Here is a 54,786-nt window from a genome sequence, read left to right as displayed (position 1 = left end):
GAGATGATCGGACGTATTGTCATTGATTTGCGTGTGCCAAGAACGCTGCTGGCGGTGCTGGCGGGCGCGGTGCTGGCCATCGTGGGCGGTCTACTACAGACCACCACGCGCAACGATCTGGCCGATCCTTTTTTATTCGGGCTTTCCTCCGGCGCATCGGCGGGAGCGGTACTGGTGATCACCCGATTCGGTGAGCGGCTTGGCGCGCTGACGCTGCCGGTGTCGGCATTCGTTGGCGGCATCTGCTCGGCGGTGGCGGTGATGCTGCTGTTTCATTTTAAAAAGCAGCGTGGCGCAGAGCACCTGGTGATCTGCGGGTTGGCGATCTCCTTTTTATTCGGCGCGCTGACCAGCTATCTGATTTTCTCGGGCGACCAGCGGGCCGCCAGCTCGGTGCTGTTCTGGTCGCTGGGTGGGCTCGGTCTGGCGCGCTGGGATAATTTGCCCTACGCCCTGTTCAGTCTGCTGCTTCTCGGCGCATTCATACTCCTGCGCTGGCGCTCCCTGGATGGCTTACTGGCCGGTGAGCAGACCGCGCAGTCGCTGGGCATCAACGTTACCCGCCTGCGAATGGAGGTGTTTTTCTGCTGCGCGTTAGCAACGTCGCTGCTGGTGGCCCTGACCGGGGCGATTGGCTTTATCGGCCTGATGGTGCCGCATATGTGCCGCTATTTTTCTGGCGTAAAACATCTGCTGCTGCTTCCTTTATGCGGCCTGTGGGGCGCGGTGCTACTGTGCGGCGGCGATATCGTCAGCAGGACGCTGCTGGCTCCGCAGGAGCTGCCTATCGGGATCATTACGGCCGGCATCGGTGGTCTCTTCATTATTATTTTGCTGGCCAGAAACCGTTCATAAACTGAGTCGCGCCGGGTCGCTGCCTGGCGCAGACTTAAACGAAGGGCAAACAAATGCCCGGAAGTCAGCGCGCGCATGCGCTTCGGTTCATGCGCAATTCCCTCATTGGTAGTTTTATCTTTTGATAAATTAATTTTTTCAATGTTATTCGTTAATTATCATCTCTGTCGTAGAGTGATATGCTGCTAATCTCTCTTTAACCGATGCATCGTAAGAAAAATCCTAAAGTAAGCGTGGGGATGAGCGCTGTCTCCGGGCCAGTTAAAATCCCATGGTTTACATTTCGCAGGGATTTTTCTGAAATTCACTCGTCTGGACAATAAATATTAAACAAACTTATAATTCACCCACTTCACTCATGGGTATATCCCCATGGCGGCTATTATACGCATTTCTATAAAGGATGATTGCACTTTCATGAGGGAAAGGAATGTTAACTATTTTCAGCCATAATCATTTTTTTAAGAAAGCCATGCGTCTGAAAATAAACGACATAAAAGCGGTCAGAAAGGCGAATCTGGTCGATTTGTGCTTAACAAAGTACGCATCCAGCAGCTACGCGCAGTTCCATTTTTTGATAAACAGCTTTGAAATGAAAAAGAATTTTGTTTGTTTCCGGGTTGAAGGTAATATTATTTGTTTGATAAACAAAAGGCGCACCGCACATATCGCCAGTATTATCGCCAGAGTGACTGATGGCATCCCCGTGGGAGAGGACATCACGTTAACAGAGAGAGAATTTCAGTATATTTTTATTATGAAATTTACCGTACTGGCAAAAGATTACCCGGAGCTGCTCGGCATTTCGCCCAAGGCCTACAGCAGCTATAAAAGAAGATTAATTGAGAAGTTCGGCTTTAACTCATTTCATGCGCTACTGGCGCTGTCTAATTATTTACACGCTTTTTCGCTGCTCGATAAATTTACGCCGGATTAATTGCTGCACCTGCATGCGTGACTATACCTTTATCTTCGCACTCTCATCTTATTTTTCCGCCTGCCACGACTGTTAAGGAGCGCACTCACAAAGTGTCTCTTTTTCATGTCATCTATCCCATGTCTTGCCTCAAAGGGCGAGCGGGGGACAAAGGAACCCCACCACGATCTGTTCTCGTCATTTCTGGCGCTTTGGGACCGCGGCATCAGCGTCTATAATCCGCACAGCGATGTGTTCCGCGAGCGGCGAAGCTAATCGTCTGTTGAAAATAGCATTAAGCCTTACGACAACCTGATTGCCGTAAGCTGCCCAACTACAATAAAGGCTTATATGAAACAAATGACGTTGAGTGACCTTCGGCAACAAAGCGAACAGGCTGTAGCTTCGCCTCGCTTGCGTGCCCATCGTAATTTCCACCCTGACTTAAGCGATCCGGTGCAACGCCTGGCCGTCGCTATGGAGCCGGGTACCTATGTTCGGCCTCACCGCCACCCGCACACTTTTGAACTGCTGACATCCCTTAGCGGACGTTTTGTGGTGTTGACCTTTGATGATGCTGGCAACGTGACCGAGCGCGTGGTGTTAGGCGAAGAGTGTAAGGTGCTGGAGATGGCGGCGGGTACCTGGCATGCCGTGCAGTCGATGGATAAAGGCGGCGTAATTTTTGAGGTTAAATACGGTGGTTACCAGCCTGTTTCTGAGCAAGACGCGGCCCCGTGGGCGCCAGCTGAAAACGCGCCGGGAACCGCCGAGCTAATGAAGTGGTACGCCCGGGCGCAAGTGGGTGATGGCGGTTTTACCCTGTAATCCAGGCATTGCGCGGGGAGCAGCCCCGCGCCAGCTTCCTTTACCCCCGATACGGATAAGCCGTTCCCGGCGCGTCAGCGGCTTATCAAACTGGTGACAAGCTCCTGGCTCTATTTATTCATAGTATTTATTCATAGTTAAATTTATCCCCTGAAATAGGGCTGGCGATATCCCTTTCACGAAAGTGTTAAACACATCTTAAACCACTATGCTATAATTTTTACGGTCTTTGTAAAGAATCTTCAATAAAGAAATGTGGTCATTTCGGCACTATAATTTATCTGCGGGGAAGGATCGGAATATACTTGTTAATAGCCGATCAGGGGAATCAGTGGCTTTATGAATAAACATTAATGATTGCTTGTATAAATTATAAGCTATTGATTTTTATTGTTTTTAACAAATTGCAATCTTTAATTTATCTAATCATTAGAATTTCCTTATGATAATTTATCTATTTTAGTCAAACCTTCTGCATCTCTGGGTTGCGTAAGGCGTGATTCAGAATATTTGCCAACGCAATCAGTGAATGATTGATGTACATCAATTAACAACCGCTGTTGTCGTCACAGTTATGGTATTTGGTCTAAAAAACTGGAACTTTTAATTTCAAGTCTCTTTGCGAATTATCGCATAATAGCCTCACTCAGAAGGCATCTGAGATTTGATATTTTATTAATAGTTAGGGACGAAATAATATGAAATTAAAATTACTAACAGTGGCCGTCTCTACACTTCTTGCTGCAGGAACCGTGCAGGCAGCTGAAGTGTATAACAAGGACGGAAACAAACTCGACCTCTACGGGAAAGTGACCGGCCTGCATTATTTCTCCAGCGATAAGTCAGAAGATGGCGATCAGACCTATGCCCGTCTGGGCTTCAAGGGTGAAACCCAGATCAACGACCAGCTGATCGGCTACGGCCAGTGGGAATATAACTTCAGCGCCAATAACGTTGAAGGCGACAACTCCGGCGACAAAACGCGTCTCGCGTTTGCAGGCCTCAAGTTTGGCGAATTTGGCTCTCTGGACTACGGCCGTAACTACGGCGTCGCCTATGATATCGGCGCCTGGACCGATATGCTGCCGGAGTTCGGCGGCGATACCTGGACCCAGACCGATGTCTTCGCCACCGCGCGTACCACCGGCGTTGCCACCTACCGTAACAGCGGTTTCTTCGGCCTGGTTGACGGCCTGAACGTCGCCGTACAGTACCAGGGCAAAGAAGAGGGCAACGGTCGCGATCTGGCGAAACAGCATGGCGACGGCTGGGGTCTGGCCTCGACCTATGAGTACGAAGGATTTGGCGTAGGCGCGGCCTACGCGGCATCCGATCGTACCGATGCGCAGGTCAGGGAAGGGCGCGTGAATCCTGACTTCTACGCCCGTGGCGAAAAAGCGGAAGTGTGGGCGGCCGGTCTGAAGTACGATGCTAATAACATCTACCTGGCAACCACCTATGCGGAAACCCGCAACATGACGAAGTTTGGTAAAGGCTATATCGCCAATACCGCGCAGAACTTTGAAGTTGTGGCCCAGTATCAGTTCGATTTTGGCCTGCGTCCGTCCATCGCCTACCTGAAATCAAAAGGCAAAGATCTGGGCCGCTACGGCGACTAGGATCTGGTTGAATACGTAGATGTCGGCGCGACTTACTACTTCAATAAAAACATGTCTACCTATGTGGACTACAAAATCAACCTGCTGGATGACACCATGTTCACCAAAGATGCCAGCATCAGCACCGATAACATCGTTGCCGTGGGCATAACCTACCAGTTCTAAGACAACGCCTTTTATTGAACCATGCCTGCCAGCTTACCCTCCTGGCAGGCATTTTTGTGCTTGAACGCAGGGCGAGACGAAAAAGCCCGACGCCGTTTCCCGCGCCGGGCTGAGTGAGAAAAGGGGGAGTTTACGGCGCGGTACTGAAAAACTCGCCGAATTTCACCGCCAGCCAGCCCACCGGGGTGGTGGCTCCGCCCACGATATTAGTGATTTCCGCCATCCCTTCCGGCACCGGAATGTTAGAGTTGACCGCCGCCTGGGTGTATTCCCGCGAAATATCCGTCCCGACGTACAAAATACAGGTGACCACCAGCGTGCCGGTGATAAACATGCGGAACATATTGCGTTTGCAGAACGGCGTCACCATCGCCAGCAGGAACATCAGCGAGGCCAGATCGACAAACGGCAGCACGCGGTTGCCCGGCAGAATAATCGCCAGCACCACCGCCATAGGGATCAGCAGCAGCCCGGTCGCCAGCACCGAGGGTTCGCCAATAAGCAGCGCGGTATCCATGCCGATATAGAAGTCGCGGTTGGGAAATTTCGCTTTCAGCTTCGCTTCCGCGGCATCGCGCACGATAAGCAGACCCTGCACTAAAATTTCGATCATTTTCGGCAGCAGCAGCATGGCGGCGGAAACTTTAATCGCCAGCGACACCGCGGCTGCAACATCGTATCCGGCAAGGAAGGCCAGCAGCAGCCCCAGCACGAAGCCTAGGGTCAGCGGTTCACCGAAGACGCCGAATTTTTTATTAATACTTTCCGGGTCGAAATTAATTTTATTGATCAGCGGGATCTTATCAATAATATAGTTACAGGCAATACCAAACGGCACGTAGGTTATACAGGTAAGATGGGGGAATGATATCCCTTTAAGATTATAGTTTTTTTGCAAATACGGTGCGGTTAAATCCGCCGCCAGCAGGGTTAAGATAAATATGCCGAAGGTAATGCCAACGGAGAGCCAGTAGTTACCGGTGCCGGCATACACGACCGACCCCATAATCAGGAAAATCCAGTAGTTGAATATATCGATATTTACCGTTTTGGTTAATTTAAGCAGCAGCATGGCGATATTGATAACAATAAATCCCACGACCACCGGCAGCATCAGCGGCGAGCCCCAGCCGATAGTGGAGGCGGTCGGCCAGCCGGTATCGACCACCGTCAGGTGCAGACCGATGCGTTCAACCATAGCCTGCGACGCCGGGCCGAGGTTGGTCAACAGCAGGCCGATCACCAGACCCACCCCTTCAAAACCGATACCGACCAGCATCCCGGCTTTAAATGCGGTGCCAATTTTAACGCCGAAGCACAGGGCGATAATAAAGAATATTACTGGCATCATCACTGATGCCCCCAGACTAATAATGCTGTTGATAATATCCATAATATTTCCTTAAAAGGCGGCCGAATTGGGCGCGAGCGAACCCGTGCCCAATGGGCCGTAGCAAAAACCTTAAGCGGCTCTTTTAATATTTAACCGAGTTGCTTCAGCAAGATCTCAGAAAAAATCTTCGGCGAATTGCTGAAGGCATCAATAGTACTGCCGGCAATATGCGGCGTTATCGTGACGTTATTCAGCGAATAAAACGCGCTATCGTCCGGCAGCGGCTCATCATCAAAAGTGTCGAGGGCGGCGCCCATGATTTTACCGTCCTGCAGCGCGGCGATCAGATCGCCTTCATTAATTAAGCCGGAGCGTGCGGTATTGACGATAATGGCGCTCTCCTTCATTAATTCAAAATGATGTGCGTTAATCAGGTTTTCCGTTTCCGGGGTCATGCGGGCATGCAGCGAAATCACATCCGCACGGCGAACCAGCTCATCGAGAGAATCCACCTTTTCATAGCTGTCATGGCCGGGGACGTACTTATCGTAAAAGATAATCTCGCTGCCGAAACCGCGCAGGAAGCCGGCCACCAGCTGAGCGATATGCCCCAGCCCGACCAGACCCACCACTTTGCCGCCCAGTTCAGGAATGGCCCGGTGGTTAGGACTCTCTTTGCGCCAGAACTTATCGCGCAGCGCATCGTGCGAGCGGGCGATGTTGCGCATTTCCGCCAGAATCATGCCGACGGTAAACTCCGCCACGCTGCGGGCATTACGTCCTGGCGTGTTCATTACCTCAACTCCGCGCGCTTTGGCCTCCGCCTGATTAACGTTTTCAATGCCGCCGCGCAGCACGCCAACGTATTTAAGCTTTGGCAGCTTGTCGAATACCGCCGCGTTGACCGGGGCGAACTGGACGATCAGGATCTCAACCTCTTCAGCGCCCTGAAGCAGGGCGGCAGGCAGCGCCACCGCTTCGGAGCCTTGCTGTTCAACCAGTAAATTATCCTCCTGCAGTTTTTCAATCGACTCGTGCGACCATTCGCGTACTTCCACTGTAATACCTTTATCTTTCAGCGCTTTCAGACCCGCGTCCATCATCGCTGCATTGATAAACAGATCGGCAATTGCCAGACATTTCATAATGATTCTCCATAAATTAACGCATCAACATACCGCCGGTGACATCCAGAGTCGCTCCCGTCATATAGCTGGTTTTCGGAGAGACCATGAAGACGCCGATGTCGGCAATTTCGTGCGGCTGGGCTACCCGGCCCACCGGAATACGGCTGACGTAATAGTCAGGATTCTGCTCAATGTTTTTACGGATCATCGCGGTATCCATAATGCCGACGGCGATGTTGTTGACATTGATTTTCTGTTTCGCCACCTCGCGCGCCAGCGAGATAGAAAATGCCACCAGGCCCGCTTTACTGGCCGCGTAATGCGCATGACCGGTGGTCGAACCGTGGAAGGCCGCCTGAGAAGTGATATTCAGAATGCTGCCGGCCCGATCTTTCGCCAGGCAGTGGTTGACAAACAGCTGGCTCAGGTGGAAAACCGCCTTCAGGTTGACGTTCATCACGCTGTCCCACTCCTGCTGGGTGATTTCAGTGACGTAGCCGCTTAGCCAGATCCCGGCATTGTTGACCAGAATATCGGCGTTCCCCAGCCGCTCAATGCAGGTCGCGAACAGATTCTCCCGGCTTTGCTCATCGGAAAGATCGGTTTTCACCGCAATAATCTCGACGCTGGCGCTATTTTTTACCGTATCGATCAGCTGCTCCGGGCGCTCCTCATCACGCATATAGGTGAAGCAGATGTTGACCCCTTCTCTGGCGAGGGAAAGGACAAACTCTTTGCCCAGTCCCGTTGCGCCGCCGGTGACGATAGCCGTGCGGTGGTGTAAATTCAGATCCATACTTTCCTCGCTTAATGCGTAATGTAGTTACTACAGCTTTTCCACGGAGACTGCATTTCCGATAGCAGATTTTTGTAGAGCTGATACTTATCCTGATAGACCTTGTTATTGTCCGGGTTCGGCGTGACCGTTCGCGAAACGTGAACCATCTCATTTGAGGCGGCAAAGACATCATCAAACCAGCCAACCATGACCGCGGCGGTCATCGCGGTGCCCAGGGTGCCGTGCTCTTTCACGTCGACAATCTCCAGAGTGGACTGGAAAATATCGGCGAATATCTGCAGCCAGACCGCAGAGTTAGTGACGCCGCCCGCAATCCGAATGGTGCGGCTTAGATCAGGGTTGATGTTGCGCAGACGTTCGGTGTGATAAAGGTGGCTGAAGGCGACCCCCTCGTAGATAGCGCGCAGAAAATGCGCTTTTTTATGGAAGCTATTCAGGCCGATAAACCCCGCGGAGGCGTCCGGGATGGTGTTGGAGCCGAAGACAAACGGGAAGAACAGCAGGTGGCTCTCGGCGGGCGTTGTCGTGGAGACCAGATCATTGCACAGATCGTAGACTGACGATCCCTGCGCCGCCGCGGCGGTGCGATCGCCTTCCATAAAGTTATTGATAAACCACTCCAGATTACTGGCGGATGTGGGGCTGGCCTCGGTAATTAACCATTTGCCCTCAATCGGATAAATCGAGGTCATAAAGAGATCCCGGTCGATAACCGGATGGTCGGTCACGTATTCATTGATGCTCCAGGTGCCGGTAATAATCGCCAGCTTATCCAGCGTATTGATGCCGGAAGCGACGGATGACGCCGAGATATCAAACACGCCGCCCGAGACAGGCGTGCCGGCACACAAACCGGTCAGCTGCGCGACGTCGTCGGTAATGTAGCCGCAGCAATCGGTGGAGCGTTTAATGGGCGGAAGCTTGTCGCGCAGATCGCCGAGCCCCCACCAGGCCAGCAGCGAGGCATCATAGTCACGGTCGCGAACGTTGATCAGGTTAGTCCCTGAGATATCGGTAAGTTCGAGAAAGGCTTCGCCGGTCAGATAAAAACGAATCAGATCTTTGACCATGAATATGTAGCGCGCGTTGTTCAGCGCTTCAGGCTCGTTCTCTTTCAGCCAGGCGAGGAGGGCGACGGGCTGGCCTGCCCAGATGGACTGCATGGTTTTGGGCAAAATGTCGCTGACAAACGTCGGGTCGCGGTACCACTTTTCAACCCAGCCCTTAGCCCGGCTATCGGTGGAAATGATCCCGTTGCGCACCGGGGCGCCCGTTTCATCCACCATATACAGCCCGTTGCCGTGGCCGGTGACCGCCACGCCTTTGATCTGGCTGGCGTCGATCCCCGACTGCGCGAGGGCCGTTGTAATGACTTCAACGTTGGCCGCCCAGAGTTCGTTGATATCTCGCTCGGTGTGAAATTCCTTCGGGGTCAGCATTTGCGTAGACTTCGACGCGCTGGCCACCACGTTGCCGGCGCGATCGTAAATCGCCGCTTTTGTGACGGTGCCGCCGTTATCAATGCCCATGACGTAGTGTTGTTTCATTGGCGTGGACTCCTTATGCGTTACCATAAACCGGGTTCGCTGGTGGTAATGCCTTTAAATCCGGCATGGAAAATTTTATCTACAAGGTATTTCCGCTTTACAAAGCCTCCGGCGATGAATATCACGTCAAAGCCTTTTAAATTCCGGCTAATCAATTCCAGACACTGGCAGGCATATTCAGCAGGTAAGATTTCAATAGCATCTGGCGGGTTATGCTTAACAATATCGATGGAGTGATCCAGCGAACGCGAGTCGATGAGCAATACCCGGAAGATAGTTAACAATCCCTCTTTTTTGGCATAGCGTAGGGCCGAGAGATTCGACGAAATAACACCATCAACCTTGTAGTAATTTTTGAGCAGACTGATCCCCGCCTGGTCGGGTTTAAAACCGCCCAGTAGCTCCAGGTGAATAAGCACTTTTTTGCCGCGCTGATGGCATTTGCCAATCAGCGATTGCAGGTTGCCGATATTTGCTTCGGACAGCAGTACGTATTCTGATGCGCAGGCCAGCGCCTGTTCAAAATGTTTATATTTTCTGACGGAAGGAATGATGGTGTTATTTAAGAACATATTAATATCCGATGTTATTTAGCCATGTAGAGGCTGTAGGCATCTTCCGCTGTGGCATTTTCATGGATGATGGCGTTCAGACCTGCTACTACTTTTGCCGGCTGTGGGTCCTGAGTAATATTGCGGCCCACCGCCACGCCTTTTGCACCCACCTGCATACAGTGCTGCACAAATTTAAAATAACCGTCGATGCCGGTTTTCGGGCCGCCCAGCGCGAGTACCGGCACGCCGGCCGCTTCGACGATAAGCCGATCATCTTCGGTACCGGTAAAGCGGGTTTTGATCACGTCAGCCCCCAGCTCAACGGCGATGCGGGCCGAGGCGGCGATAACGGCCGGGTTGTTGGAGTCGTCGCTGGTCACGGGATAGCCGTACGGCAGGGATTCCACGATCAGCGGCACGTTCCAGCGATCGGCGGCCTGCGCCAGCTGCATCGCCATGATGTGCGTTTTCTCTTCATTGAACGCGCCGGGGAAGGTCATACACACTACGCCTTCCGCAGCCACTTTCAGCGCATCCTCAATGGAAAAGACGGGAGTCGTATCGGGAACGGTATTATCAAAAATATTCACTGTGCTATCGACGCGTAATACAACGGGAACGCAATTGAAAACTTCGCGGAAATTTTTCAACATGCCATAAGTGACCAGCGCGCAGTCCAGGCCGCTTTCAACAAGGGCCGGAAGCTGATTTATCGTATTATCAATACCATTTGTTTTGCTTGAAAAATAGTAGCCATCCAGCGCCAGCGTGACGGATTTACCATCTTTTGCGAAAATGCGAGAGAGACGACGTTCTTTAGACATTTTTTGACTCCTGAGATAGAAAAAAACAAAAAAGGCCCTCAGAGACTTTCGTCTCTGAGGGCCTTCGATTCACTTACCCTTTTGATAATCGTTCAGTAATCCAAACCATTATCAATTAATTTTTCAGCCTGACGGGTAGGGTTTAAATGGTGTTTAATTTAAATCCGTTCCCTTGCTTGAATTAATTACTAGCATGCCTGCGTTCTTTCTGTCTAGCCGTTGTTGATAAACTGAGATGCTTATCACGAATTAAACTTGAGTTTATTCTTATCGGCGCTTGCGAATTTGAACACCAACAGCCGATTTTATTGTGCTTATGCTAAGAGTAAAAACTCTATCGTCAACTGCGCCAGCAGCAGCAGCAGGGCAATCAGCGCCAGCCATTTCGCCGGACGCAGCTTATGCTGCGGAATAGAGGTATTACGCAAACGCACGAACCATGGATTGTTTTTCATTATTGACGTCCTGTCCCTGATGTCTGTTAACGCGATCGACAGAAACTGAATGACGATCTAATTATCTGATATTAATGGATTAGTCGACAATAACCCATGAATAAATGAAGCTGGTTTAGCTTTCATTCAATAATTGGGCCTCAAATCATATACAACATAAATCAGGATAAGGGTCCATCAATAAACGCTGTTTCAGACCCTCATCTGGCTGTCGGTTGCCGACAGGGCGTCCGCTGTCTTCAGAGTTCATGATCCCAGGGCGGGTTAGCGCCCGGCCTGGAAACCGTCACCGCGGCGGCGCGCATCCCCAGATCCACCGCCTGGCGAACCTGCTCGCGTGACAGTGTCACTAGTTTCTCCTTCTCCAGGAGCCCTGTCTGCGAGAGGCTGGCGAGAATACCGGCATTCACCGTATCGCCCGCGCCGACGGTATCGGCCACCGCTACGCGAATAGCGGGCACATGCAGATGAAAATCAGCGGTCCAGGCATCAGCGCCGTCAGCGCCGCGGGTGACCACGATAAGCTTCGGCCCCCTCGCCAGCCAGCGGCCTATCACCTCATACTCTTCGCCGGGTTCGGCAAACCAAGCGAGGTCCTCATCGGAAAGCTTGACGATATCCGCTAACGCAATCATGCGCCTCACGCGCGCCAGGTGTTTCTGCCGGTCCGGGATGAAAATTTCACGAATATTAGGGTCGAGGAACATCACCCGACGCGGCGCTTCCCTTACCATCAGCGCTTCATAAACGCTGCCGCACGGTTCGGCGATCAGGCTGATGCAGCCGAACAGAACGGCGGAGACGTCATCCCCGAGCGTCGGCAGGTCGTTTTCAGTCAGCATTCGACCGGCGCTATTCTCATCGTAAAAGGTATAGCGGGCCTGACCGCCTACCAGCCTGACGAAGGCGAGGGTGGTGGGCAGCGGCGCGCGGGTTGAGGGCGAATAATCCACGCCGGAGGCGTCAAGCGTGTGGCGCAGCATGTCACCCATAAAATCGTCCGATAAACCGGAAAACAGCGCGACCGCCATCCCCTGGCGACCCAGGGCGACGGCGGTATTGAACGCCGCCCCGCCAACGCAGGGAGTAAAGGCGGGGGCGTTCTCGCGGCTCCGACAGGGCAGCATGTCGATGAGGGCTTCTCCGCAGCAGAGGATCATGGCTTTTCTCCCTGGATCACCGCGACCACCGGCGGGGTTTCCAGCCGATCGGCTACCTGCATCCAGTTTTCGGCAAAACGTCCGCAGGCGGTCTTGATATCGACGCCGACGGGGAGCTCCGGACACTCGTTTTCGCCGTTGCTGCCCCAGTTAACCCATCCGGACTGGCGGCGCTGGACTATCTGAAACGCGCCGGAGGGGCGGGAGGTCCACCAGATCATCGCCCGGCCGCTCGCTGAATCATACTCGACGGTTTTACTGGCCGGCCCGGGAAAGATGGTTTCATCCGCGACGGCGGAAACGTCAACGGGCGAATCGGTCAGCAGCCATTCCCGCTCGGTGAGATCGGCTCTGCGATGCGCCCGGGCGCGAACCTGGCTCAGCCGTTCGCGAATCTCCGCCTCATCGAGCACGTTCTCCCAGCGGCAGAACATCCGCCAGTAGAGATCCCAGTGGGCGGAGGCCATATCGGCGAGCTGTTCGCGGAATTCGGTAAATTTCGGACTCTGGTTTTCCGAGGTGGTGACGGTATTGGCCACCATGGCGACCAGCTCTTCGGCATAGGGGTCGCCCGCGCGATAGCGGGTGCCGCCGTACGCCGCGAAGCGATCGAACAGCAGTTTTCCCGGGCCGCTCTCAAATTCGTCGCCGACGGTGATCTTGTTGGTCACCGAACGGCCGTTAATCACCGTTGAAAAATCATCTACGCAGTAGCGCCGCTGAAACCAGGGCGTGTTCCAGCTAAATTTCCAGTCGATGGAGAAACGTTTACCGCGCAGCTCCGGTAATAATCCGTCGGGGATCGCGCCGCGCATGCGGTAGTGATGATAGACCGGGCCTTCCTCGAGGATCTCAATATCAACGAGGGTATGCTCCGGCGGGTTTATCAGCCCATTTTCCGGGGTGAAAAACGGGCCGTAAAACCCGCCAATGGCGTTATTTCCGGAAGGAAGCAGCTCGACGTTGTCCTGCAGCGCGCGAAAATGGCGCAGCCCCCACTTGGATGCACCGACGCCCTGGGCGGTTCCCCGACACATTTCCAGATCGAAACAGCCGGTATTGAGACGGACAAAACAGTCCTTTTCCCGGCCAGGCAGCCGGTGGATACCGGCGATTTCACCGACTTCAGCCGCCGTGAGCGGGTGGTCAAGCCGCATCTTGAGGGTCCCGCTGAAGCTGACCGTCGCGATAAAGGCGGTACTGTTTTGCGTCGACTCATGGGTGAGGCGCTGGCAAAGGATCCGCTGGTCCTCGCTGGTGATTGCCCACCACAGGGGCTCCTGCAGTTTCTCCGGGAGAGTAAACGTAATCGGTTCGCGATCCCGGGTACCGTTCATCGGGTCCGTCAGCGTAATGTGATATGTCATGAGGGTATACTCCATTAAAATTTAAGCGTGCGAAGACCCGCCGCCAGCGCGGCGGATAAACAAAGCGTCAGGGAAAGCTAGCGGGTACGGGCGATCTCTTTTTTCCGCCAGAAGGTAAACAGCTCCGGATGCTGCTTCAGCCCGTCAATCGCCACGGCAAGAATGATGACGATGCCTTTAATCAATAGCTGGGTGAAAAAGGGCACGCTCAGCAGAATCAGGCCGGTGCTGAGTACGCCAAGAATAATCGACCCAATCAGGGTGCCGATAATCCGCCCGCGTCCACCGGCGAGGCTGGTGCCTCCCAGCACCACCGCCGCAATGGCGTCCAGCTCATATCCCGTACCCGCCGTGGGCTGGGCGGAAATCACCCTGGCGGCGAAGATAATGCCTGCCAGACCCGCGCAGACGCCGGCAATCATGTAGACCGCCGCCAGCACGCGTTTGACCCGTACGCCGGCCAGGCGCGCGGCCTGGGCGTTGCCGCCGACGGCATAGATATGACGGCCGAACCGCGTGCGCTCAAGAATGAACCACGCCAGCAGATAAACAATCAGCATAATAATGACCGGCACGGGGATACCGGCAAGATAGCCATTTCCCAGCTCGCGGAAGCTCAGGCTGCTCGACACAATAGGCTGCCCTTCGGTAATGGTGTAGGCCATACCGCGCAGGAAGGTCATGGTGCCGAGAGTGACGATAAAGGGCGCGAGAGCGAGATAGGCGGTGAGCACGCCGTTAAGCAGGCCGCACAGCGCGCCCACGCCAACGCCGGCCAGAATCGCCAGCGGCGCAGGGAGCCCGGCCATCGCCGCGACCACTGAGACTACGCCGGAAACGGCGACGATTGACCCGACGGATAAATCAATGCCGCTGGTTAAAATGACGAAGGTCATGCCCGCCGCCAGAATAGCGTTGACGGAAATCGAGCGGGCGATATTCAGCAGATTATCGACGCGGTTAAAGTTTGGCGCGAAGGTGGACATCAGGATCAGCAGCACCAGCAGAACGATTAAGATCCCCACCCGATCCCACCATTTCGCAAAATCAAACGGCGCTTTGACCGGCAGTTCCGTCACAGGTTTATTGTTGTCCATGGCATTCTCCGGATTGACTGGTAAAGGTTCCTGTTGCGTGCAGCATCACTTCTTCTTCCGTGGCTGAAAACGAGGGTAACTGATGAACGATTCGCCCGCCGCGCATGACCAGCACGCGGTCGCTAATGCCGATGGCCTCCGGTAAATCGGAGGAGATCACCAGAATGGCTTTCCCAGCGCGGGCGAGCTTGTCGATCAGTTCGTAGATTTCCCTTTTGGCGCCGATATCCACGCCGCGGGTCGGTTCATCGAGAATAAGCAGCCTCGAATCGCGCAGCAGCCAGCGCGCCAGCGCCGCTTTCTGCTGGTTTCCGCCGGACAGGGCGCTGACGGGCAGTTCAACCGCATTTTCCCGCAGCCGCAGCCTGCGCATCTGCTCAAGGACGGCGGCGCGAATCGACTTGCGTTTCACCACGCCGCCGGCGACAAAGTTATCCAGCGAGCTGATATCAATGTTGTGCTCAACCGAATGCCCGAGAAACAGTCCCTGAGTTTTGCGGTCTTCGGTCACCATCCCGATACCGTCGGCGATAGCGGCGGTGGGGTCTACCGGATTGCTCGTCCGGCCGTCAATGCGCACGCTTCCCTGGGTGCGCGGGTCGGCGCCGAAGAGCAGGCGAGCGACTTCGGTTCGCCCGGAGCCCACCAGACCGGACATGCTCACCACTTCGCCCGCGTTGACCTCAAAGGAGACCGGGCCGGTCGCACTGCCTGCCAGGTCCCTGACTTCCAGCAGTACCTTGCCGGGCGTACGCGGCTCGTGCTGATAAAGATCGACGATTTGCCGGCCGACCATCATGCGGACGATATCGGTGGTTGAGACGTTGCCGAGGATTTCCGTGCCGATCCACGTGCCGTCCCTGAAGACCGTGACCCGGTTTGCCAGCTGCCATACCTCTTCCATGCGGTGCGAGATATAGACCATCCCGACGCCATCCTGACGCATCTGCTCGATCAGCCGGTATAGCTGGAGAGTCTCCGCCCGCGACAGGGCGGCGGTCGGCTCATCAAGCACCAGCACTTTGGCGTTTTCACTGACGGCGCGGGCGATCTCGACCATTTGCTGACGCCCGATACTCAACGAGCCGAGCGGCGCCTGCGGGTCGATGTCCGCGTTAATCCGGTCCAGCTTCTCCCGGGCCTCCCGGTGCATCCGTTTGCGATCGAGAATACCGGCGAAAGCGGTCGGTTCCTGGCCGAGAAACAGGTTTTCCGCCACCGTCATATCGGGAACCGTATTCAGCTCCTGGTGGATAATGGCGATGCCATATTTGCGGGCATCCCTGGGCGTGCGAATATCAATCTCCTGCCCGTCGATAAAAATAACGCCGCTATCGCGCTGCTCGTTACCGGAGAGGATCTTCATCAGCGTGGATTTGCCCGCGCCGTTTTCCCCCATCAGGGCATGGACCTCTCCGGCGAATAAATCAAAGCGTACGTTGTTCAGCGCCAGGGTCGCGCCGTAGCGTTTTGAAATCCCTTCCAGCCTGAGCAAGGGAGGTGATGTTGTATCGGCCATTGTCTTTGCCCTCCGGGATGAACCTGAGCGTCATCCCGTTTTTGCCTCTTAAAGTGACGAAGTGATTACCAGCCCGGATAGCTGTCGACGTTATCGCGGGTGACCAGTACGCTGGGGATCAGGACGGTATGAGAGGCGATCGGTTTGCCGTCGACCATATCCTGAGCAAGCGTGATGGCCTGGCGCACCATTTCGCCCGGATTTTGCGTTGCGGTACCGATAAACGGCGAGCCGCTGCGCTTAAGTTCTTCAACCGCTTCCGGGCTACCGTCGACGCCGGTAACTTTGATCGCGCCCGCTTTGCCCGCCTGTTCAACGGCCAGTACCGCACCGAGCGCGGAAGGATCGTTCATGCCGAAAATACCGGCGACGTCCGGATTGGCTGTGAGCATGTCGGTGGTCACCATCAGGCCGGAAGCGCGGTCGTTGCGCGATGCCTGCTGGCCGACGATTTTGATATCCGGGTATTTTTGCGCGACGTTTTTACAGCCTTTGATGCGGTCGATAATGGTCTGAATCGGCGTGCCATCCACCAGCAGCACTTTGCCTTTGCCGCCCATCTGGCTGAACAGGTATTCGCAGGAGGTTTCCCCGGCCTGGATGGCGTTGGTCATGATCGCCGCGTCTGCGCCTTTCGCGGGCGTATCGACTGCGATAACGATAATTCCGGCGGCTTTTGCCCGCTGAATGGCCGGCTCGATCCCGGATTCATCGACGGCGGAAATAATGATGAGATCCACTTTCTGCTGAATAAACGCGTCAATCTGCGTGTTCTGGTTTGCCAGATCGACCTGTGCATCCTGTACGTTAAGGGTTGCGCCGATTTGCGCCGCGGCCTGCTTAGCGTTCCTTTCCATTGCCGAGAAGAAGGGGTTGGACATGTCCTGCACCATTAAGCCGATGCGGGAGATTTTTTTGCCATCCTGCGGCGCGGCGCTGGCTGCGGGAATAAACCCTGTCATGGTGGTGATTACCGCGCTAACCGCGACAGCCAGCCATGCTTTGCGAAGTTTGGTCATATTCTGCTCCTTTCATTATCGTGTGGTATAAGGTACGGCCAGGTGTGGGGAAGCCTCAGAAATAATCCCCTGATGTTGTTTTTCGGTAGCGACTGAAATTCAGCCGTTATTTACATCGCTAAAATGATGAGCGCGTATAGCACGCCGTAGCCCGCTTTTTTGTCGGGTGGCGCCTTACCCGGCCGACGAAAACCGCAAGCACCATTTCTGTCGGCCCGTGCAGGGGAAGCGCCGCCGGGCAATGCCGTCCGGGCGGTACGTTGTCAGCAATCTTTTTAATAGTTATTCATTTTCTACAGCCGCAGGACTGGCGAATAACCAGTTCGGCGGGAACTTTACGCTGGGTATTAATTTCTCCTTTTCCTTCCGGATTAATTAACTGGATAAGCATTTCAGCCGACTGCCTGCCAATCTCTTCGCTGTTTTCATTGAGCACCGTTAGCGGCGGATTTAATAGCGGCGCCCAGTCGAATTCATCGTAGGCGATAAGCGCCATATCGTTGGGGATGGCTATCTGGCGCTGCTGAAGCTGTTTAAGTGAACCCAGCAGAATAGGGTTGTTACCGGCAATAAGCGCGTCCGGCAGCGATGTCTGGCGGTCCAGGTATCGGCTCAGGGTGTCCGCAGCCGACTGCGCGTCGTTCTCCGTTTCGACAACTTCAAGCGTTGCGCCGCAGCGCTCTGCGGCCTCGCGAATACCGCGCTCGCGTTCAAAACGCGTGGTCCAGCGGTCCGGGTAGATGAGGAGCAGCCAGCTTTTATAGCCGTGCTGCGCCAGATGGGTCCCCACCAGCAGGCTGGCCTGATAATTGTCGGTCGTGACGCTGGGAAAGTTGTGCTCGCCGCGGGGAGGTGAGTCAACGAAGACGACCGGAATATCCCATTTCGCCAGCAGGCTCAGGCTTTCCGGCTGAAGCGTCACCGTCGAAATGATCCCGGCCATTCGCGACTCGATCAGGCGGTTAATCATGCGATCTTCCTGCGCGCGGTCGTAGGTACCGTTGACCGCGATATCGCCAAGCACTACGGTCCACTGCGACGGCTGCAGCATCTGCTGAATACCGGACATCAGGTTGAGGTAGTAAGAGTTCGAGGCATGGGCGGTAATCACCGCCACCGAGTCTCTGCTTGAGCGGCGTAGCGCCTGGGCCGCGCGGTTAGGTACGTAGCCGAGTTCTCGCGCCACTTTTAAAATCAGCTCCCGGCTGTCGTCAGCAACGCCATCGCCACCGTTTAGCGCGCGTGAAACGGTAAACATAGAAAATCCCGTCGCTTCACTCACATCCCGCATCGTTGCTTTACGCATATTTCGCTCTCTGTATTTATGAAATTACCCGCGATACAGACGGCTATTTCCTTGACCTAAACGTTTATGAGGCTAAACATAAACGTTTAGGTTTGTTTGATCAGTGAGCCGCTTCTCGTTTTGTGAACAGAAGGTAAACAACGTCGTTTGTGAATGATTTCTATGTATTTATTGATTTAATGCATATTTAGCCCGCTTGCCGCTTTGCTACTCTTGAACGCATTCATTCACGGTCAGACAGGGTCGTCGCGTTGGAAATCTTTTTTTAACCCACTGAAAAGTATTCTCTAAATATTTTTCACATCGCAAAAATCACGGTCCGTTTTCGACGGATCCGCTTTTGTATGGGTTAAAAAAAGGTTCACCATGAAAATTACATGGAACGTCAGGCCAGTCGGCTATCAGCTGATTAGCAAGCGCTGCCCCGCCTGTCATGGGCAGCAGGATTTCATCCCATCCGGCGCCTTCCGGGTCAACTCGCAAAAAAAAGTGCTCGATGTCTGGAGTATCTATAAGTGCGTGCGCTGCGCGTATACCTGGAACATCAGCCTGTTCTCGCGTTTGCCCGTCAGCAAAATCAATCCGCAGCTCTACGCGCGACTTATCGCTAACGATAAATCTGCCGTCGAAGCTTACTCTCACGATCCGGTCGTTCTGCGGCGTAATCGCGCGGCGCTATCGGGTACGCCTGACTTTGTGGTTCAGGAACGCTGGCGCATCAACCTTGTTCGCGCTTCTCAGGTGAGGGTGGATGTCAGGGTCACGCGCGCCTTTCAGACCAGCCTGCTGTCGGTCCTGAGACGAGCGCTGCGGCTTAGCGGTAGCGCGATCCGTCAACGTCTTCAATCGGGAGATATCGTCGGTATTACGCTGAAAGAACTGCGGGCACCCAGGCTGCGGCCGGAGGGATATACGCTGTACATCACGAGGGAGGTTCTCCTGGCGCGCAGGCCTATTTCATTAAACGCGGGCTCAGCGCGCGGGAGACGATAGCCATTGCCCCGGATAGTTTTCTATCCGGGGAGCTGACTCGCAAAAATCGATTCGGGTTGCCGCAAGGGGCAAAATAGCCTTGCCTTTTATACTGTGAATTTATACAGTTTTTGGCGGCAGTACGGCGATAGTGTCCATCGGTACCCGGATGCTGCGACGGCAAATTCTGTTAATAAAAGGAGAGTGCGATGTCTATGGATACGCGTAAAGAAGTGCTGTTTGTCCTCATCCAGGAGTACGCCGACTGGGAGTTCGCGCTGCTGGCACCGGGGCTACGCCGCGGTTTTGGCGTATGGGAACCGCGATACGAAGTCAGGACCGTGGCTGCCGATGAGGGGCCGGTGAGGTCAATTGGCGGGGTGCGCTGCCTGCCGGATTATACCTTCGAGACGATACCCGATGATTACGCCGCGCTGGTGCTGGTGGGCGGAATGAACTGGTGGGGAGAGGAGGCCCGGCGGGTTGTGCCTCTGGTAGAACAAGCGCAGGCCCGGCAGATCGTGGTAGGCGCGATATGCGACGCTTCGGCCTTTCTTGGCGCGCATGGCTTTCTCAATGATGTCGACCACACCTCGAACGGGCTGGCCTACCTGCAGAGCCGGGCGGGGTCAGCCTACAGCGGCGCCGCGCGGTACAGAAACGTGCCTTCGGTTCGCGACGGCAACCTGGTGACCGCCAACGGCGTTGGCTTTGTGGATTTTACCTGCAATATGCTGTCTGCCTTACAGGCGGCCCGTCAGGAAGAGATCGAAGCCATGAGGGAGACGTTCAGGTCGGGAATGTTTACGGAAGGCTGATGCAGACAAGGCCGCGATTTGCATGGCCATTTGCCGAAATCGAATCATCTGGCTGAGAGCATCCGTCGCGATATTGAGAGATGCGCAGGGTTTCGCCATGCGCTAACCCTGCCTTAACTTTCCGGCGTGGGGCTTAGTCTGCGTTTGCGTAATAAACAAACGCCAGCTTGTTGCCGTCCGGATCTCTGACGTAGGCGCTGTGGAAACCTTCACCGTACTGCGGGCGGTGTCCTGGGGCGCCTTCATCACTTCCTCCCAGGCGTAGCGCCAGCTGATGCAGTTGCTGAATATGCTCAACCGAACGTGCGTTCAGGGCCACCATAGCGCCGTTGCCCGCTGTTGCCTGTTGCTGGTTGAACGGTTTGCCAACGCACAGCCCGATGGTGCGGTTTCCGCTGAATGTCCCCCACGATGCGCCTTGCTCGCTGCGGCCGCTCCGGGGCTGCCCCAGCATCTCCATCAACGGGTCGTAAAAACGAATCGCGCGCGGCAGATCGTTAGTGCCGAGCATGATATAGGAAAACATGACTCCTCCTCATTTTTCGCCTGAAGGTTGCTGCTGCCAATCTAGCAGCAAGGCGCGAGCACGGGCAGCCCGAGGAGCCAGAAATCATACCTTCGTCGCGATTCTTCAGCGATTTTGCCCGCGCGCGAGCCGACTGCTCAGCTCAGATCGTGCAAATCTTTATCATTCGGCGGCAGCAGTGATATCTGGTCGAAAGTAACCCGCAGGCCGCTGCGCTGCGGCGTGCAGCACATGATGCCGACCTTCGCCGCGCCGCCCGGAAAAGGGCACAGCCGCAGCAGCGGCCACAGTTGGCCATCCGTTGAATACTGCAGGCGCAGCGCTTCTCCGCGGCGGGTCAGACGCAGCCAGAACTCACCGGGGTCGCCCGGGAAAATACCGGTTGCCCAGTCTGATGTTCCCTGCGTCAGTACGCTACCGATAGCGGGCGCGCCGTCGTTGTACTCGATACCGGCCTTAATCCAGCGCCTGGCGTCCTGCATTAACATGATCCCTGCCTGGTCATACAGCGTACTGAAATCTGCTCGCACCCTTACCTGAAAGGTGAAGTCCCCCGCGGCTTCCGTGGCGTAGATATGCCCGGAAAAACGCTCAAACCCGTACCAGGTTTCGCGCCAGAAGTCGGTTTGCGCATCGGTGACGACGCGCAGTTCGCCGTCCTCTTCTGACCATGTCGCGGGTTCGTTAATCCATTGAAATATCTGATGCATCAGGCCTCCTGTCTTTGCTGAATAAGCGTTAAAAACCGCAGCGTGTCTTCGTCCGCCTGCTGCGCAAGGCGCGCATCCCACGCCGGACTGTCGGCATCGCAAAAGCCGTGCTGCGCATTGAACATCCGGCAGGCCACGGAGGGATATTTCTCCAGCTCGTTTTGCAGGGCGCGGGGATCGAACGCCGGCTCATGGCGGGCGAGAATCACCTGCGTTGGGCACGGAGGCGCCGCATCGCAGTACTGGCGGATCCGTGAACCGTAGTGGCAAACCGCACCGTCGCAGAGTCCGCTTCTGGCGGCCAGCCAGGCTAAGGTGGCGCCCACGCTGTAGCCGATAAGGATTAGCGTGCCGTATTTCGCTCTTAGCTCGGCCAGCAGCGACACGATGGCGGCGGTATCAAATCCGACGTTATCGGAAAAGTGGCGCCAGGCCTGCTCCTGCTGCTCATAGGCGAACGGCGCAGAGTGAGGGAAAAGCGCTGGCGTGTACGCATCGAAGCCGCGGCTGCGCCAGGTCGCGGCGGATCGCTGAATATGCGCGTTGATGCCGTAGATTTCATGCAGCAGGACGATGGCTTTATCGCAATCAGGTAACATAAATGCGCCTCTGGCGGATAAAATGGGTTTATCTCCGGTCGGAAGGTCAGTTTATCAAGGCTGACGCCTGTAGTATAAACATACCGCCCGGAAGATTGCTCGTGCATCCAGGTCTTTGATTTTCCTGGTCGGATCAACGTCACGATACGCCATCACATCAAAGTAACGTTGTTTTTTCAGCTTAAAGTCTATCCAGTTAGCGAGACCGTATGAATATAACCCGTGCCGACATGGCCGATCTTGTCTATTTTTTCGCCATAGCCCGCCATCAGAGTTTTAGTAAAGCTGCCGTTGAACTTGGGGTGAGCGCATCGACGCTGAGCCACGCGATCAAGGGATTTGAGGCGCGGCTGGGCGTGCGTCTGCTGAACCGTACGACCAAAAGCGTAACCCTGACGGCGGCAGGTGAGAGTCTGGCCAGCGCGGTGAGCGAGCCGGTGGCCGCCATAGATGGCGCGATTGAACAGCTCAACCAGTTTCGCGACTCGCCTGCGGGACATATTCGGCTCAACGTCGCCGTCGAGGCGGCCACGCTGCTGCTGGCTCCGGTCCTGCCTGTTTTTGCTGAACGTTACCCCGATATTGAGCTGGATATCGTGGCCAGCAACCGCATTGTTGATGTAACGGAAGCGCGGTTTGACGCAGGGATCCGCTATGGCGGAACCGTGCCTGAAGATATGGTGGCGCAGCGGCTGTCCGCCGATGTGCGCTGGGTGGTCGCCGCATCCCCGGAATATCTTGCCCGCTTTGGCGAGCCCCGGCATCCTCACGATCTTCAACAGCACCGCTGCGTCAGCAATCGTCTGGGAAACAACCGCATTTATAAATGGGAGTTTGAACGTGGCGAAGAGCAGCTCACCGTCAAAGTACCGCCGCTGTTAACGGTCGATCTGGCGGAGACGGGCGTGGTGGCCATTCTGCAGGGGTTTGGCCTGATGTACCTGCCGGAACCGCTGATAGCAGAGCACGTCAGCGCAGGGCGCCTGCGTCTGGTGCTGACCGACTGGGCCTCATACGGACCGGGATTCTATATCTATTACTCCAGCCGTCATCAGGTTCCCACCGGGCTGCGCCTGTTAATCTCCCTTGTGCGGGAAATGAAGCCGCTCGGTCTGTAGTCCGATTGATGAAAATAACTCACAGCCCCATTCGATAGCGAGGGCTGGCTCCTTCTTATTCCGCGCCTTACCCTGTGGCAAAAGAGAAGGAGAGCTTGATGAACTATTCGCACCGCTGTATTCCCGGTCTGTTCTGGCTTTTGGCCGTCATCGCGTTTCTGTTTAGCTTTACCTCTACCAGCCGCGCGGCAGAGGCTAACACGCTGGTTATCGTCTCTCATCCGTATCCCGAGCAATCGGTCATGACCAAAGGTCTTGAGGCCGCAGCGCAAAGCGTACCCGGCGTGACCGTACGCAATCTCGAGGCGCTTTACGGTTTTGACACCCGAAATATCAATGCCGATGAAGAGCGACGGCTCATGCGGGAACGCTCGCGCATCGTTTTTATCTTCCCGACCCACTGGTTCAACATCACCCCGATGATGAAGGCCTGGTTGAACGATACCTGGGGCAGCGTAGGGCCGGGAGTATGGCAGGGCAAAGAGATGCTGATTGTCACGACGGCCGCAGGCGGTGACGCGACATACGGCGAGACCGGGCGAACGGGCGTCAGCCTGGCCGACGTCTTTACGCCAATGAAGGCCAGCGCGCTGCATGCGGGAATGACCTGGCTGCCTCCGCTGGTTTTTCAGCGCGCCAGCCGCGATCAACTGCCTGAATACCAGCGTCAACTGGTGGAAAGGCTGAAGAATTAACGTGTCGGAAAGGTGTTCAGGATGAAAGCTTTTATTGCCGTAGCTGCAATGTCGTTAATGCTGGGCGCGCCAGCCCTGGCAGAAGAAAAAAGAGGTGAAAAAATGGCTCCACGTAGTCCATCCGTATTGTCCGCTGAGGATATTCAAACCGTCGCGCCGGCGCTTGCCCGTTTCGGCAGCGAGGTGCTGATAGGGGATCTCTGGCAGAGAACAGAACTCTCGCGTCGCGACCGCAGCATCGTGACCGTGGCGATTCTTATCGCCCGTAATCAGCCGGCGGAGCTAAAACATAACGTTGAAGTTGCTCTGGATAACGACGTCACGGCGGCTGAAATCTCAGAGATCGTCACGCATCTGGCTTTTTATTCCGGCTGGCCCAACGCGATGGCCGCCGTTGCGGTGACGAAAGATATTTTTGTCGCGCGCGGCATTGGCCGCGAGCAGCTGGCTGCTGCCTCCCCGGAGCTGCTCCCTCTTAATCAGGCGGTGGAGAACCAGCGTTCAACAACCGTAGAACAGAACTTCGGCGCGATTTCCCCTGGACTGGTGAAGTTTACGACTCAACCGCTGTTTCTTGACCTGTGGCAGCGACCGGGGCTGAAGCCGCGCGACCGCAGCCTGGTCACGGTCAGCGCGTTGATTGCCGCCGGGCAAAGCGCGCAAATTGGCTACCACCTTAACCGGGCGATGGATAACGGCCTCACCGCACAAGAGGCGGGGGAGATCGTTGCGCATGCTGCTTTCTATGCCGGCTGGCCAAATGCCTTTTCGGCGGTAGCGGTGGTGAGTGAAGTCCTGCGCGCTCGTGGCCTGGCAGGGTGAGCGGATGTTCAACTCTCTTAGCGCCACGCTATTGATTTTTATTGCTACGACGGGGGCGGCATTTGCCGCCGGGCGGGAGAACGCGGTGAAGATTCAGTTTGAGTTCAATGGCGCCACTGTTGTCGGCTCGCTGGATGAGAGCGCAGCGGCTAATGAGTTCCTGGCGCAGCTGCCGATGACGGTGAAGCTCGAGGATTATGGTTCCACGGAAAAAATCGCCTGGCTGCCGACGAAACTGCGCCGCGCGGATTCTGGCGCCTCAATGACCCCACGGCGCGGCGACATCGCCTATTACGCGCCGTGGGGCAATCTGGCCATTTTTCGCGAGGATTTTCGCCACTCCCCCGGGCTGATAAGCCTCGGGCGGATAGAGGAGGGCCTCGCCGCGCTCGACCAGGCGGGAGCCGAAACGGTAACCATCCGGCGTTATTAAGTTCGTCCTGCGTTAAATTTTCCTTCCTGCATGCTTAACCGGGCTGTTTACAGCCCATTTATCGGATACAAAGCGAACGCTCAGTATCGGCAAAAATCATCTACACTTTTCCAGCCAGGTCATTTTCACACCTAACGAGACGCTATCGTCCAGACATAGCATCCCGCCTTAAGACCCGACCCACTGCAGGCGTCAGGCCCGCAGCCTTGTTTTCTCACGAGAGGAGTTTGTAACATGGCATTTGTGACAACCAAAGACGGCGTCAATATCTTCTTTAAAGACTGGGGCCCGAAGGAGGCGCAGCCGATCGTATTCCATCATGGCTGGCCTTTAAGTGCCGATGATTGGGATAACCAGATGCTGTTTTTCCTGGCAGAAGGGTTCCGGGTTATTGCGATTGACCGACGCGGTCATGGTCGTTCAGATCAGGTGAGTGACGGTCACGATATGGATCATTATGCCGCCGATGCCTCAGCGGTGGCGGAGCATCTGGATCTGCATAATGCCGTGCATATCGGGCATTCTACCGGCGGTGGGCAGGTTGCGCGCTACGTTGCGCAGTATGGTCAGCCGCAGGGGCGCGTGGCCAAAGCGGTGCTGATCAGCGCGGTTCCGCCATTGATGGTAAAAACGGAGAGTAATCCGGGCGGTACGCCAATCGAGGTGTTTGATGGTTTTCGCAAAGCGCTGGCCGCCAACCGCTCGCAGTTTTATCTCGACGTGGCGTCCGGGCCGTTCTACGGCTTTAACCGTGAAGGCGCGGAGGTGTCCCAGGGCACGATTCAGAACTGGTGGCGGCAGGGCATGACCGGTAGCGCAAAAGCGCACTATGAGGGGATTAAGGCGTTTTCGGAAACCGACCAGACCGAAGATTTAAAAGCCATTACGCTGCCGGTGCTGGTGATGCAGGGCGATGATGATCAGGTTGTGCCTTATCAAAACGCCGCGATACTGCAGGATAAGCTGCTGCCGAACAGCCAGCTAAAAATTTATCCCGGCTTTCCGCACGGTATGCATACCTCGCACGCCGATGTGATTAACGCCGATCTGCTGGCGTTTATTCGCTCGTAGCCTGGTGCTATAAGAAGGCCGCCATCCGGCGGCCTTCTTGTTTACATCAAGCTTTCATGCTGGAGGATTTTGAGCATCTCGTCCTTCAACATAAGTTTTTCTTTCTTCATCTGTACAAGCTCGAGACTGTATCCTTTGCCATCGACTCCTTCTATGCGGGAAATGTCGTGATCGAGTGCATTATGTTTTTCGAATAGCGACTGAAAGCGCGGATGCGTGGTTTTTAATCGAGAAATCAGCTCTCTGTATTCTGGAAACATGTACCTTCCTTGTTGATGGTGAAAAGTGTGTACGCTGACACACACATTCAGATTACCCATATGAATAAAATGGTAATGCGAACGAAGTCGCGTTTATGTTACGTACTAATGAAATCTCAGGGGCCGGAAGCGGCCTGGAGGCATAGATGACAGTTGAAGAACCCACCGTTGCGCTGATCGGTCCGGGCGCAATTGGTACCACCATCGCCGCGGCGCTGCACGAGGTTGGCCGTACGCCTCTGGTATGCGGCCGCCGTGCGCACCCGCAGCTTTCGCTGCGTTTTGATGGTGGAAATATTGTGGTGCCGGGGCCGGTCTTGACGGAACCGGCATCGGTCGCCGCGCCGTACGACCTGGTATTTGTGGCGGTAAAAGCGACACAAATTGCGGCTATTGCACCGTGGCTGCAAGCGCTGTGTCACGATCGAACGGTAGTCTGCGTGCTCCAAAACGGCGTTGAACAAAAAACGCTGTTCGCGCCATACGTGGCGGAAGCGGCCGTGCTGCCATCGGTCGTCTGGTTCCCCGCCCAGCGTGAACCTGAAGCGTCGGTCTGGCTGCGGGCGAAACCGCGCCTGACGCTGCCGGATGTTGAGGGGGCCGAGCGGGTGCGGCACGCGCTACGGGACACGCGCTGTGAAGTGGATATCAGCGCGGATTTTCTTTCCGTTGCGTGGCGCAAACTGCTGCAGAATGCGGTCGCCGGTCTGATGGTGCTGGCGGGGAGGCGGGCAGGGATGTTTGCCCGCGACGATATCACGGCGCTTGCTTTAGCCTATTTGCAAGAGGGGCTGACGGTGGCGCGCGCCGCAGGCGCCAGCTTGGACGACGGCGTGCCGCAGGAAATTCTCGCCGGTTTCCATCGAGCGCCTCCGGATTTAAGCACTTCAATACTGACGGATCGCGAGGCCGGGCTGCCGCTGGAGTGGGATATTCGCAACGGGGTCGTTCAGCGATATGGCCGTATTCACCATATCCCCACGCCGTTAAGCGATGTGATTGTGCCGCTGCTGGCCGCCGCCAGCGACGGGCCGGGCTAAAGGCGCGGGACGCCGGCGTGATAACGTTCCCCGGGATCAGATTGATTCCGCCAGCCGGTCGACAACCACTTTGCCGCTATTATCAAACTGGGTGATGCGGTAATTCACGCAATAGGAACGGCGGGTGGTAAATTGATTGAATAACGCCACCCGGCCTTTTTTATCACCATTTTTATTCACAATAATCCATTCGGTGACGTCCGTTGAATTCGCTTTACCGCTGCTGGCGTCCTGTTGTTCGACCAGACGATCCTCTTTTTCTACCTTCAAAAAATCACGTAACATTTATTTATCTCCGCTCATCATTGTTTTTAACAATACTCTCTTTATCGATTCATTCAATTAAACATTTTAATCAATGATGTTGATTATTAGTCTGAGATTAAACGTACTGAAAGATTCCATAACGTGTTGTTTATAAATAATAAAATCATTCACCTCCTTGGTGATGAAAGCGATTTTTCCATGAGCAGCGGTATTCTCTTTGAAAAATTCCCATGTGACAACGTCACTTTTATGTTGAACATTCTCCCCCGGTTGGAGCGCTAAGGTGGAACATTGCCACGGTGTTGGTGCTAAATTATCCACCAGATTTCCCGCCAGCGGTTGATGTCCTCGTGAGGCTCACAGGAAGCCTTGACCTCCTGTGAAACCCTTTGTCATCACGCACAGCAACGATCGTTCCAGCTATCACGATAGATAATATTTCCTTCCGTATACTTCCAAGTGATCGCCTCATAACGCAATTCAAGCGTTTCAAGATGAGTACTACTCATACCGTTAGGAGAGAGGTACGGTGCAACCGTTGTAAACTTGACGTTTTCCAGAATGATATTGAAATATTCGGCTTCAATACCTGATTCGAGAATACGATACATTTTGATTGTCGCCGTCTTCATGGTTCGGCCTTCGCAGACTGCGCGATACAGAAGCGGTGTTGTCTGATCAAATTCTTTTACTATCGTGATAGGGCGGTGAATGCGGGTACCCGTCAGTTTTCCCCAGCTGGGATCTACCGGGATAGTGATACCGTGGGAGAAGGATTTTAACTCGATAGATCCCATTCGTAGCGGCATTAAACAGCTACCCATAATTGGAGAACCATTTTCATCCTCAAGCCATAAATGTGCGGGTGTAGACATACTATTTCCTTATATATTCAGGAGGGTAATAATTTTCAGGGATTACCATGTTACGTATCGTTAAAAAATAAAAATTACAAATAAGAAAAAAACGGGGATAAGCCAGGCAGGACTCCCCGGAAACCATAGACCTTGAATTAAAGCAAATACTATTGTTAGCGCGGCGGGGCCATAATACGACACCAGGGACCTAAATATTCGCCTGAGCAATCTTTTAATCAAATTCATCATAATTATTGGATCATCCTCCTGATGATATCTGCAATTTCATCATCCGATACCCATTGTGCTTTAAACGCCTCGGCGCGTTCAAACAAGGGTTCTATCAGAAAATACATCATTTCCAGCTCTTTCGCGTATAGCGCTGAGTAGTAAGCAGGATAAGTCATGTGAAGACGATGTGCACTATTAACCGCTTTCTGGACAACGCCGTATATGGCAATAGCGCCTACAATCCCACCTGCTTTTTGCCCTGCCAGTGCGCTGAACTCAAGACTGAGTCTTGTGCCTACTGCGACAAATGATGCTGTTGCTAAAGCAAATCCCGCGCTTGTCAGTGAACTGGCGGCAATATGGATATTAACCGCCATAAGCTTTTTTTTAATGTATTCCAATTGATCGTTGGTTTTAAATTTGAATATTTGTTCAAAATATATTTTTAGCAAGTCGTACACGAGATTACCATGTCGCAACAAATAAATAACACCTTGTTTAAATCGAAGGTCTTCGTTTTTTTGTTGCTGGCATACATCCTGATACTCATCAGTAAAGCAGGAGGTATAATACAGCATACGCATCGCGCCTGCGCCTATGCTTTCAATCTGATTTGATACCGCTTTTCCGACGCCCGTTAAGGCACGGTCGAGTTTTAACGCAAGGATTTTATTCGTCTGTAAATAACTGATCACTTCATTCCTGTAGAACATCACTGCTCCTTGCTCGTTTTCATTAAATCCCGTTTTTGAATTTTATCCAGCGAAAGCATCCGATGGTTAAAGGGAAAATAATACAGTCCCATCCTGTTTGTCCGTGAAGTTACTGGCATAACCTGTAGGTTCTGCTTTATTACGGGAACGTTCGGGGGCATGAAAGGTATTTTTACCATTCCCTTTATAGCAGCCAGTGTCAGCCGTAATTTTCACTGAAGTATGAAAATCTTTATACCGTCCCCGGCACGATCCTCTTACAGATATAATTTCTGTTTCCGGGAAGTCAGCCGCGTAGTGCGCCGTTATCGCGTTTTAAATATCTACCGGGCTCACAGATAGAAATTTTATATGACCGATGCGAACTTGATCACTTGACTGGTCAAGTGGGTCGCGCCTATGTTGAAAGCACCTTCTTATCCGTTCCGGGGAGCAAGAAACATGGGCATCATTCGAACGTTAAACGGGGATATTTCCGCTAATCAGCTGGGCGTCACCTACAGCCATGACCATATCTACTGTATTCCGCCCTATTGGGCCGAGCGTCAGGATGACGATCTGTTACTCGACGATCCGCAGGCTTCAGAGCGTGAATTAAGCGACTTCCGCCGGGCGGGTGGTAACGCCATATACGACGCCACCGCGCCGGATTATGGCCGTCAGGCCGCAGCCGTCGCCGCCATGGCGCAGCGCCAGCAGCTGCACATTATCGCCACTGCGGGTTTTAACAAAGGCTTTCTGTGGAGCAGCAAGCGGCCGGGCTCCGCGCAGACTTTCGCCGAATGGATTGCACATTCAGACGTTGATGAACTGGTTGAACATGTCTGTCGCGAGGTCACTGAGGGGATAGAGGGCACCGAACATCGGGCTGGCGTGGTGAAGTGCGGTACCGGCTATAACGCCATTTCCCCTCTGGAACAAAAAACCATGGAGGTTATCGTTCGCGCCCAGCAGCGCACCGGGGCGCCGATGCACAGCCATACGGAAATGGGGACGATGGGACTCGAGCAGGCGCAGCTCTTTAAAAAATGGGGGCTGGATCTCTCCCGCTTATGTTTTGCTCATATGGATCGTAACCCCGATCCCTGGCTGCACCGTCAGATCGCCAACACCGGGGCGTTTCTCTCTTTCGACGGTATCAGCCGCATCAAATATCATCCCGAGCACATCCGTACCCAGGCCATCCTGGCGCTCTGCCAGCGCGGTTATCAAAAGCAGATCTTAATCGGCGGCGATTTTGCCCGTAAATCCATGAGCGCGCATTACGGCAAAGGGGGGCTGGGGCTGAAATTTATCCTTAGCGACTGGCGGCCAAGATTCATTGACGAGGCCCGGGAAGCCGGGTTTGACGGCGAAGCGCTGCTGCATGATTTCTTCGTCGACAACCCGGCGCGTTACCTCGCTTTTGCCTGAGGAGATGTTATGAAGCTGCATCGTTTAAACGAAAGCGAGGCCCGGCGGGCGTTACAAAAGGCGCGGATCGCCTTATTGCCGCTCGGCGCCGTCGAGCCGCACGGCGACCACCTGCCGCTGGATACCGATAACCTGCTGGCCGAGCGGTTTTGCGCGCTGCTTGACGAGCAGCTGGGCGAGTGCGCCCTGAGCCTGCCGGTCTTTTCCTACAGCCAGGTCTGGTCCCTGCGCGGCCACGCGGGCGCGATTGATATCGGTCATGAACGGCTGACGTCGCTGCTGGTGTCGCTGGCGGAAAACATGGCCAGCTACGGTATCACCACCACGGCGGTGATTAACGCGCATTACGGCAATTTTGATGCGATGAAAGCGGCCTCCCGGCAGCTAAAAGAGCAGGGTATTACCTTGCTTAGCTATAGCTGGGCGGGGATGGATGAAGAGGTAAAAAAACGGCAAACCACCGCGGTGGCTTACCCCGGCTATATGCATGCTGATGAGGTCGAAACCTCGCTGATGCTGGCGCTGGCGCCAGAGTTCGTCACCATGACCAACGCCCGCGCGCACTATCCGGCTTTCCCGAACAATTTTCGCTATCAGCCGATACCCTGGACCGAGTTTTCTGACTATGCGGTGCTGGGCGATCCCACTGCCGCCAGCGAAGAGAAAGGGCGCGCGTTCGTCCAGCGGGCGCTGGCGACCACGCTTGCCTCTATCCGTCATCACTTAACTCAAGGAGCCTCCGATGATTGAGCGTCAGGCGATACGCGTTGACTACCCGGCCGCTACCCCTGAGGAGGCCATCCGCGAGGCGGGGAACGCGCTGTGCCGCGCGGGAGCCTGTAGCCCGCAATACGTCCAGGCAATGGTCGATAGCTACCGCGAGCTGGGCCCCTATTTTGTCATTGCCCCCGGGCTGGCGCTGCCGCATGCCCGCCCGGAGCAGGGGGCGATGAAAGCGCAGATCAGCGCGGTCAGGCTGCGTGAACCGCTGGCGTTTGGTCATGCGGAAAACGACCCGGTTCAGGTGGTGCTGGGGCTTTCGGCAACCAGCAGCGATGCCCATATCCACCTTATCCAGCATATCGTGACCGTACTCAGCGATGAAAATAACCTGCATACCCTGATGCATTCGAACGATCCAGAACAACTTTATCGGCTGTTAGCCAGCGGCTCGCAGCGTTTGTAGCGTGATGAACACGGAGTGAATAGCGATGAAAATTCTGACAGTCTGTGGTTTAGGTATGGGCTCCAGCCTGATTTTAAAAATGAACGTTGAGGCGGTGTTAAAACAGCACGGGATTCAGGCATCCGTGGAACATATGGATGTCTCTTCCGCCGCTTCGGCCAACGCCGATGTGGTGATAACCAACGCGGAGCTGGTGGACAACCTTAAGCATCTGTCCTGTCCGGTGGTGGTGGTGAACAACTATATCGATAACGCCGAAATCACCGCGGCGCTGACCCAGGCGAAAATTCTGCCCGCAGGAGAGCCGTCATGAGCGAGTTTCTTGGCGTGCTGCGCTGGATCACCATCAATATATTTGGTGAAGCGTCGATCTTAATTGGCCTGATTGTGCTGCTGGGGCTAGTGCTGCAAAAGAAATCGCTGGCGGACATTGTGTCCGGTACCCTGAAAGGCATTCTGGGCTTTCTGATCATCGGCGCGGGGGCCGGGATTATCGTCTCCGCGCTGCTGATATTTCAGCCGATCTGGACCGAAGTTTTCGGTCTCAGCTCCATGAACCTGACCAATATTATCGGCCAGGCGCGCTTCAGCGAACGCTACGGAAGCAGCGTGACCATCGCCATTGCCGGCGGATTCGCTATCAATTTGCTGCTGGCCCGGCTGACGCGCTTTAAATACATCTACCTGACAGGACATATGATGTTCTGGACGACGATGATCTTTGCCGGGGTGATGGTGAACACCGAGCCCGCTATTTCAGCGGTGCAGCTGACGCTGATGCTAACGGTGATTATGGGGCTCTACTGGACCCTACAGCCCGCGCTGGTTCAGCCCTGGGTGCGAAAAATCACCGGCAACGACAACGTGGCGCTGGGGCATACTTCCGCCTCCGTCGCGCTGCTGGGGGCGATTTTTGGCCAGATTTTCGCCCGCAACAAAATCAGCTCCGAAGATATCAAAGTCCCTAAAAAGTTGGGTTTCCTGCGCGACTCCAACGTGGTGACGGCGTTGACCATGGCGCTGCTGTTCTTTATTGGCACCTTTATTCTGCAGATTAAAGGTACGCCGAAAGCGGCGGAGATTCTGGCGCAATCCGGCGACCTGAGCTTCTACATCTATGCCCTCAAACAATCGCTGATGTTTACCGGCGGCATTGCCGTCGTGCTGCTCGGCGTACGGATGTTTATTGGCGAAATGGTGCCGGCGTTTAACGGCATCGGATCGCGGCTGGTGCCCGGCGCAAAACCGGCGCTGGACTGCCCGATACTGTTTAACTTTGCGCCAAACGCGGTGGTGCTGGGGTTTGTCGGCGCTTTTGTCGGCTCGCTGCTGTGGCTGACCCTGATCGGCCGCTATACCGGCTACGTTTTTATTCCCAGTATGATTGTGATTTTCTTTCACGCCGGTACGGCGGGGGTCTTCGGCAATATTACCGGAGGCTATAAAGGCGCTCTGCTGGCGGGGTTTATCACCTCGACCGTGGTCGCCTGGGGGCAGTATTTCTGCGTCACCGGCTTTATCGACAATACGATCCCGGATACCGCGCTATGGGCAGGCGACAGCGATATGTTTGTCCTCGCGCCAGTCATTCATCTTTTGACCCGCCTGCTGGCGTTCTGATATCGGGAGGAAGTCTATGAGTCAGGCCCTGAAACAGTACTACAGTCAGATCCGCCAGAAGCTGGCTTTTCTTGAGCAGCGCCCCGATGAACTCACCCGGGCGGCGGAAATCATGTCCCACAGCATTATGGGGCAGCGCAACATCTTCGTCTTTGGCGCCAGCCACGCCGGGATTCTGGCGGAGGAGATGAGCTATCGCGCGGGCGGCCTGGCCATCATCAATCCGCTTTTTACGCCTGCGCTGATGCTTAACGTCAGGCCGTTAACCCTCACCAGCGCGGTGGAAAATGTGGAGCACCTCGGTCGGGTACTGGTGGAGCAGTCGCCGCTAAGGGCTGAAGATACGCTGCTGATCCATTCGGTGTCGGGACGCAACGCGATTACCATTGATGTCGCGCTGGCGGCGAAAGCGTGCGGCGCAAAGGTTATCGCGATTACCAGCCTGGCGACGGCGGCGCGCGTGACGTCGCGCCACTCCAGCGGCAAGCTGCTGGTGGATGTGGCCGATATCACCATTGATAACCACTGCGAGTATGGCGATGCGGCGGTGAGCCTGCCGGGGATGGCGCAGAAAGCCGCGCCGCTCTCCACCATCATGGGCGCGACCATCGCTAACAGCCTGGTATTACGTATTTGCGAAATCATGCTGGAAAATGCGCGCACGCCGCCCATTCTCGCCAGCGCAAACATAGACGGTAATCAGGAGATAAATCAGGATATACTTAGCGCTTACAGGAGCCAGATACACTACCTCTGAGTTGGAGCACAAGTATGTTTGAGTCGGATGGACTCCCTCTCTATTTAAGGATAAAAGACGTTATCCTGCAGCGGATCCTCTCTTTTACCTATGACGATAAACTCCCGGGCGAACTGCTGCTCGCCGGGGAGTTTAAGGTCGCGCGCGGTACCATTAAACAGGCGATAGATTCGCTGGCCAGTATTGGCATGGTGTACCGCGAACAGGGTAAAGGGACGTTTATTAACCGCGATGCGCTGCAGAAATACTACACCGACCTCCCGGACGTACTGACCACCTTTGCTCCGCCGGGGGAGATAGCCGTGGAAGTGCTGTCGCTGATTTCGACCATGGCCGACCGCCAGGTGGCGGAGCAAATGGGGCTGGATTTAGGCTGCCAGCTGATGCGTCTGGAGCGGCTGTTAGTGCAGGGCGACCGGCCGGTTGGCCATGTGCTGACCTGGCTTAATGGCCGTATCTATAACGATCTGAGCCACGTGGACGGCAGCCGATCGCTGTATAAGCAGCTGCGGGAAACGTTCGGCTACTCGCCGGCCAACGCCACGGAACGCTATACGCCGGTGTGCTGCGATAGCCGCACGGCGGGATTGCTCAATATTGAACCCGGCCAGGCTCTGTTTCGCATTGAGCGCGTCGCCCGCGATCTGGATGATGTGGTGCTTGAATACAGCGTCACGCATACCCTTGACGCCAGCCTGTCGCTGCAAATCGCCACCAGCCAGAGCAGCATGAGCCAGCAGTGGGCCTGCACGATCGAGAAAGGGCGTTAATCCGCCTCCCAGGCGAGAATATCGCCTGGCTGGCACTCCAGCGCCTGGCAGATTTTTGCCAGCGTATCGAAGCGGATACCTTTCACCTTTCCTGATTTGAGCAAAGACAGGTTTTGCTCGGTAATCCCTACATAGGCCGCCAGCGCTCTGGACGTCATTTTTCTCTCTACCAGCAATTTGTCCAGATTAACCACTACCGCCATAGTCAGATAAACTCCTTATTCTCATTTTCCGCTCTGATCCCTTCGAGCATGGAGTGAAACGTCACAAATAACAAGCCGCCGGTCAGCAGCAGGACAAAATCGCTAAGTAAAAGAACGATCTGGGTATAAGGATGCGGCCAGTAAAAAACCAGCGGCACCAGGAAGCGAAACAGCGGCAGCAGGAGCCCCATCCCCAGCATCGCCAGCGCGATTTTTCTTACCCTCAGCGCCAGGTCGAGGCTCAGAATGGTGCGTTTTCTGACGTATTGAGTGACGCGGATCCCCTGCCAGATCGCCCAGGCGAAAAGCCCGGCGGGTAAATAGAGTATCGCCAGCAGCGCCAGCAGTTTAAAAGTCGGTGCCGTCAGACCGCTTTCATTACCGAGCGGAACCTCGGCAAACTCAAGCATATTTGCGAGGAAAAACGACTCGCCAGTAAAATAGATCCACACTGGCGTAATGACCGCCAGAATAAAAAACAGCGGTAATATTCCAGCCAGTAAGAACAGACTGAGTTTGTTTCGTGCGTTTTTCACCTTTAACCTTCCTGAATAATGGTGCGATTACAGAACCAGCACGCCTAAGCATGACATAAGGAGCAGAGATAAGACAACGTGTAGTCCGGCCGCCCGTCGCGACGGGCCGCGGAACCACGGGCGCTGCCAGACGCTAAACAGACCGATGGCAATAAACGCCGCCTGTATTGTCCAGGTCAACATTCGCATCAGGTAGCCTGTTTTACTCAGGTTATCGATGGTTTGTAATGACTCGGCAATATAAATAACAATGAAGGTGAAGAGAACATAATTAATAAGGCGTACTTTGTACCGTGCAAACCCGTTTCCGGAAATAAAGACCGCCACTGACAGCAGGGTCAATATCGCCCACAGCATATTAATCCAGTTCATCGTTCTTCCTTAACGTCGGATAGCGTGGAAAGCAGCAATTTGATTGCCGGCACAATTACCGGCCATGCGGTATCTGAGAGGATCACGACGGCGGTTTTACGCTCGGGGTCAAAGGCCATCACGGCGGCATAGCCCGCGGACTGACCATCGTGCCAGATAATATCCCGTCCCTTGATAGCGGTGGTGAACCATGAATAGCCTACCCGTGAATCGGGATCGTCGGTCGCGAACCGCGGCGCCATGCCCTGGCTTCCGGCCAGTTTTCCTGCCATAAGCGCCTGGGCATATTTCGTCATATCGACAATAGTGGAACGTACGCCGGCCGCAGGCGAGAAGGCGTTTAAGATCCACGGCGCTTCGCGTAAACCTGACGCTGACCAGCCCGGCATAAATGCCGCGTCAGGCGGCGTCGTCTCTTGCGCCACAAGCGAACGGGTCATCCCGGCCGGTGCAAAAACGCGCTGTTCCAGCAACGCCGCGAATGTACGGTGAGAGGCGCGTTCCAGCGCTAGCCCCAGCAGGGCAAACCCGGAATTGGAGTAATCAAATATTTTGACCTTCGGTATCCGCGCCCGGTTAATCATTTCCGCCAGCTCCTGGCGATCGTAGCTCCACGGGTTTTCTCGTCTCACAATGGCGGTAAGCATGGCGATTTTCTGCGTGAGCGATGAGGCGAACGGAGGCAGGCCCGAACGATGCGAGACGAGCTCCTCAAGGCTAATATTCCGCGCCGGACCGACGAGCTCTGGCACCAGATCGCCGACCTGCGTCGTGGCTGTGACTTCGCCGCGCCGGATGGCATCAATCAGCAGGCTGGCGGTCAGGGTTTTGCTGAGGCTGCCAATCTCAAACTGCCTGGCATAATCATTGCCCCAGATACCATAGCGCACGCCGCCTGGCGTGATGAGCGCTGCGGCGACGTGACCGTGCGCGCCTTTGAGCAGCGGCGTTAAAAAGGCAACCAGCGCTTTGTCCCCGGATACCTGGGTGGTCAAGGGTCTGAAGCCGGGTTGCAAATAAATGCCTGCCGCCATCACCGCGACAAAAGCCAGGCCTGAGCACAGGATTTGCCAGTCACTGCAGTATCTGCGGTATCGATACCCGATCATGCTTTCTCCTTAAAATGAGTACAACCGCAATGAATACAAGGTGTACTGGACCCTGAATAGCGTGGAGCAACTGACGCGCCCGTCCCGGCAAATCCTGACATCTCGGCTGACATCGCCGGCGCGCGCCGCAGCGCCCCGGAGAGTAACCCCCCGCGCAGCATACTTCTGTTCATGACTTGCCTCTCCTGGCAATCTGGTCGGTGAAAGAGCGCGCAGATTATCCTGGTGTTTATCGTTTTACAATAAACTTTTATCGTTTTATATTTAATTAAAAAGCGGGGAGAGCCAGAGCGCGAAGCGCGAGTCGCGCGCGAAAAACAGAAGCGTGGGTTGATCGCGCGGCGTTAATGGCTCTTTGAGAGTGGCAGAATATCTGTCTGGCGGAGGCGTTATCAGGGGATAATGCGCGCGGCTCTCAGCTGAGCGAACAGGCGGAAAAACATATCGTCGGTGGCCTGCATTTCAGTGAAGCCCGCCCGGCGCAGTTTGCTGCCATCGCCAAACATGTCGTAGTTCCAGCCAAAGACGAAATCAGCAAATTTACCGTCGCTGAGCCTTAAGATGTCCGCTTCCACCAGACTCTGCCCGGCCAGTTCGCGCCAGTGCGAGCGGTAATCCACAAACAGCTGGTTAAATGACAGTCTGACCGGCGGGGCGGATGCCAGTTCAAACCAGCTCGCGATGCGCGGCCACAGCTCGCACCAGCGCCAGATGTCGCCGTTATTGACGTTGAACGCCTGGTTTTGCGCCGTTGGCGAGGTCGCGGCCCAGAGCGTGGCATCAGCCAGCAACCCGGCGTCCGTGTGATCGACAATGCTGTGCCAGGTTTTTTCCGAACCGGGGAAACGCAGCGGTAGATCCTGCGCTTTACATAGCGAAGCATAGATCGCGATGCTGAGTGCGAGATTCATGGCGTTGCCGGGCACCGTACTGCCGACCACGCCCGGCCTGATCGCGTTCCAGCGCCACGTTTTTCCGCGCTGGAAATGGCTGAGCCAGGTGAGCTGAGCGGCGTTAAATTCGGCCCCGGGTACGCCGGGATCGCTTTCACGCGCCGGGGTTTTGAACGGACCAAGATGCGCGCCGTACACTTTGTATCCCTGCATCAGGCTTACCGTCCGTAGCGGTGCGGTTTGCTCGATGTTGCTGACCAGGTTGCGCAGCATGGTGACGTTCGGTTCAACCATTTCCGCCCAGTTCCCGGCGTTGGCCCATGCGCTGTAAAAAATGTGGGTGACGCCGTTGAGCGAATGCAGTTTTTGCGCGCTGTGCTGCGCATCCAGTAAATCGACGTGAATGAAGGGAATGTTTTCCGGGTGGGACGATGCATGGCGGCTGAGGCCGATAACCTCCCAGCGATTGCGTAACAGCGTTTTCACCAGTTCTCTGCCAATAATGCCGCTGGCGCCGGCGACCAGGGCGATTTTGGGTTGCGGTATCTTATTCACGTTGCTTCTCCAGGGTGGGTGACAGAGGCAGTGTGGTATATTATTTTTTTCACGCATATCCCGTAAAACTGATGGCACTTATAAGCAGAATCATTAAATGAATAATAAGCTCAACGCCATTGCCACCTTCCTGCGCGTGGTAGAAGCGGGATCCTTTTCAGCGGCAGCCCGCCAGTGCGGAATGAAACAATCCGCCGTCAGTCAGCAGATCGCGGCGCTTGAGGAGGAGCTTGGGGTGGTGTTGCTGCACCGAACCACGCGTGCGATGGCGCTGACCGAGCAGGGAGAAATTTACCGGCGCGATATGCAGCTTTTGCTGGAAGCGATGCATGAAGCGGAAAGGCGCTTACAGCCAACCGATCGCCAGTGGCAAGGCCGGGTGCACGTGCAGCTGCCGAGCGGCCTGGGGCAGCTCTTTTTGCCGCATCTGCTGGCGCTGCAGAAAATGCACCCCGAGCTGCGTCTGACGCTTTCTCTTGATGACCGCATTGCCGATCTGGTTGCTGAAGGAGTGGATGTCGCGCTGCGGTTGAGCAGTGAACCGCCGCCGGGGAGTGCGGCGCGCGTGCTGGCGCGTATTGAAACTGCGCTCTTTGCCGCCCCCGGTTTTAAAACGGTGCATGCCGTCAGCGAGCTGGCCGCCCACCCGCACGTGCGGTTCAGCGGCATCGCGCAGGACGCGCCGCTGCGGCTGGTCTCGGGTGATAAAACGGTTGATATGAAAGTCAATACCGTGTTTCGGGCTAACACCAGCGAAGCGCTGCTGCAGGCGTTAGAGTCCGGCATCGGTATCGGCGGCATGCAGTTACCCCTTGCGGCCCACGCTTTGCAGTCCGGCAGGCTGGTACCGGTATTACCCGCCTGGCGATTACCCGATCGCGTTCTCTATGCGGTCTATCCTGACGCCCGCTTTATCCCACCGCGGGTAAGAAGTATTATCGACGTGATTGAACAATTGCTGCCTGAGATGACGGAGCGTGTCTGACGGTTGGTTTTTCTCCTGCCTCTACCGCGCGTAAAGTGACGAGCGTTGCTGCTGACAAAGGCGTCTTAATTATGAACCGCTATGAAAAAGAGTATCGGCAGTTGCTGGCAAATGGCGCTATCGCCTGGGCTGGCGAAGGTTATTCCCGGGCCAAAGAACAGCAGGAGCGCGTTTTTAGCTGGCTTCACTTACAGCACTATTTCCCCCAACCCGGCACGCCTGTCCTTGAGCTGGGGTGCGGGAATGGCGCGATGGCCGCGCAGTATTTTGCGGAACGAGGCTATTCGGTGTGGGGGATAGATTGGTCCGAAACCGCGATCCGATGGGCACAAAATCGTTTTCAGCAAGCGGGTCTCCCGGCAAATTTTTTTGTCGGAGATGTCTGCCATATTCATCAGTGTCAGGATGCGACGTTTGAGCTCATTGTTGATGGCAGCTGTGTGCATTGCCTGATTGACGATGCCCGCCACCTCTGCTTTGCCGAAGTCAGAAGATTACTGAAACCCGGAGGACGGCTGGTGATCGGCTCCATGTGCGGAACCCCGCGTCATCCCGAGGATATTCTCGCGTACGATCCTATCCGCCATCATTTACTTAAAGAGAGCAAACCCTGGCGTACGTTGCGACCGCTCCAGGCCCTGCTGGACGAGATTCGTGCGGAGCAATTTACGGTTCTTGAGGTGAATATTAATGAGAACGCATGGTGGGATCATGCCACCGTGGTATGTAGAGTCGATTAACCTTCACGCCTCCCGTCCGCTATGGCCTGGAGCGGACGGGGAGCTTATGGGTAAACGTGAACGTTCTGCCGCCGGCGACGGTGCCAGGCCCCTGATTCAGGCGCTCAGCACCGACGGGATCCAAACCGGCGTTAATGCAGTGCCTTCGCTATCGCGCTAAACATCAGCGAGGATTCCAGCGGTTGGGCGCTGAAGGCGGGCTCAGCCTGCGGCCAGGTCGACCACTGGACGATGACCAGATTTTCCGCCTGATTAACCATTATCATCTGACCAAAAATGCCCAGCGCCCACAGCGAATGTTGAAGGGATGCCTGCGGCGCAGGTTCAACGTTGGTCGCATTGGCCGGCACTTCATTGTTCCACCACTGGTAGCCGTAAATACCGTGTGGATGCGCCGCGGACACCGAGCCTGCCGCCCGGGTCCAGCGTGATGACTCGGCAACCCAGTTTTCCGGCAAGATCTGCTCGCCGTTCGGCAGCAGGCCGTTATGCAGAATGAACTCACCGAAGCGCCCCCAATCCTCTAACGTGGCGTTAAAGCCGTGCGCGCCCACATCGTGCTCACCTTTTGTGTAGGCATGCCACACGCCGTCGCTCGCCATACCGTAGGGTTGCCAGATACTTTTTTCCAGATATGCCGCCAGCGTCATGCCGGTGGCGCGTTCCAGCACATCCCCCAGCAGCCATGCGCCGCCGGAGGAGTAAGACCAGTTCTCGCCGGCAGGATGCGCGCGGCGCAGGCCGGACACCAACTGACGTACGCAGTCATAGGCGCCGGGTCTGGCTTCACACTCGGTAAGCCGGGCGAAGTCCGATTGCGGATTAGTGTAGTCCTCATTCCACGCCACCCCGGAGGTGTGGCTAATCAGCTGCTTCAGGGTCACACCGTCCCAGGCGGTGCCTTTCAGGTCGGGTTCATACTGGGTGATGAGATCGTCGAGCGAGTGAATTTTGCCCTGTTTAATCGCCACGCCCACCAGGGTGGCAACCACGGATTTGCCCACCGAGCGCGATGTCCAGAGAGTGGTGTCGGTATTGCCTTCTGCCAGATATTTCCAGGCCACTTTGCCATTTTTCAGCACCAGCATGCCGCTGACGTTCTGGCGCCGCAGGTAATCCTGCAGATTCCAGGTTTGACCGTTCACCCGATAGCTTGCGTCGGTTAAGCGTTTCGCCGCGGCCTGCAACGGCACGGCATTACCGTGATGAAACACATCGCCAGCGTAATTGCGGTAGTCGTTACGAAAGCCGATTACCCGGTCGGTCTGGCTCCAGGTGAGCATGTTGTGGGGATCCGGAAGCGGCGCATCAAAGGGGGCGGGACAGACGCTGAGTTCGGTGCCGGTACAGGCGGCCTGCGCGGCGGGCGCCAGCAGGACGCTGCAGAGACTGATAACAACGCCAGACAGCAGGCCAGGGTTAAACACTTTGCTTTTCATATTTTTACTCGTTCAGCTCAGGAAGGTGTTCAGCTTAAAAAAACGCGGCCTATAATAAAAAACGCATCATGGGGGAAAATCCCCCACAACAACTGAATGGAGGGCCGTATGCCGAGCCTGATATATTCTTTTGCCCAGCTGGAGGCCTTCACCGCCGTGGTTGAGTGCAAAAGCCTGGCGAAAGCGGCGCGCCAGCTGGGCAAGGACCGGACGACGCTGCGCGATTTAATTGAGTTCCTCGAAGATGGCCTGGGGTATGCGCTGTTCCTGCGCGAAGGGCGAAGCCTGCGCCTGACGCCGGAAGGTGAGCAGCTGCAGCGGCAGGCGCACCTGCTGATGCGCCAGGTGAAAGCGTTTGAAGCGTTTGCCAGGGCGGTGCCGAACAGCGCCACGCAGGACATGACCCTGGTCTACGATCCCTTTACCCCCAGAACGCTGCTGCAGGGGCTGATTAGCGCTATGGCCCAGCGCAACGTTCGTCTGAGTCTGATAAACGCGTCGCGCGACGAGGCGGAAAAGCTGCTGGCGAGCGGGCAGGCCGACCTGGGGATCTGCCAGGCGCGCCATCGTAGCGTGGGAGACGCTATGGAGTGGCGCGCCTTAGGGGCAATCGAGATGGATTTTTACGCCGCCGAAGCGCTTTTTCCCGGCGCTAAACAACCGCTATCCCTGCTGGAACTTTCGCTGGCGCCGCAGGTGATTATGCACCCGGATACTGACGAGCCCGTGGCCCGCCGTCTGCAAATTTCAGGACATACCATCTTCACCAACGACCTGGAGATGCTGCGTGGCCTGCTTGAACAGGGCTGCGGCTGGGGATTCTTGCCGACGCACATGAATGCGGCGCGCTGGAAAAACGTCACAACCTTGCGCACCGAAGTCGGCAATCAGGGGATCGGCCAAACGATGGTCACTATCTGGAAGCCGGGCAACGACAGGCGGGCGCTGGTAGCTGACACGCTGGACTTGTTGCCGGCATTGTGGTGAAAGCAGGGCCTCGCTGCTGGCATTTCGGCGACAGGGCGAGGCGTAAATCGATAAATACGCTACCTTGCAGAGTTATTGAGCAGACGAAAATTTTGCCGCGATCGCTTCAGCCGTGGGCTGTATGCCGCCCAGACTCCACTGTTCCGGCTCATGCTCATCAATGCGAACCCAGACTGAACGGCGGAACTCAGGATCGCCTTTCCCTTCAATTTCGACAATCAGATCGGTCATGCGGCGTAAAAGCTCTTTTTTTTGCTCCGGGTTCATTATTCCTTTAATGGTTTGTACATTGACGAAGGGCATTGTATTCTCCTTGGTAAGCTAGGTCTAAAATTCATACTCAGATTAAAGAGCGAAAGCGGACATGTCAAAAAATAATTCAGTTGCCTACCTATTACCGGAGCTTTGCGGGCTTTCTGCGGCAGCGGAAATCCTGGGAGATAGGTGGGTTTTGTTGATTTTAAGAGAGGCTTTCTACGGCGTGACGCGCTTTGAAACGATTCGCTCGCATACAAAAATGCCTAAGCAGACGCTGGCAAACCGGTTAAAGAAAATGACGGAACTGGGTTTACTGAGCAAAACGCCTTATCAGGAAGAAGGCGTGCGCGAACGTTATGAGTATATCCTTACGCCAAAAAGCCGCAGCCTGGCGCCGATCCTGTTTTCCCTGATGGCGTGGGGGCATAAAAATATCCTGCATGATGAACCGCATATTGCGCTGGTGGATAAAGAGAGCGGGGACGTCGTCCACAATGCATTTGTGACGACGAAAGGCACCGTTGTTGAACCTCGGAACATCCAGATAGTGGCTCTGAACCTTAACCAGCCGTAGCGCGGGCGACAAAAACCGCAACCCCGTTTTCTGCTTTCTGACGGCAAACGTTGTCTGCTTGAGCGGGGAGGCGTAATATACGAAACATATATAAATTGTTACGGTACGTATAAATGGGCATTGTAAAAATTTCCGACCTGCTGCACGACGATATTCGTGACGCCAGCAAGGCGATGTCGCGTTCGGTCAACGCGCAGGCGGAGTACTGGATCCGTCTGGGTATGATGAGCGAGCTCTATCCCGAACTTAACCATCAGCAAATTAAGCTGATGATGCTCAAGTCCGGCTCTGACCGCTTGCTGGAGGTGATCAATGCTATCAATTCCCATTAAGACCGCGGACGAGCTGGCCAGACAGCGCCGCGCAGGTGAGCTGCTGGCCTCGGTTTTCGACATGCTGGATACCTTTATTCAGCCCGGTATCTCCACCATGGCCATCAACAACCGGGTAGAGGATTTTATCGTCAACGATCTGCATTCGCGCCCGGCCAGCAAAGGGCAGTATGATTTCCCCTACGTGCTGAATACGTCGATCAACGAAGTGGTTTGTCACGGTATGCCAAAGGAGAGCGAGCATCTGAAATCCGGCATGATCGTGAATGTGGATATTACGCTGGAAAAAGAGGGGCTGATTGCCGATTCCAGCAAAATGTATCTGATTGGCGAGGTTTCACCGCTGGCCCGTCGGCTGGTGCAGAAAACCTACGAAGCGATGTGGAAAGGGATCAAGGTCGTCAGGCCGGGCGCGACGCTGGGCGATATCGGCCATGCGATCCAGACTTATGTCGAAGGTAACGGCTACAGCGTGGTCAGGGAGTACTGCGGCCACGGCGTCGGCAGAGAGATGCACGAAGATCCCCAGGTGCTGCATTACGGCATACCCGGAACCGGCGCCGTGCTCAAGGAGGGGATGGTGTTTACCATTGAACCTATGGTGAATCAGGGCGATAGCCGGATAAAAACCAAAAAAGATGGCTGGACGGTGGTCACCCGCGATAAAAAACTGTCCGCGCAGTGGGAGCACACCATCGCCGTCACCGCGGATGGATTCGAGGTCCTGACCCTGCGTAAAGAGGAAGCGATCCCGGAGTAGCCCAAACAACAGGTTTCACGCCCGGGCAGTGAAACCTGTCAGACAGCGACTACGCGGGCATCTCTTTGCGCCCCACATAACGCTCTTTCCATAATGCGCCCGCCACCCCGATATCGAGGAATGGCGAAGGCGGCATAACGTTCGCCTGGCCGAGCGACTGCATCGCGGCGATCAGCGGGTTGTCCTGGCCCATCGCCAGATCGGCAAGCAGCGTCCCGGCGATAGTCTGTTTAGATACGCCGGCGCCGTTACAGCCCCCGGCGGTCCAGATCTGTGGCGCAAGACGCCCCCAGACCGGCGCGCCGTTGCGGGTGACGCTGATGGTCCCGGACCAGGTTCGCTCCAGCGGCACATCCTGCAGCTGCGGATAGGCCGCGTGGAACAGCGCCAGATGCTGGCGCGCGGCGCTGGCGGTCTGTCCGGCGGTAATCACTCCCCGCAATGCCGGATCGACATGCTGGCGGACCAGAAAACGATGATCGTGGGTATAGCGTAGCGTGGCGCCGGCGATCGCGTTGACCGGCGTTAATCCCCAGCTTTCCATTGCCGGCAGACGCTGGCGCTGTTCAGGGGTGAGCGGGGCGGTAATGCTGGCGTAGGTCGCCATTGACGCCTGGCGGCTCACGGTGGGCGAGAGTTCGCGCGAGAGCGCGTTGGTCGCCAGCATCGCCTGGTCGGCGCGGATCGTGCCCTGCAGCGTCGTCACCCTGACGCCGCCGTTTTCCTGACGCATAGCCAGCGCCGGGGTTTGATGGTAAACCGTGACGTTTTCCGGCAGATGACGCGCGAGGCCCGCAATCAGTTTCGCCGGGTTCACCAGAATACAGCCGGGGGTGTAAATACCTTTGCTGTAGAGGCGGGTTCCCAGCTTCTGGTACAGCGCTTCGCCGTCCAGCAGGCTGTAAGGCTCCTGCATCAGCTGCAGGTTATCCACATACTCCTGCATAATGGCTTCGCTGGACGGATCTATCTGGCAGTGGTATTTCCCGACGTTTTCCCATTCGCAGGCAATCTGGTGCTCGGTCACCGTTTCATCGAGCAGGCGGATCCCCTCCTGGAGCAGGGCGCGGTAATCCTGCGCTTTTTTCAGCTCGGCGGTAGAGCTGCCGATATTGTGCGGCAGGCCGATGATAAAGCCGGAATTTCGCGCCGAGGAGCTGGTCGCGGCGCATTCGGCGTCGATGAGCACGATGTTCAGCTGCGGATTGAGGCTGGCCAGCCTGCGGGCAAAGCTTACGCCGGCATAGCCGGAGCCGATAATCACCCAGTCAGCTTTAATGTCTCCGCTCAGCGAGGGCTGTCGATAAAGATCTTCTTCATTAAGCGGCCATCCCACCTGATTTTGATTGAAAGGCACTGATGCAAATCTCACGGTTAATCTCCCTGTGGAAAAAACACCTGCAGGGCAGGTGTGAATGGGGTTGCCGCTCTCCGCGTTTTTGGTCTGGAGTGTGAGTCGGCAAGCGCCAGGGCAGCGTCTGAAAAATCACCACGCTGAATGATAATCACCTGGACAACAATTCAGCAGAATAACAAGGAACAGGCAAAATAACACCTCTTGCTGTAGGGGTATGCGGTTTTCTCTGGCCTGCGATATCACCCTGACGATTCACTACGGCAGCGAGTCGGCTACCTGGTTATTCCTTTCCTCTAACCCTGCAAGATACCGCATAAGATATTGCTGTGGATCATGATCGCATGACCAACATCCCTATAAGGTTATTTCTTCCGCAGAGGGAATTTTGACCAACTGGTAAAATATAGCCTCTCCGCGCTCCTCTCTATAAAGAAACCCTGCCCTTTCATAGGATTTTTCAGCTTTTAAACTTCGCTTCCTACAATATGTATTAGGAATTTTCTTACGGATGAGTCCTAATATTTCACAAGCACATCGATCTTTTGCAATTGTATGAAATACATGGTTTTTTTAATTGCGTGATGCTGTCGATGAAATTTTTTTAAGTTGTGCATATATTTTTTTAAATTATTGGTAATATTTTTACATACATTGTCGTATTAAACTGCTTTTGCGAGATTTTATCCTGCAAATTATTTTTTAATGAAATTATTAGCTCGTAATTACCCATTTGGTAGATGCATATGTTCAATTGTAAGCTTTTTCAAGTTAGTATGATTTCGCTGTCAGGAATACACATAACTCAAGAGGATATAGCGGTATTTTGTCAGCATAAATATGCGTTATTATCTTCTGATGTTATTTTCAGGATGGTTATCCAGTAACTTTTAATATAACGGAATGTATTATGAAAATTAGCAAAATTGCATCTGCTGTTGTTCTCACTATGGGTGTCGCCTCTTTCGCAGCTCAGGCCGATCAGGGAAGCGGCAAGGTGACTTTCTGGGGTTCCATTATTGATGCACCATGCTCAATCAAAAATGGTTACGGCGATCAGCGTATTGAACTGGGTCAGATTTCCAATACTCATTTAGATAACGGCGGTATTTCCACTCCTCGTCCGTTCGACATCGAGCTGGAAAACTGCTCCTTCGAGAAGGATTCAAACGGCGACCCGATGTATAACACCGTTAAAGTGACCTTTGCTGGCGGTAATGTCCCAGGAGATATGACCATGTTGGCTATTTCCGGTCAGGCCGCTGGCGCCGGCGTGCGTATTGAAGATGGTTCTGGTCAACCCGTGACTTTATTGGTACCTACTAGCGGTCGCGGCCTGGGCATTGGCGACAATACCCTAAACTTCAGCGCTTACCTCGAAAAAATCTCTACCGTAACCAACGTCACTCCGGGTGATTTTGAAGCAGTGACCAACTTTACCCTGGCTTATGAATAAGGTGAGTCCTGTTCTCATGTAGCTTTATTCGGGCTGCATTTGCAGCCCGATATTCAGGAGCACAGTCATGGTAAATATATCGCGTTCTCTGATGTTGAGTTTGTTATTAGGCATATCACCGCTGTCTCAGGCATCCGACCAGGGGCGGGGCCTGGTTACAATGAATGGTCAAATTCAGGAGTCGGCCTGTTCTATTCATACCGACGATATCTGGCAGGAGATTCCATTCGGCGTGATCTCGTATAGCGATCTTAATCAGGAAGGCAAAGCGGTCATCAAACCTTTTGCGGTTCGGCTGGTGAATTGCTCACTGGAACGGATTCGCGGCGGTTTATGGCAAAGCGTAAATATTACCTTTAGTGGCGAAACGGAGATATTCCGCCCGGATATTTTTAAAGTCAATGGCGAGGCGCAGGGGCTTGGACTGCGTATCCACAATCAGGCTGGCGATGTGGCGCGTGATGGAATACCGATGCCTGCCGTCATGATCCAAAATGAAAATAATGAATTACGTTATTTATTATCGTTAGTGCGCGGTGGAAAAACGTTGTCAGAAGGCGACTGGTACGGAATTATTCGTTTCATGGTGACCTATCAGTAGCGGGAAATATGAATGATAAAAACAGATGAGCCTCTCATCTAAATTATTTCCGGGATTGACACTTCCCGCCGGTGAATTCTACCAGGCAATAAATGGATTTTAAAAAATGAAAAAAAGCAGACCACCAGCTTTTTACCTGCGACGTCTGGGTATTTACATTGCTATTGCCATTTTGGGTTCTACATCACCGGTAGTGGCGGTAGAATTTAATATTGATATTCTGGACTCGGAAGACCGGGAAAATATCGACTTATCGCGCTTTTCCCGGGCCGGCTATATTATGCCCGGAACCTATACGCTCAGCATGCGTTTAAATGAGCACGGTATTTCTGACCAGGAAATTTCTTTTATTGAAAGAACCCGTGACGATGGGGTGGTTGTAGAAACCTGTCTGACGCCTGCGCAGGTCGAACTTCTCGGTCTGCGGGATGACGCGCTCAACATGATTAAGTGGCTCGACGAGGGGCGTTGCGCTGATTTTTCCGCTCTTGAAGGCGTCGTCCTGCGCGGCGATCTGTCAGAATCTTCCCTGCAAATTGCGGTCCCCCAGGCCTGGCTGGAATATCAGGATGCTTCGTGGCTGCCTGTTTCCCGCTGGGAAGAGGGCATCCCCGGGATGTTGGTTGACTATAACCTGAATACCAACGTCACCTGGCCTCGTCAGGGTAATCAGAGCCAGAGTGCCAGTATCAGTGGTACAACAGGCGTTAACCTGGGTGCCTGGCGCCTGAGGGGGGATTATCAGGGGAGCTATTACAATACGACCGGACGCGCGGATAAAAATTCACGTAATTTTGACTGGAGTCGTTTCTACGCCTATCGCGCGTTACCTGGAATGATGTCGAAACTCACCGTTGGTGAGGATTATCTCTCTTCCGATCTCTTTGACTCCTGGCGCTATACCGGTTTGTCGCTGGCGAGCGATGAAAGCCAGCTGCCGCCTAAACTTCGAGGCTACGCGCCTGAAGTCTCCGGCATTGCCCGTACCAACGCCAAAGTGACGGTCAGCCAACAGGGTCGAGTCATCTATGAAACGACGGTTGCCGCTGGCCCGTTTCGTATTCAGGAACTCAACAGCGCCCTGACCGGACGTCTGGATGTTCGCGTTGAAGAGCAGGATGGCTCCGTGCAGACATTCTCGGTTGAAACGGCTCAGGTTCCTTATCTGACGCGCCCCGGCCAGCTGCGTTATAAAATGACCACCGGTCGTCCGCGCGATTATAACCACAGCACTCAGGGACCATACTTCGCCACAGGTGAGCTCTCGTGGGGGCTTACCAACGCGTGGTCACTGTACGGAGGTGGCATTTTTTCCCAGGACTACAACAGCCTGGCGGTGGGGGCGGGTCGTGATATGAACGCCTTCGGGACACTTTCTGCTGACGTGACTCATGCCAGCGCGCGTTTCCCGGATGATAAAAACAGGCAAGGGCGATCCTGGCGCCTGAGCTACTCCAAACGTTTTGATGAAATCAATAGTGAAGTGACGTTTGCCGGCTACCGTTTTTCTGAGCGCAACTATCTCACCATGGGTGAATATCTGGATATGCGCTATCGGGAAGGCTACGTCGGGAATAGCAAAGAGCTTTATACCCTCCAGGCGACCAAAAATTTCGCAGACCTGCGCCTGTCGACGCACATCAACTGGTCGCATCAGACTTACTGGAACCGCCCGGCAACCGATCGCTACAGCGTGTCGCTGAATAAATATTTTGACCTCGGTGACTGGCGGCATCTGTCGTTGTCCCTCAACGCCGCCCGCAGTGAATTTAACGGGCGTAAGGACGACAGCGCCTATATCTCACTGACGATGCCGTTTGGATCGGGAACCGTTGGCTATAACGGCAGCATGAGCCGCGACCGCTATACACAAAATGCCAGCTGGAGCCAAAGGCTGGATAACAACGACTATTACAGCATCAACGCCGGCAACAGCGTCGGCGGTGGGGAAGGAACTCGCAGCCAGATGAGCGGGTACTACTCGCACCTGGGCAATATGGCGGATGTCACCACCAACTTTAACTGGGCGCAAAGCCAGTACTCCTCGTTTGGTATTTCCGCCAGCGGCGGTATGACCGCGACCGCTGAAGGTGTGGCGCTGCACCCTGGTGGGGTACAGGGTGGGACTCGTCTGATGGTCAGTACTGATGGGGTAAGCGGTGTTCCGGTGGGCTTTCAGGGCCATACCAATGCTTTTGGCATCGCGGTAATCCCTGGGGTGCCAAATTACTATCGAACCCGCGCTGAGATTGACGTTAATCGTCTGCCAGACGATGTCGAGTCTGGCGGAACGCCGGTTGTTGAACTCGCCCTGACTGAAGGGGCCATCGGGTTCCGTCGTTTTGATGTGCTGAAAGGCTCTAAGGTCGTGGCCATCCTCAGCCAGGAAGATGGGCGCCATCCGCCATTCGGCGCCACGGTACATAACGCAAAAGATCGCGAACTGGGGATGGTCAGCGACAGCGGACTGGCCTGGTTGACCGGCGTAAATCCGGATGAACGCTTAACCGTGCACTGGAGTGGTTCCGCTCAGTGTGAAGTCGTACTGCCACGGGTTATCCCTGCACAGCAGCTATTGCTGCCGTGCAAGCCGGTCACTCGCGGCTGAGAAAGTGAATGGTGATGTAATGAAAAGCAAAAAGATAGCGATGACGATAGTGCTGGCAAGCCTGGCGGCAGGTCTGGTTAACGAAGCCGGGGCAGCGATTGCGCTGGACAGAACGCGGGCGATTTTCCCCGGTTCGGAAAAGAGCATTTCCCTGAGTATTACTAACGACAGTACGTCAATGCCGTACCTGGCGCAGGGATGGATTGAGGATGAACACGGGAAAAAAATCAGCGGTCCTCTGGTGGTTGTTCCGCCGCTGCAGCGTCTTGAAGCGAAAGGGAAGAGCATGATGCGTATCAACGCCATGCCGGATGCCGCGATGTTACCTCAGGACAGAGAGAGCATTTTTTATTTCAACGTGCGCGAGGTGCCGCCAAAAAGCGAGCGACCCAACGTGATGCAGCTGGCGTTACACACCAAAATAAAATTGTTCTATCGCCCCAAAGCCATTCTGCCGGAGAAGTATAGCCGCTGGGATAACCAACTGGTGCTGCATAAAGTGAACGGCGGTTATCGGGTAGAAAACCCGACGCCCTATTACATGACGGTGATCGGGATTACCGCTGCGCCGAAAGTGGCGGTGGCCAGCGGATTTCAAACGGTGATGGTACCGCCGAAGTCCACCTCGATGGTCAATAGCGCGCACTATACCGTGCCGCATGTCACCACGATTAACGACTTCGGCGGTAAGCCAACCCTGCGGTTTAGCTGCAGCGGTAACATCTGCCGGGCTGCGGATACCCCGGCAAGCTGATGGACGCCGAAGCTGAACACAGGAGAAGCCTGATGAAACAAGGATTTGGTCATACCACCCTCATGTTGTGGCTTTTGATGGCTGGAGTCGTTTCCGCGGCGAGCGCCGCTAACTGGGATACCGATGGCCTGAATGGCGGCATTCGCGCAAGCGGAACGCTTGTTGCGTCACCGTGCGCGCTGCTGCCTGAGTCGGCAGAACAAGAGATCGATTTGGGCAGCACCGTTGCCTGGGGACTGGAACGGCCGGGTAGCGTTACGCCATCAGTACTGGTGTACATCAAATTAGATCGTTGCCCGGGAGAATACTCGTTTATGCGCGATCGCCAAATGATGCGCGGCGCCACGATGTTAAACGGACAGTCTGCGGTAAGACTGACTATCTATGGGGAAGCAGAACCGATGGATGACCGCTTTTTCCGGGTGCATGGTGGCGTAGAAGGGGTCGCGTTGCGCCTTAGCGACCGACAGGGAGAACTCTTACGACCCGCGATCCAGAGTCGACCGCAGATTCTCTATCCGGGACGCAACGATTTGGTGGTGCAGGCACAGCTATGGCGTCTTCCCGCGCCGCTGATGGCTAATGAATGGCGCAGCGTGGTGAATATCGGCCTGGAGTACGAATAATGAAAAAAAATATCGTGTGCGTACTCAGCCTGGCAAGCTTTCCTCTGCTGCTTTTGCTGGCTGGTGTGTCGGTCACTCATGCCGATACTGACGTTCATTTCTCCGGGAATCTGATTGCCGACCCTTGTGAATTACACGTGGATTCGGAAGATCAGATTGTCGATTTTCGTAACGTGCCTTCTAAGACATTTATGAAATATCCCCGCAGCGAACGCGAGCGTTTTTCAATCTGGTTGACGGAGTGCGATCTCTCGCTGGGCGACACGGTGACCGTAACCTTTATGGGAACTGAGGATAGCGCTCAGCCAGGGCTATTCGCCGTCAGCGGAACGGCGAGTGGTATTGCCATTGCGCTGGAAGATGAGAACGGTACGCCGGTAAAACCCAATGTCCCTATGCGGCCGGCAGCATTGAAGGCGGGAGATACTTTTTTAAATTTTCAGGCCTTTATTTCCGCACCAGTACATCATCTGGTCAGAGAGGGAGATTTTGAATGCGTCACCACTTTTCTTCTGGAATATGATTAAAACCCGGGCTGATGAGTTATTACTGCTTTACGCAAAATGTCAGTTGGTTAACTTTTCTGGGCTGCTATTTATTCATGGGTCAAATAACGATTTGAATGTTCTTTATAAGAATCTGCTTGCTTCCTGTTGCTTTATTTTCAGGAAAGAAGACATTAATAAGTCATATACTGGAGTGCATTAAATAATGTTTAAATCAGGATGTATAGCAGCGATCATCGCAGGTACATTTTTAACGGGTTGCGTCGCAAAAAACATTCCGTCACAGGTTACCTCTTCCATGGAATCCGTGGATCCCCCCACGACTTCAGACGGGGAGTTGGATATGGTGCAGTGCGAAAAAGAACTCAGGGCGCTGGAGTCGATTAACCCTATTAAACATGTCGAGCTCAAGTCTCGCTTTGAGCGAGTGATGCTCGGCGCTTCCGGCTATACCAACGTACGAAGTTCCGTTAATCCTGAAACGCGTAATGCCATTGACGCTTTGTATAAGTTTCAGGCGGTAAAATTATGCTCGGAGGTCCGCGCCGAAATGCTCAATAGCCTCGCCGTGAAGCCAACGGGTGAGAATATTTAATGGATCGTAGAGCAGGGAACGTTTTGGTCCTGATGATGGGTATCGTTTTGATTTCATCTTCACGGGCGGATGTGTTGAACTATGCTCGTGAATGGACGTCACGCAATGATGAAAATAAAGCCATTACATCCCCGTCTCAGCCACAAGCGGAGGAAGACAAATCTTCTGCGCCGCGTCAAAAATCTGCTGTACAGCGATCGCTGCCCGGTGAGAAATCTAAAGCTCCGCCTCCGGCGGCAACAAGAAAAAAAAGAGTACCACCGGCTGTTGCCGCCGATAAGCGAATGACATCACCTGCGATTACGCCTTCTAAACCGACGGATAAGCAGGCGCCAACGGTAGCGGAAGACCGGGACAAGTTAGTGGCTGGGGCCAGTAAGAATCCCTCTTTACCCGATCCCCAGATTTTGGGGCGCTGGTTTAAGGCGTTAAGGCAACATGCGTCACTGAGTCCCGCAGAGATTGATTTACGCGAAAATTTCCAGCTATCGCGCAATGAGGTAGAGAGATTGAAGGCTCAACTCGCTTTGCGACACCGTGAAGTACAGCAGCAGTTCGTTGCCCTCCAGGCGGCTTCTGAACAGCTCGCCGCGGCAATGGAGAACAATGGCAAGCAACAACAGGAGCTCCAGGCGCTCACCGTGCGTGCCAATCAGCTGGAAGAGAAAAATGCGCAGTGGCAAGTAGTAACCAGAAAATTGCAATCGAGCCTTAAGCAAGCACAGCATCCCGCACTGCCGGCAACCGACGATGAACTGGCCGATTTTGCCGCCGGGATGGCGATGGGGTTTGACATTTTGGGCGTACTCGAACAGCGGAATGAACAAGATGTTCATGTTGATAAGGCGGCCTTTCTGGCCGGCATTAGCGAAACGATACGCGGCGAACGCCGGTTATCTCAGGAGGAATTTGAGCGCCATCTTAACCGCGCCAATCAGCGAGTCGAGGTTGCGATGCACAAGATCAAGCAGCAAAAGGAAGCGCGGGATAACGCATGGCTGGAGAAATTTCGCCAGGAGGAGGGCATACAAACTGCGGGTGAGCAGGCCTGGTATAAAGTCATCCATGCGGGTGAGCCGCTGTTCGAGGATGAGCACTCTGAAGCGGCGCTAACCATTTCGGTCAATCGCCGTCTGTCAGATGGTACCGTGATTGCGGACACCGATCTGACGGGT

62 protein-coding genes and 1 pseudogene (2 of these 63 running past the window's edge) are annotated in these 54,786 nt (G+C 54.7%); 33 read left to right on the top strand and 30 right to left on the bottom strand.

What is annotated here, in order from left to right:
• The 4 genes and pseudogenes from ABLV30_RS16505 to ompC form a co-directional block, all read left to right on the top strand.
• Positions 1-855, top strand: the 3' portion of a protein-coding gene (locus ABLV30_RS16505; protein WP_265800003.1) for an iron ABC transporter permease. The gene continues 153 nt to the left of window position 1, outside the view; 855 of the gene's 1,008 nt are visible here — the last part of the coding sequence; its start codon lies off the left edge, out of view; its stop codon occupies positions 853-855.
• 430 nt (positions 856-1,285) lie between these two features.
• A complete protein-coding gene (locus ABLV30_RS16500) occupies positions 1,286-1,792 on the top strand; it encodes a hypothetical protein (RefSeq protein ID WP_048252274.1) in 507 nt (168 codons plus the stop codon).
• Between the two features lie 330 nt (positions 1,793-2,122).
• Complete coding sequence (locus ABLV30_RS16495; protein WP_265800001.1) at positions 2,123-2,599, top strand: WbuC family cupin fold metalloprotein; 477 nt, start codon at positions 2,123-2,125, stop codon at positions 2,597-2,599.
• Between the two features lie 698 nt (positions 2,600-3,297).
• Positions 3,298-4,383: pseudogene (gene ompC, locus ABLV30_RS16490) on the top strand (porin OmpC).
• Positions 4,384-4,513: 130 nt separating this feature from the next.
• Here the strand turns inward: ompC and ABLV30_RS16485 are convergent.
• From ABLV30_RS16485 to ABLV30_RS16425, 13 genes are all read right to left on the bottom strand, one after another.
• Positions 4,514-5,776: a PTS transporter subunit IIC gene (locus tag ABLV30_RS16485; protein ID WP_004851075.1), complete on the bottom strand. Its 1,263-nt coding sequence runs from the start codon at positions 5,774-5,776 to the stop codon at positions 4,514-4,516.
• An 89-nt stretch (positions 5,777-5,865) separates the two neighbouring features.
• Complete coding sequence (locus ABLV30_RS16480) at positions 5,866-6,861, bottom strand: 2-hydroxyacid dehydrogenase (RefSeq protein ID WP_025106269.1); 996 nt, start codon at positions 6,859-6,861, stop codon at positions 5,866-5,868.
• A 16-nt stretch (positions 6,862-6,877) separates the two neighbouring features.
• Positions 6,878-7,639 carry an SDR family oxidoreductase gene (locus tag ABLV30_RS16475; protein ID WP_014229444.1) on the bottom strand — a complete coding sequence of 254 codons (762 nt, stop codon included), beginning with the start codon at positions 7,637-7,639 and terminating at the stop codon, positions 6,878-6,880.
• Positions 7,640-7,650: 11 nt separating this feature from the next.
• Entirely contained in the window at positions 7,651-9,189 is a 1,539-nt protein-coding gene (locus ABLV30_RS16470; protein WP_265799997.1) for an FGGY-family carbohydrate kinase, read from the bottom strand.
• Positions 9,190-9,209: 20 nt separating this feature from the next.
• Positions 9,210-9,761 carry a glycerol-3-phosphate responsive antiterminator gene (locus tag ABLV30_RS16465; protein WP_004851068.1) on the bottom strand — a complete coding sequence of 184 codons (552 nt, stop codon included), beginning with the start codon at positions 9,759-9,761 and terminating at the stop codon, positions 9,210-9,212.
• A 14-nt stretch (positions 9,762-9,775) separates the two neighbouring features.
• On the bottom strand, positions 9,776-10,567 hold the full coding sequence (locus tag ABLV30_RS16460) for a phospho-2-dehydro-3-deoxyheptonate aldolase (RefSeq protein WP_004851066.1): 792 nt from the start codon (positions 10,565-10,567) through the stop codon (positions 9,776-9,778).
• A 314-nt stretch (positions 10,568-10,881) separates the two neighbouring features.
• Positions 10,882-11,022, bottom strand: a complete 141-nt coding sequence (locus ABLV30_RS16455; protein WP_004851064.1) for a hypothetical protein — start codon at positions 11,020-11,022, stop codon at positions 10,882-10,884.
• A gap of 239 nt (positions 11,023-11,261) precedes the next feature.
• Complete coding sequence (locus ABLV30_RS16450) at positions 11,262-12,182, bottom strand: carbohydrate kinase (RefSeq protein ID WP_348865628.1); 921 nt, start codon at positions 12,180-12,182, stop codon at positions 11,262-11,264.
• Positions 12,179-13,549 carry a hypothetical protein gene (locus tag ABLV30_RS16445; RefSeq protein WP_265799993.1) on the bottom strand — a complete coding sequence of 457 codons (1,371 nt, stop codon included), beginning with the start codon at positions 13,547-13,549 and terminating at the stop codon, positions 12,179-12,181. The genes ABLV30_RS16450 and ABLV30_RS16445 overlap by 4 nt, the downstream gene beginning before the upstream one ends.
• 77 nt (positions 13,550-13,626) lie before the next feature.
• The gene (locus ABLV30_RS16440) at positions 13,627-14,646 is read right to left on the bottom strand and encodes a ribose ABC transporter permease (protein ID WP_004851056.1); all 1,020 of its coding nucleotides are present in this window, start codon (positions 14,644-14,646) and stop codon (positions 13,627-13,629) included.
• Entirely contained in the window at positions 14,633-16,165 is a 1,533-nt protein-coding gene (locus tag ABLV30_RS16435) for a sugar ABC transporter ATP-binding protein (RefSeq protein ID WP_186006162.1), read from the bottom strand. Before ABLV30_RS16435 ends, ABLV30_RS16440 begins: the two co-directional genes overlap by 14 nt.
• Positions 16,166-16,230: 65 nt before the next feature.
• A complete protein-coding gene (locus tag ABLV30_RS16430; RefSeq protein ID WP_014229437.1) occupies positions 16,231-17,184 on the bottom strand; it encodes an ABC transporter substrate-binding protein in 954 nt (317 codons plus the stop codon).
• Positions 17,185-17,470: 286 nt separating this feature from the next.
• Positions 17,471-18,490, bottom strand: a complete 1,020-nt coding sequence (locus ABLV30_RS16425) for a LacI family DNA-binding transcriptional regulator (protein WP_148842267.1) — start codon at positions 18,488-18,490, stop codon at positions 17,471-17,473.
• A gap of 366 nt (positions 18,491-18,856) precedes the next feature.
• Here ABLV30_RS16425 and ABLV30_RS16420 point away from each other — a divergent pair, with 366 nt between their 5' ends.
• Both ABLV30_RS16420 and ABLV30_RS16415 read left to right on the top strand, forming a co-directional pair.
• Positions 18,857-19,483 (top strand): DUF1062 domain-containing protein, encoded by a 627-nt coding sequence (locus tag ABLV30_RS16420; protein ID WP_038424536.1) that lies wholly within the window; start codon positions 18,857-18,859, stop codon positions 19,481-19,483.
• A 188-nt stretch (positions 19,484-19,671) separates the two neighbouring features.
• A complete protein-coding gene (locus tag ABLV30_RS16415; RefSeq protein ID WP_265799990.1) occupies positions 19,672-20,280 on the top strand; it encodes a DJ-1/PfpI family protein in 609 nt (202 codons plus the stop codon).
• Between the two features lie 133 nt (positions 20,281-20,413).
• On the opposite strand, the gene ABLV30_RS16410 is transcribed toward ABLV30_RS16415, so the two are convergent.
• From ABLV30_RS16410 to ABLV30_RS16400, 3 genes are all read right to left on the bottom strand, one after another.
• The gene (locus ABLV30_RS16410; protein WP_014229433.1) at positions 20,414-20,806 is read right to left on the bottom strand and encodes a VOC family protein; all 393 of its coding nucleotides are present in this window, start codon (positions 20,804-20,806) and stop codon (positions 20,414-20,416) included.
• A gap of 137 nt (positions 20,807-20,943) precedes the next feature.
• Positions 20,944-21,516 carry a DUF1349 domain-containing protein gene (locus ABLV30_RS16405; RefSeq protein ID WP_004851043.1) on the bottom strand — a complete coding sequence of 191 codons (573 nt, stop codon included), beginning with the start codon at positions 21,514-21,516 and terminating at the stop codon, positions 20,944-20,946.
• Positions 21,516-22,115, bottom strand: a complete 600-nt coding sequence (locus tag ABLV30_RS16400) for a dienelactone hydrolase family protein (protein ID WP_025106279.1) — start codon at positions 22,113-22,115, stop codon at positions 21,516-21,518. The genes ABLV30_RS16405 and ABLV30_RS16400 overlap by 1 nt, the downstream gene beginning before the upstream one ends.
• A 209-nt stretch (positions 22,116-22,324) precedes the next feature.
• Here ABLV30_RS16400 and ABLV30_RS16395 point away from each other — a divergent pair, with 209 nt between their 5' ends.
• The 5 genes from ABLV30_RS16395 (at position 22,325) to ABLV30_RS16375 (ending at position 26,254) form a co-directional block, all read left to right on the top strand.
• Complete coding sequence (locus ABLV30_RS16395; protein ID WP_048252265.1) at positions 22,325-23,233, top strand: LysR family transcriptional regulator; 909 nt, start codon at positions 22,325-22,327, stop codon at positions 23,231-23,233.
• Positions 23,234-23,331: 98 nt separating this feature from the next.
• A complete protein-coding gene (locus tag ABLV30_RS16390; protein ID WP_064357396.1) occupies positions 23,332-23,928 on the top strand; it encodes an NAD(P)H-dependent oxidoreductase in 597 nt (198 codons plus the stop codon).
• Positions 23,929-23,949: 21 nt separating this feature from the next.
• Entirely contained in the window at positions 23,950-24,750 is an 801-nt protein-coding gene (locus ABLV30_RS16385; protein WP_049079773.1) for a carboxymuconolactone decarboxylase family protein, read from the top strand.
• 4 nt (positions 24,751-24,754) lie between these two features.
• A complete protein-coding gene (locus ABLV30_RS16380) occupies positions 24,755-25,183 on the top strand; it encodes a cyclophilin-like fold protein (protein WP_047723791.1) in 429 nt (142 codons plus the stop codon).
• Positions 25,184-25,417: 234 nt separating this feature from the next.
• A complete protein-coding gene (locus ABLV30_RS16375) occupies positions 25,418-26,254 on the top strand; it encodes an alpha/beta hydrolase (RefSeq protein WP_014838530.1) in 837 nt (278 codons plus the stop codon).
• 41 nt (positions 26,255-26,295) lie between these two features.
• On the opposite strand, the gene ABLV30_RS16370 is transcribed toward ABLV30_RS16375, so the two are convergent.
• Complete coding sequence (locus tag ABLV30_RS16370) at positions 26,296-26,514, bottom strand: YdcH family protein (RefSeq protein WP_004102179.1); 219 nt, start codon at positions 26,512-26,514, stop codon at positions 26,296-26,298.
• Positions 26,515-26,660: 146 nt separating this feature from the next.
• Between ABLV30_RS16370 and ABLV30_RS16365 the strand changes: the two genes are divergently transcribed.
• A complete protein-coding gene (locus tag ABLV30_RS16365; protein ID WP_025106287.1) occupies positions 26,661-27,554 on the top strand; it encodes an oxidoreductase in 894 nt (297 codons plus the stop codon).
• A gap of 36 nt (positions 27,555-27,590) precedes the next feature.
• Here ABLV30_RS16365 and ABLV30_RS16360 read toward each other — a convergent pair whose 3' ends face one another.
• From ABLV30_RS16360 to ABLV30_RS16340, 5 genes are all read right to left on the bottom strand, one after another.
• On the bottom strand, positions 27,591-27,839 hold the full coding sequence (locus ABLV30_RS16360) for a hypothetical protein (RefSeq protein ID WP_004120166.1): 249 nt from the start codon (positions 27,837-27,839) through the stop codon (positions 27,591-27,593).
• A 66-nt stretch (positions 27,840-27,905) separates the two neighbouring features.
• Complete coding sequence (locus ABLV30_RS16355) at positions 27,906-28,142, bottom strand: hypothetical protein (RefSeq protein ID WP_154919124.1); 237 nt, start codon at positions 28,140-28,142, stop codon at positions 27,906-27,908.
• A gap of 74 nt (positions 28,143-28,216) precedes the next feature.
• Positions 28,217-28,696 (bottom strand): type VI secretion system tube protein TssD, encoded by a 480-nt coding sequence (gene tssD, locus ABLV30_RS16350; protein WP_154919122.1) that lies wholly within the window; start codon positions 28,694-28,696, stop codon positions 28,217-28,219.
• Positions 28,697-28,756: 60 nt separating this feature from the next.
• Positions 28,757-28,927 carry a hypothetical protein gene (locus tag ABLV30_RS16345; protein WP_305956153.1) on the bottom strand — a complete coding sequence of 57 codons (171 nt, stop codon included), beginning with the start codon at positions 28,925-28,927 and terminating at the stop codon, positions 28,757-28,759.
• Positions 28,928-28,929: 2 nt separating this feature from the next.
• Positions 28,930-29,622: a hypothetical protein gene (locus ABLV30_RS16340; protein ID WP_032719142.1), complete on the bottom strand. Its 693-nt coding sequence runs from the start codon at positions 29,620-29,622 to the stop codon at positions 28,930-28,932.
• A 441-nt stretch (positions 29,623-30,063) separates the two neighbouring features.
• Between ABLV30_RS16340 and ABLV30_RS16335 the strand changes: the two genes are divergently transcribed.
• From ABLV30_RS16335 to ABLV30_RS16305, 7 genes are read left to right on the top strand one after another with little or no spacing between them, the layout of a single operon-like run.
• Positions 30,064-31,035 carry a phosphotriesterase gene (locus ABLV30_RS16335; protein ID WP_004851020.1) on the top strand — a complete coding sequence of 324 codons (972 nt, stop codon included), beginning with the start codon at positions 30,064-30,066 and terminating at the stop codon, positions 31,033-31,035.
• A gap of 9 nt (positions 31,036-31,044) precedes the next feature.
• The gene (locus ABLV30_RS16330; protein ID WP_265799982.1) at positions 31,045-31,785 is read left to right on the top strand and encodes a creatininase family protein; all 741 of its coding nucleotides are present in this window, start codon (positions 31,045-31,047) and stop codon (positions 31,783-31,785) included.
• Entirely contained in the window at positions 31,778-32,221 is a 444-nt protein-coding gene (locus tag ABLV30_RS16325) for a PTS sugar transporter subunit IIA (RefSeq protein WP_265799980.1), read from the top strand. The genes ABLV30_RS16330 and ABLV30_RS16325 overlap by 8 nt, the downstream gene beginning before the upstream one ends.
• Positions 32,222-32,246: 25 nt before the next feature.
• The gene (locus tag ABLV30_RS16320; protein ID WP_004851015.1) at positions 32,247-32,534 is read left to right on the top strand and encodes a PTS sugar transporter subunit IIB; all 288 of its coding nucleotides are present in this window, start codon (positions 32,247-32,249) and stop codon (positions 32,532-32,534) included.
• Positions 32,531-33,841 (top strand): PTS ascorbate transporter subunit IIC, encoded by a 1,311-nt coding sequence (locus ABLV30_RS16315; protein WP_004851013.1) that lies wholly within the window; start codon positions 32,531-32,533, stop codon positions 33,839-33,841. The genes ABLV30_RS16320 and ABLV30_RS16315 overlap by 4 nt, the downstream gene beginning before the upstream one ends.
• A 16-nt stretch (positions 33,842-33,857) precedes the next feature.
• Complete coding sequence (locus tag ABLV30_RS16310; protein ID WP_009652212.1) at positions 33,858-34,598, top strand: SIS domain-containing protein; 741 nt, start codon at positions 33,858-33,860, stop codon at positions 34,596-34,598.
• Between the two features lie 14 nt (positions 34,599-34,612).
• On the top strand, positions 34,613-35,368 hold the full coding sequence (locus ABLV30_RS16305; RefSeq protein ID WP_004851009.1) for a GntR family transcriptional regulator: 756 nt from the start codon (positions 34,613-34,615) through the stop codon (positions 35,366-35,368).
• On the opposite strand, the gene ABLV30_RS16300 is transcribed toward ABLV30_RS16305, so the two are convergent.
• The 5 genes from ABLV30_RS16300 to ABLV30_RS16280 all read right to left on the bottom strand — a co-directional run bounded on the left by ABLV30_RS16300 (position 35,365) and on the right by ABLV30_RS16280 (position 39,036).
• Entirely contained in the window at positions 35,365-35,571 is a 207-nt protein-coding gene (locus tag ABLV30_RS16300; RefSeq protein ID WP_004120193.1) for a helix-turn-helix transcriptional regulator, read from the bottom strand. The genes ABLV30_RS16305 and ABLV30_RS16300 overlap by 4 nt on opposite strands.
• A gap of 2 nt (positions 35,572-35,573) precedes the next feature.
• Positions 35,574-36,107: a DUF2975 domain-containing protein gene (locus ABLV30_RS16295; protein WP_221687365.1), complete on the bottom strand. Its 534-nt coding sequence runs from the start codon at positions 36,105-36,107 to the stop codon at positions 35,574-35,576.
• A 27-nt stretch (positions 36,108-36,134) separates the two neighbouring features.
• A complete protein-coding gene (locus ABLV30_RS16290) occupies positions 36,135-36,479 on the bottom strand; it encodes a hypothetical protein (protein WP_025106293.1) in 345 nt (114 codons plus the stop codon).
• On the bottom strand, positions 36,476-37,588 hold the full coding sequence (locus ABLV30_RS16285; RefSeq protein ID WP_025106294.1) for a serine hydrolase domain-containing protein: 1,113 nt from the start codon (positions 37,586-37,588) through the stop codon (positions 36,476-36,478). The genes ABLV30_RS16290 and ABLV30_RS16285 overlap by 4 nt, the downstream gene beginning before the upstream one ends.
• A gap of 392 nt (positions 37,589-37,980) precedes the next feature.
• The gene (locus ABLV30_RS16280; protein WP_025106295.1) at positions 37,981-39,036 is read right to left on the bottom strand and encodes an SDR family oxidoreductase; all 1,056 of its coding nucleotides are present in this window, start codon (positions 39,034-39,036) and stop codon (positions 37,981-37,983) included.
• Positions 39,037-39,133: 97 nt separating this feature from the next.
• Here ABLV30_RS16280 and ABLV30_RS16275 point away from each other — a divergent pair, with 97 nt between their 5' ends.
• Positions 39,134-40,021 carry a LysR family transcriptional regulator gene (locus ABLV30_RS16275; protein ID WP_025106296.1) on the top strand — a complete coding sequence of 296 codons (888 nt, stop codon included), beginning with the start codon at positions 39,134-39,136 and terminating at the stop codon, positions 40,019-40,021.
• A gap of 71 nt (positions 40,022-40,092) precedes the next feature.
• A complete protein-coding gene (locus ABLV30_RS16270; protein WP_265799975.1) occupies positions 40,093-40,761 on the top strand; it encodes a class I SAM-dependent methyltransferase in 669 nt (222 codons plus the stop codon).
• Between the two features lie 131 nt (positions 40,762-40,892).
• Here the strand turns inward: ABLV30_RS16270 and ABLV30_RS16265 are convergent, their stop codons facing one another.
• Positions 40,893-42,200, bottom strand: coding sequence for a serine hydrolase (locus ABLV30_RS16265; protein ID WP_265799973.1), 1,308 nt, complete (start codon positions 42,198-42,200; stop codon positions 40,893-40,895).
• Between the two features lie 108 nt (positions 42,201-42,308).
• Here ABLV30_RS16265 and ABLV30_RS16260 point away from each other — a divergent pair, with 108 nt between their 5' ends.
• Positions 42,309-43,187, top strand: a complete 879-nt coding sequence (locus ABLV30_RS16260; RefSeq protein ID WP_025106299.1) for a LysR family transcriptional regulator — start codon at positions 42,309-42,311, stop codon at positions 43,185-43,187.
• Positions 43,188-43,259: 72 nt separating this feature from the next.
• Here ABLV30_RS16260 and ABLV30_RS16255 read toward each other — a convergent pair whose 3' ends face one another.
• Entirely contained in the window at positions 43,260-43,490 is a 231-nt protein-coding gene (locus ABLV30_RS16255) for a tautomerase family protein (protein WP_014229413.1), read from the bottom strand.
• 61 nt (positions 43,491-43,551) lie between these two features.
• Here ABLV30_RS16255 and ABLV30_RS16250 point away from each other — a divergent pair, with 61 nt between their 5' ends.
• From ABLV30_RS16250 to map, 3 genes are all read left to right on the top strand, one after another.
• On the top strand, positions 43,552-44,019 hold the full coding sequence (locus ABLV30_RS16250; protein WP_014229412.1) for a helix-turn-helix domain-containing protein: 468 nt from the start codon (positions 43,552-43,554) through the stop codon (positions 44,017-44,019).
• Positions 44,020-44,132: 113 nt separating this feature from the next.
• Positions 44,133-44,351 carry a ParD-like family protein gene (locus ABLV30_RS16245; protein WP_004102160.1) on the top strand — a complete coding sequence of 73 codons (219 nt, stop codon included), beginning with the start codon at positions 44,133-44,135 and terminating at the stop codon, positions 44,349-44,351.
• A complete protein-coding gene (gene map, locus ABLV30_RS16240) occupies positions 44,332-45,111 on the top strand; it encodes a type I methionyl aminopeptidase (protein WP_046877961.1) in 780 nt (259 codons plus the stop codon). The genes ABLV30_RS16245 and map overlap by 20 nt, the downstream gene beginning before the upstream one ends.
• 49 nt (positions 45,112-45,160) lie before the next feature.
• On the opposite strand, the gene ABLV30_RS16235 is transcribed toward map, so the two are convergent.
• Positions 45,161-46,483: an FAD-binding oxidoreductase gene (locus ABLV30_RS16235; RefSeq protein ID WP_047723801.1), complete on the bottom strand. Its 1,323-nt coding sequence runs from the start codon at positions 46,481-46,483 to the stop codon at positions 45,161-45,163.
• 892 nt (positions 46,484-47,375) lie between these two features.
• Between ABLV30_RS16235 and ABLV30_RS16230 the strand changes: the two genes are divergently transcribed.
• From ABLV30_RS16230 to ABLV30_RS16195, 8 genes are all read left to right on the top strand, one after another.
• Positions 47,376-47,921, top strand: coding sequence for a fimbrial protein (locus ABLV30_RS16230; RefSeq protein ID WP_025106302.1), 546 nt, complete (start codon positions 47,376-47,378; stop codon positions 47,919-47,921).
• A gap of 67 nt (positions 47,922-47,988) precedes the next feature.
• Positions 47,989-48,522 (top strand): fimbrial protein, encoded by a 534-nt coding sequence (locus tag ABLV30_RS16225; RefSeq protein ID WP_025106303.1) that lies wholly within the window; start codon positions 47,989-47,991, stop codon positions 48,520-48,522.
• A gap of 106 nt (positions 48,523-48,628) precedes the next feature.
• Positions 48,629-51,130, top strand: a complete 2,502-nt coding sequence (locus ABLV30_RS16220) for a fimbria/pilus outer membrane usher protein (protein WP_048262851.1) — start codon at positions 48,629-48,631, stop codon at positions 51,128-51,130.
• A gap of 19 nt (positions 51,131-51,149) precedes the next feature.
• Positions 51,150-51,884, top strand: a complete 735-nt coding sequence (locus ABLV30_RS16215) for a fimbria/pilus periplasmic chaperone (RefSeq protein ID WP_025106305.1) — start codon at positions 51,150-51,152, stop codon at positions 51,882-51,884.
• Positions 51,885-51,916: 32 nt separating this feature from the next.
• Complete coding sequence (locus ABLV30_RS16210; RefSeq protein WP_046877956.1) at positions 51,917-52,510, top strand: fimbrial protein; 594 nt, start codon at positions 51,917-51,919, stop codon at positions 52,508-52,510.
• On the top strand, positions 52,510-53,037 hold the full coding sequence (locus ABLV30_RS16205) for a fimbrial protein (protein ID WP_047723937.1): 528 nt from the start codon (positions 52,510-52,512) through the stop codon (positions 53,035-53,037). The genes ABLV30_RS16210 and ABLV30_RS16205 overlap by 1 nt, the downstream gene beginning before the upstream one ends.
• A 184-nt stretch (positions 53,038-53,221) precedes the next feature.
• Positions 53,222-53,611 carry a hypothetical protein gene (locus ABLV30_RS16200; protein WP_025106308.1) on the top strand — a complete coding sequence of 130 codons (390 nt, stop codon included), beginning with the start codon at positions 53,222-53,224 and terminating at the stop codon, positions 53,609-53,611.
• 32 nt (positions 53,612-53,643) lie between these two features.
• Positions 53,644-54,786, top strand: the 5' portion of a protein-coding gene (locus ABLV30_RS16195) for an FKBP-type peptidyl-prolyl cis-trans isomerase N-terminal domain-containing protein (protein WP_227636513.1). It continues 180 nt past the right edge of the window; 1,143 of the gene's 1,323 nt are visible here — the first part of the coding sequence; the start codon lies at positions 53,644-53,646; its stop codon lies off the right edge, out of view.

The organism is Klebsiella sp. CN_Kp113, assembly GCF_040064585.1.
Lineage (GTDB): Bacteria > Pseudomonadota > Gammaproteobacteria > Enterobacterales > Enterobacteriaceae > Klebsiella > Klebsiella michiganensis.
The sequence above is the reverse complement of the archived record's forward strand: the minus strand, read 5'-3'. Positions and strand labels throughout refer to the sequence as shown.

Excerpts from the sequence above, each read along its gene's own strand:
- ABLV30_RS16500 (WP_048252274.1), top strand. The coding sequence starts at position 1,286 with ATGTTAACTATTTTCAGCCATAATCATTTTTTTAAGAAAGCCATGCGT.
- ABLV30_RS16495 (WP_265800001.1), top strand. The coding sequence starts at position 2,123 with ATGAAACAAATGACGTTGAGTGACCTTCGGCAACAAAGCGAACAGGCT.
- ABLV30_RS16485 (WP_004851075.1), bottom strand. The coding sequence starts at position 5,776 with ATGGATATTATCAACAGCATTATTAGTCTGGGGGCATCAGTGATGATG.
- ABLV30_RS16480 (WP_025106269.1), bottom strand. The coding sequence starts at position 6,861 with ATGAAATGTCTGGCAATTGCCGATCTGTTTATCAATGCAGCGATGATG.
- ABLV30_RS16475 (WP_014229444.1), bottom strand. The coding sequence starts at position 7,639 with ATGGATCTGAATTTACACCACCGCACGGCTATCGTCACCGGCGGCGCA.
- ABLV30_RS16470 (WP_265799997.1), bottom strand. The coding sequence starts at position 9,189 with ATGAAACAACACTACGTCATGGGCATTGATAACGGCGGCACCGTCACA.
- ABLV30_RS16465 (WP_004851068.1), bottom strand. The coding sequence starts at position 9,761 with ATGTTCTTAAATAACACCATCATTCCTTCCGTCAGAAAATATAAACAT.
- ABLV30_RS16460 (WP_004851066.1), bottom strand. The coding sequence starts at position 10,567 with ATGTCTAAAGAACGTCGTCTCTCTCGCATTTTCGCAAAAGATGGTAAA.
- ABLV30_RS16455 (WP_004851064.1), bottom strand. The coding sequence starts at position 11,022 with ATGAAAAACAATCCATGGTTCGTGCGTTTGCGTAATACCTCTATTCCG.
- ABLV30_RS16450 (WP_348865628.1), bottom strand. The coding sequence starts at position 12,182 with ATGATCCTCTGCTGCGGAGAAGCCCTCATCGACATGCTGCCCTGTCGG.
- ABLV30_RS16445 (WP_265799993.1), bottom strand. The coding sequence starts at position 13,549 with ATGACATATCACATTACGCTGACGGACCCGATGAACGGTACCCGGGAT.
- ABLV30_RS16440 (WP_004851056.1), bottom strand. The coding sequence starts at position 14,646 with ATGGACAACAATAAACCTGTGACGGAACTGCCGGTCAAAGCGCCGTTT.
- ABLV30_RS16435 (WP_186006162.1), bottom strand. The coding sequence starts at position 16,165 with ATGGCCGATACAACATCACCTCCCTTGCTCAGGCTGGAAGGGATTTCA.
- ABLV30_RS16430 (WP_014229437.1), bottom strand. The coding sequence starts at position 17,184 with ATGACCAAACTTCGCAAAGCATGGCTGGCTGTCGCGGTTAGCGCGGTA.
- ABLV30_RS16425 (WP_148842267.1), bottom strand. The coding sequence starts at position 18,490 with ATGCGTAAAGCAACGATGCGGGATGTGAGTGAAGCGACGGGATTTTCT.
- ABLV30_RS16420 (WP_038424536.1), top strand. The coding sequence starts at position 18,857 with ATGAAAATTACATGGAACGTCAGGCCAGTCGGCTATCAGCTGATTAGC.
- ABLV30_RS16415 (WP_265799990.1), top strand. The coding sequence starts at position 19,672 with ATGTCTATGGATACGCGTAAAGAAGTGCTGTTTGTCCTCATCCAGGAG.
- ABLV30_RS16410 (WP_014229433.1), bottom strand. The coding sequence starts at position 20,806 with ATGTTTTCCTATATCATGCTCGGCACTAACGATCTGCCGCGCGCGATT.
- ABLV30_RS16405 (WP_004851043.1), bottom strand. The coding sequence starts at position 21,516 with ATGCATCAGATATTTCAATGGATTAACGAACCCGCGACATGGTCAGAA.
- ABLV30_RS16400 (WP_025106279.1), bottom strand. The coding sequence starts at position 22,115 with ATGTTACCTGATTGCGATAAAGCCATCGTCCTGCTGCATGAAATCTAC.
- ABLV30_RS16395 (WP_048252265.1), top strand. The coding sequence starts at position 22,325 with ATGAATATAACCCGTGCCGACATGGCCGATCTTGTCTATTTTTTCGCC.
- ABLV30_RS16390 (WP_064357396.1), top strand. The coding sequence starts at position 23,332 with ATGAACTATTCGCACCGCTGTATTCCCGGTCTGTTCTGGCTTTTGGCC.
- ABLV30_RS16385 (WP_049079773.1), top strand. The coding sequence starts at position 23,950 with ATGAAAGCTTTTATTGCCGTAGCTGCAATGTCGTTAATGCTGGGCGCG.
- ABLV30_RS16380 (WP_047723791.1), top strand. The coding sequence starts at position 24,755 with ATGTTCAACTCTCTTAGCGCCACGCTATTGATTTTTATTGCTACGACG.
- ABLV30_RS16375 (WP_014838530.1), top strand. The coding sequence starts at position 25,418 with ATGGCATTTGTGACAACCAAAGACGGCGTCAATATCTTCTTTAAAGAC.
- ABLV30_RS16370 (WP_004102179.1), bottom strand. The coding sequence starts at position 26,514 with ATGTTTCCAGAATACAGAGAGCTGATTTCTCGATTAAAAACCACGCAT.
- ABLV30_RS16365 (WP_025106287.1), top strand. The coding sequence starts at position 26,661 with ATGACAGTTGAAGAACCCACCGTTGCGCTGATCGGTCCGGGCGCAATT.
- ABLV30_RS16360 (WP_004120166.1), bottom strand. The coding sequence starts at position 27,839 with ATGTTACGTGATTTTTTGAAGGTAGAAAAAGAGGATCGTCTGGTCGAA.
- tssD (WP_154919122.1), bottom strand. The coding sequence starts at position 28,696 with ATGTCTACACCCGCACATTTATGGCTTGAGGATGAAAATGGTTCTCCA.
- ABLV30_RS16345 (WP_305956153.1), bottom strand. The coding sequence starts at position 28,927 with ATGATGAATTTGATTAAAAGATTGCTCAGGCGAATATTTAGGTCCCTG.
- ABLV30_RS16340 (WP_032719142.1), bottom strand. The coding sequence starts at position 29,622 with ATGTTCTACAGGAATGAAGTGATCAGTTATTTACAGACGAATAAAATC.
- ABLV30_RS16335 (WP_004851020.1), top strand. The coding sequence starts at position 30,064 with ATGGGCATCATTCGAACGTTAAACGGGGATATTTCCGCTAATCAGCTG.
- ABLV30_RS16330 (WP_265799982.1), top strand. The coding sequence starts at position 31,045 with ATGAAGCTGCATCGTTTAAACGAAAGCGAGGCCCGGCGGGCGTTACAA.
- ABLV30_RS16325 (WP_265799980.1), top strand. The coding sequence starts at position 31,778 with ATGATTGAGCGTCAGGCGATACGCGTTGACTACCCGGCCGCTACCCCT.
- ABLV30_RS16320 (WP_004851015.1), top strand. The coding sequence starts at position 32,247 with ATGAAAATTCTGACAGTCTGTGGTTTAGGTATGGGCTCCAGCCTGATT.
- ABLV30_RS16315 (WP_004851013.1), top strand. The coding sequence starts at position 32,531 with ATGAGCGAGTTTCTTGGCGTGCTGCGCTGGATCACCATCAATATATTT.
- ABLV30_RS16310 (WP_009652212.1), top strand. The coding sequence starts at position 33,858 with ATGAGTCAGGCCCTGAAACAGTACTACAGTCAGATCCGCCAGAAGCTG.
- ABLV30_RS16305 (WP_004851009.1), top strand. The coding sequence starts at position 34,613 with ATGTTTGAGTCGGATGGACTCCCTCTCTATTTAAGGATAAAAGACGTT.
- ABLV30_RS16300 (WP_004120193.1), bottom strand. The coding sequence starts at position 35,571 with ATGGCGGTAGTGGTTAATCTGGACAAATTGCTGGTAGAGAGAAAAATG.
- ABLV30_RS16290 (WP_025106293.1), bottom strand. The coding sequence starts at position 36,479 with ATGAACTGGATTAATATGCTGTGGGCGATATTGACCCTGCTGTCAGTG.
- ABLV30_RS16285 (WP_025106294.1), bottom strand. The coding sequence starts at position 37,588 with ATGATCGGGTATCGATACCGCAGATACTGCAGTGACTGGCAAATCCTG.
- ABLV30_RS16275 (WP_025106296.1), top strand. The coding sequence starts at position 39,134 with ATGAATAATAAGCTCAACGCCATTGCCACCTTCCTGCGCGTGGTAGAA.
- ABLV30_RS16270 (WP_265799975.1), top strand. The coding sequence starts at position 40,093 with ATGAACCGCTATGAAAAAGAGTATCGGCAGTTGCTGGCAAATGGCGCT.
- ABLV30_RS16265 (WP_265799973.1), bottom strand. The coding sequence starts at position 42,200 with ATGAAAAGCAAAGTGTTTAACCCTGGCCTGCTGTCTGGCGTTGTTATC.
- ABLV30_RS16260 (WP_025106299.1), top strand. The coding sequence starts at position 42,309 with ATGCCGAGCCTGATATATTCTTTTGCCCAGCTGGAGGCCTTCACCGCC.
- ABLV30_RS16255 (WP_014229413.1), bottom strand. The coding sequence starts at position 43,490 with ATGCCCTTCGTCAATGTACAAACCATTAAAGGAATAATGAACCCGGAG.
- ABLV30_RS16250 (WP_014229412.1), top strand. The coding sequence starts at position 43,552 with ATGTCAAAAAATAATTCAGTTGCCTACCTATTACCGGAGCTTTGCGGG.
- ABLV30_RS16245 (WP_004102160.1), top strand. The coding sequence starts at position 44,133 with ATGGGCATTGTAAAAATTTCCGACCTGCTGCACGACGATATTCGTGAC.
- map (WP_046877961.1), top strand. The coding sequence starts at position 44,332 with ATGCTATCAATTCCCATTAAGACCGCGGACGAGCTGGCCAGACAGCGC.
- ABLV30_RS16230 (WP_025106302.1), top strand. The coding sequence starts at position 47,376 with ATGAAAATTAGCAAAATTGCATCTGCTGTTGTTCTCACTATGGGTGTC.
- ABLV30_RS16225 (WP_025106303.1), top strand. The coding sequence starts at position 47,989 with ATGGTAAATATATCGCGTTCTCTGATGTTGAGTTTGTTATTAGGCATA.
- ABLV30_RS16220 (WP_048262851.1), top strand. The coding sequence starts at position 48,629 with ATGAAAAAAAGCAGACCACCAGCTTTTTACCTGCGACGTCTGGGTATT.
- ABLV30_RS16215 (WP_025106305.1), top strand. The coding sequence starts at position 51,150 with ATGAAAAGCAAAAAGATAGCGATGACGATAGTGCTGGCAAGCCTGGCG.
- ABLV30_RS16210 (WP_046877956.1), top strand. The coding sequence starts at position 51,917 with ATGAAACAAGGATTTGGTCATACCACCCTCATGTTGTGGCTTTTGATG.
- ABLV30_RS16205 (WP_047723937.1), top strand. The coding sequence starts at position 52,510 with ATGAAAAAAAATATCGTGTGCGTACTCAGCCTGGCAAGCTTTCCTCTG.
- ABLV30_RS16200 (WP_025106308.1), top strand. The coding sequence starts at position 53,222 with ATGTTTAAATCAGGATGTATAGCAGCGATCATCGCAGGTACATTTTTA.